The 55,515-nt window shown below is 55.0% G+C and carries 58 protein-coding genes, 2 tRNA genes and 1 other RNA gene (2 of these 61 running past the window's edge); 20 read left to right on the plus strand and 41 right to left on the minus strand.

What is annotated here, in order from left to right:
* The 5 genes from tdcB to garL all read right to left on the minus strand — a co-directional run.
* Window positions 1-13: the 5' end (the start) of a bifunctional threonine ammonia-lyase/L-serine ammonia-lyase TdcB gene (gene tdcB / locus ACWKXN_RS15140; RefSeq protein WP_032640996.1), read on the minus strand. Its footprint begins 977 nt before the window's first position; only the first 13 of its 990 coding nucleotides appear in the window; its start codon is at window positions 11-13; its stop codon lies off the left edge, out of view.
* Between the two features lie 100 nt (window positions 14-113).
* The gene (tdcA, locus tag ACWKXN_RS15145) at window positions 114-1,034 is read right to left on the minus strand and encodes a transcriptional regulator TdcA (RefSeq protein WP_008501504.1); all 921 of its coding nucleotides are present in this window, start codon (window positions 1,032-1,034) and stop codon (window positions 114-116) included.
* A 676-nt stretch (window positions 1,035-1,710) separates the two neighbouring features.
* An RNA gene (rnpB, locus tag ACWKXN_RS15150) (RNase P RNA component class A) lies at window positions 1,711-2,087 on the minus strand.
* A gap of 59 nt (window positions 2,088-2,146) precedes the next feature.
* Complete coding sequence (gene garR / locus ACWKXN_RS15155; RefSeq protein ID WP_023309302.1) at window positions 2,147-3,037, minus strand: 2-hydroxy-3-oxopropionate reductase; 891 nt, start codon at window positions 3,035-3,037, stop codon at window positions 2,147-2,149.
* 21 nt (window positions 3,038-3,058) lie between these two features.
* On the minus strand, window positions 3,059-3,829 hold the full coding sequence (gene garL, locus ACWKXN_RS15160) for a 2-dehydro-3-deoxyglucarate aldolase (protein WP_454543985.1): 771 nt from the start codon (window positions 3,827-3,829) through the stop codon (window positions 3,059-3,061).
* A 375-nt stretch (window positions 3,830-4,204) separates the two neighbouring features.
* On the opposite strand from garL, the gene garD reads away from it, so the two are divergent.
* Window positions 4,205-5,776 (plus strand): galactarate dehydratase, encoded by a 1,572-nt coding sequence (garD, locus tag ACWKXN_RS15165; RefSeq protein WP_033146732.1) that lies wholly within the window; start codon window positions 4,205-4,207, stop codon window positions 5,774-5,776.
* Window positions 5,777-5,929: 153 nt separating this feature from the next.
* Here the strand turns inward: garD and rsmI are convergent, their stop codons facing one another.
* Window positions 5,930-6,793, minus strand: coding sequence for a 16S rRNA (cytidine(1402)-2'-O)-methyltransferase (gene rsmI, locus ACWKXN_RS15170; protein ID WP_454543986.1), 864 nt, complete (start codon window positions 6,791-6,793; stop codon window positions 5,930-5,932).
* Between the two features lie 62 nt (window positions 6,794-6,855).
* Between rsmI and ACWKXN_RS15175 the strand changes: the two genes are divergently transcribed.
* From ACWKXN_RS15175 to dolP, 4 genes are read left to right on the plus strand one after another with little or no spacing between them, the layout of a single operon-like run.
* Window positions 6,856-9,018 carry a penicillin-binding protein activator gene (locus ACWKXN_RS15175; protein WP_454543987.1) on the plus strand — a complete coding sequence of 721 codons (2,163 nt, stop codon included), beginning with the start codon at window positions 6,856-6,858 and terminating at the stop codon, window positions 9,016-9,018.
* Window positions 8,976-9,371, plus strand: coding sequence for a YraN family protein (locus ACWKXN_RS15180; RefSeq protein ID WP_028014533.1), 396 nt, complete (start codon window positions 8,976-8,978; stop codon window positions 9,369-9,371). Before ACWKXN_RS15175 ends, ACWKXN_RS15180 begins: the two co-directional genes overlap by 43 nt.
* 21 nt (window positions 9,372-9,392) lie before the next feature.
* The gene (gene diaA, locus ACWKXN_RS15185; protein ID WP_003861754.1) at window positions 9,393-9,983 is read left to right on the plus strand and encodes a DnaA initiator-associating protein DiaA; all 591 of its coding nucleotides are present in this window, start codon (window positions 9,393-9,395) and stop codon (window positions 9,981-9,983) included.
* A gap of 9 nt (window positions 9,984-9,992) precedes the next feature.
* Window positions 9,993-10,568 (plus strand): division/outer membrane stress-associated lipid-binding lipoprotein, encoded by a 576-nt coding sequence (gene dolP, locus ACWKXN_RS15190; RefSeq protein WP_029739641.1) that lies wholly within the window; start codon window positions 9,993-9,995, stop codon window positions 10,566-10,568.
* A gap of 67 nt (window positions 10,569-10,635) precedes the next feature.
* Here dolP and ACWKXN_RS15195 read toward each other — a convergent pair whose 3' ends face one another.
* Together ACWKXN_RS15195 and ACWKXN_RS15200 are read right to left on the minus strand one after the other, a co-directional pair.
* Window positions 10,636-11,673: a permease gene (locus ACWKXN_RS15195; protein WP_039260439.1), complete on the minus strand. Its 1,038-nt coding sequence runs from the start codon at window positions 11,671-11,673 to the stop codon at window positions 10,636-10,638.
* 40 nt (window positions 11,674-11,713) lie between these two features.
* Window positions 11,714-12,358, minus strand: a complete 645-nt coding sequence (locus tag ACWKXN_RS15200; RefSeq protein WP_033146736.1) for an NAD(P)H-binding protein — start codon at window positions 12,356-12,358, stop codon at window positions 11,714-11,716.
* A 128-nt stretch (window positions 12,359-12,486) separates the two neighbouring features.
* Here ACWKXN_RS15200 and ACWKXN_RS15205 point away from each other — a divergent pair, with 128 nt between their 5' ends.
* Window positions 12,487-13,005, plus strand: coding sequence for a type 1 glutamine amidotransferase domain-containing protein (locus tag ACWKXN_RS15205; protein WP_454543988.1), 519 nt, complete (start codon window positions 12,487-12,489; stop codon window positions 13,003-13,005).
* Here the strand turns inward: ACWKXN_RS15205 and ACWKXN_RS15210 are convergent.
* Entirely contained in the window at window positions 12,985-13,419 is a 435-nt protein-coding gene (locus tag ACWKXN_RS15210) for a YhbP family protein (protein ID WP_048974680.1), read from the minus strand. The genes ACWKXN_RS15205 and ACWKXN_RS15210 overlap by 21 nt on opposite strands.
* Window positions 13,420-13,433: 14 nt before the next feature.
* Here ACWKXN_RS15210 and ACWKXN_RS15215 point away from each other — a divergent pair, with 14 nt between their 5' ends.
* Entirely contained in the window at window positions 13,434-13,763 is a 330-nt protein-coding gene (locus ACWKXN_RS15215) for a GIY-YIG nuclease family protein (protein WP_454543989.1), read from the plus strand.
* Here the strand turns inward: ACWKXN_RS15215 and ACWKXN_RS15220 are convergent.
* Window positions 13,750-14,253, minus strand: coding sequence for a GNAT family N-acetyltransferase (locus ACWKXN_RS15220; protein ID WP_320717767.1), 504 nt, complete (start codon window positions 14,251-14,253; stop codon window positions 13,750-13,752). The two genes, ACWKXN_RS15215 and ACWKXN_RS15220, sit on opposite strands and share 14 nt — an antisense overlap.
* A complete protein-coding gene (gene ubiT / locus ACWKXN_RS15225) occupies window positions 14,247-14,771 on the minus strand; it encodes a ubiquinone anaerobic biosynthesis accessory factor UbiT (RefSeq protein WP_032642325.1) in 525 nt (174 codons plus the stop codon). Before ubiT ends, ACWKXN_RS15220 begins: the two co-directional genes overlap by 7 nt.
* Window positions 14,772-14,982: 211 nt before the next feature.
* On the opposite strand from ubiT, the gene ubiU reads away from it, so the two are divergent.
* From ubiU to ACWKXN_RS15240, 3 genes are all read left to right on the plus strand, one after another.
* Window positions 14,983-15,978 (plus strand): ubiquinone anaerobic biosynthesis protein UbiU, encoded by a 996-nt coding sequence (gene ubiU / locus ACWKXN_RS15230; RefSeq protein ID WP_023309326.1) that lies wholly within the window; start codon window positions 14,983-14,985, stop codon window positions 15,976-15,978.
* 7 nt (window positions 15,979-15,985) lie between these two features.
* The gene (locus ACWKXN_RS15235) at window positions 15,986-16,864 is read left to right on the plus strand and encodes a U32 family peptidase (RefSeq protein ID WP_211438624.1); all 879 of its coding nucleotides are present in this window, start codon (window positions 15,986-15,988) and stop codon (window positions 16,862-16,864) included.
* Window positions 16,865-16,942: 78 nt separating this feature from the next.
* Window positions 16,943-17,950, plus strand: coding sequence for a luciferase-like monooxygenase (locus ACWKXN_RS15240; RefSeq protein ID WP_454543990.1), 1,008 nt, complete (start codon window positions 16,943-16,945; stop codon window positions 17,948-17,950).
* 62 nt (window positions 17,951-18,012) lie between these two features.
* On the opposite strand, the gene mtr is transcribed toward ACWKXN_RS15240, so the two are convergent.
* The 12 genes from mtr to ACWKXN_RS15300 all read right to left on the minus strand — a co-directional run bounded on the left by mtr (window position 18,013) and on the right by ACWKXN_RS15300 (window position 31,706).
* Window positions 18,013-19,257: a tryptophan permease gene (gene mtr, locus ACWKXN_RS15245; protein ID WP_224979572.1), complete on the minus strand. Its 1,245-nt coding sequence runs from the start codon at window positions 19,255-19,257 to the stop codon at window positions 18,013-18,015.
* A gap of 142 nt (window positions 19,258-19,399) precedes the next feature.
* Window positions 19,400-21,304: a DEAD/DEAH family ATP-dependent RNA helicase gene (locus ACWKXN_RS15250; protein WP_069303343.1), complete on the minus strand. Its 1,905-nt coding sequence runs from the start codon at window positions 21,302-21,304 to the stop codon at window positions 19,400-19,402.
* Window positions 21,297-21,377, minus strand: coding sequence for a protein YrbN (gene yrbN, locus ACWKXN_RS15255; protein ID WP_097397692.1), 81 nt, complete (start codon window positions 21,375-21,377; stop codon window positions 21,297-21,299). Before yrbN ends, ACWKXN_RS15250 begins: the two co-directional genes overlap by 8 nt.
* A 107-nt stretch (window positions 21,378-21,484) precedes the next feature.
* On the minus strand, window positions 21,485-22,369 hold the full coding sequence (gene nlpI, locus ACWKXN_RS15260; protein WP_023309331.1) for a lipoprotein NlpI: 885 nt from the start codon (window positions 22,367-22,369) through the stop codon (window positions 21,485-21,487).
* A gap of 108 nt (window positions 22,370-22,477) precedes the next feature.
* Complete coding sequence (gene pnp / locus ACWKXN_RS15265) at window positions 22,478-24,616, minus strand: polyribonucleotide nucleotidyltransferase (RefSeq protein ID WP_024906369.1); 2,139 nt, start codon at window positions 24,614-24,616, stop codon at window positions 22,478-22,480.
* 242 nt (window positions 24,617-24,858) lie between these two features.
* A complete protein-coding gene (gene rpsO / locus ACWKXN_RS15270; protein WP_003861789.1) occupies window positions 24,859-25,128 on the minus strand; it encodes a 30S ribosomal protein S15 in 270 nt (89 codons plus the stop codon).
* Window positions 25,129-25,282: 154 nt separating this feature from the next.
* Window positions 25,283-26,233 carry a tRNA pseudouridine(55) synthase TruB gene (gene truB / locus ACWKXN_RS15275; protein ID WP_094934463.1) on the minus strand — a complete coding sequence of 317 codons (951 nt, stop codon included), beginning with the start codon at window positions 26,231-26,233 and terminating at the stop codon, window positions 25,283-25,285.
* Window positions 26,233-26,637, minus strand: a complete 405-nt coding sequence (gene rbfA, locus ACWKXN_RS15280) for a 30S ribosome-binding factor RbfA (RefSeq protein WP_003024988.1) — start codon at window positions 26,635-26,637, stop codon at window positions 26,233-26,235. Before rbfA ends, truB begins: the two co-directional genes overlap by 1 nt.
* Window positions 26,638-26,726: 89 nt before the next feature.
* Window positions 26,727-29,414: a translation initiation factor IF-2 gene (gene infB / locus ACWKXN_RS15285; RefSeq protein WP_454543991.1), complete on the minus strand. Its 2,688-nt coding sequence runs from the start codon at window positions 29,412-29,414 to the stop codon at window positions 26,727-26,729.
* 24 nt (window positions 29,415-29,438) lie between these two features.
* Entirely contained in the window at window positions 29,439-30,941 is a 1,503-nt protein-coding gene (gene nusA, locus ACWKXN_RS15290; RefSeq protein WP_029739628.1) for a transcription termination factor NusA, read from the minus strand.
* 28 nt (window positions 30,942-30,969) lie between these two features.
* Window positions 30,970-31,422: a ribosome maturation factor RimP gene (gene rimP / locus ACWKXN_RS15295; protein WP_014833432.1), complete on the minus strand. Its 453-nt coding sequence runs from the start codon at window positions 31,420-31,422 to the stop codon at window positions 30,970-30,972.
* 207 nt (window positions 31,423-31,629) lie between these two features.
* Window positions 31,630-31,706 (minus strand) — tRNA-Met (locus ACWKXN_RS15300).
* Between the two features lie 287 nt (window positions 31,707-31,993).
* Between ACWKXN_RS15300 and argG the strand changes: the two genes are divergently transcribed.
* On the plus strand, window positions 31,994-33,340 hold the full coding sequence (gene argG / locus ACWKXN_RS15305) for an argininosuccinate synthase (RefSeq protein WP_023309336.1): 1,347 nt from the start codon (window positions 31,994-31,996) through the stop codon (window positions 33,338-33,340).
* Window positions 33,341-33,525: 185 nt separating this feature from the next.
* On the opposite strand, the gene ACWKXN_RS15310 is transcribed toward argG, so the two are convergent.
* The 6 genes from ACWKXN_RS15310 to rlmE all read right to left on the minus strand — a co-directional run bounded on the left by ACWKXN_RS15310 (window position 33,526) and on the right by rlmE (window position 39,118).
* Window positions 33,526-33,612 (minus strand) — tRNA-Leu (locus ACWKXN_RS15310).
* 9 nt (window positions 33,613-33,621) lie between these two features.
* Window positions 33,622-33,954, minus strand: a complete 333-nt coding sequence (secG, locus tag ACWKXN_RS15315) for a preprotein translocase subunit SecG (RefSeq protein ID WP_023309338.1) — start codon at window positions 33,952-33,954, stop codon at window positions 33,622-33,624.
* 223 nt (window positions 33,955-34,177) lie between these two features.
* Complete coding sequence (gene glmM / locus ACWKXN_RS15320; protein WP_023309339.1) at window positions 34,178-35,515, minus strand: phosphoglucosamine mutase; 1,338 nt, start codon at window positions 35,513-35,515, stop codon at window positions 34,178-34,180.
* Entirely contained in the window at window positions 35,508-36,356 is an 849-nt protein-coding gene (gene folP / locus ACWKXN_RS15325; RefSeq protein ID WP_048981192.1) for a dihydropteroate synthase, read from the minus strand. Before folP ends, glmM begins: the two co-directional genes overlap by 8 nt.
* A gap of 98 nt (window positions 36,357-36,454) precedes the next feature.
* Window positions 36,455-38,389, minus strand: coding sequence for an ATP-dependent zinc metalloprotease FtsH (ftsH, locus tag ACWKXN_RS15330; RefSeq protein WP_029739626.1), 1,935 nt, complete (start codon window positions 38,387-38,389; stop codon window positions 36,455-36,457).
* Window positions 38,390-38,491: 102 nt separating this feature from the next.
* Window positions 38,492-39,118, minus strand: a complete 627-nt coding sequence (rlmE, locus tag ACWKXN_RS15335) for a 23S rRNA (uridine(2552)-2'-O)-methyltransferase RlmE (protein WP_003861812.1) — start codon at window positions 39,116-39,118, stop codon at window positions 38,492-38,494.
* A 127-nt stretch (window positions 39,119-39,245) separates the two neighbouring features.
* Between rlmE and yhbY the strand changes: the two genes are divergently transcribed.
* The gene (yhbY, locus tag ACWKXN_RS15340) at window positions 39,246-39,539 is read left to right on the plus strand and encodes a ribosome assembly RNA-binding protein YhbY (RefSeq protein ID WP_003861814.1); all 294 of its coding nucleotides are present in this window, start codon (window positions 39,246-39,248) and stop codon (window positions 39,537-39,539) included.
* A gap of 151 nt (window positions 39,540-39,690) precedes the next feature.
* On the opposite strand, the gene greA is transcribed toward yhbY, so the two are convergent.
* Window positions 39,691-40,167, minus strand: coding sequence for a transcription elongation factor GreA (greA, locus tag ACWKXN_RS15345; RefSeq protein WP_014171793.1), 477 nt, complete (start codon window positions 40,165-40,167; stop codon window positions 39,691-39,693).
* Window positions 40,168-40,395: 228 nt separating this feature from the next.
* Between greA and dacB the strand changes: the two genes are divergently transcribed.
* Genes dacB through pmrB form a run of 3 tightly spaced genes read left to right on the plus strand, consistent with a single transcriptional unit; the run spans window position 40,396 to window position 43,534 of the window.
* Entirely contained in the window at window positions 40,396-41,829 is a 1,434-nt protein-coding gene (gene dacB, locus ACWKXN_RS15350) for a serine-type D-Ala-D-Ala carboxypeptidase (RefSeq protein ID WP_133550434.1), read from the plus strand.
* Window positions 41,830-41,831: 2 nt separating this feature from the next.
* Window positions 41,832-42,494, plus strand: coding sequence for a two-component system response regulator PmrA (pmrA, locus tag ACWKXN_RS15355; protein ID WP_033146744.1), 663 nt, complete (start codon window positions 41,832-41,834; stop codon window positions 42,492-42,494).
* Entirely contained in the window at window positions 42,491-43,534 is a 1,044-nt protein-coding gene (gene pmrB / locus ACWKXN_RS15360) for a two-component system sensor histidine kinase PmrB (protein ID WP_454543992.1), read from the plus strand. The genes pmrA and pmrB overlap by 4 nt, the downstream gene beginning before the upstream one ends.
* A 34-nt stretch (window positions 43,535-43,568) precedes the next feature.
* On the opposite strand, the gene cgtA is transcribed toward pmrB, so the two are convergent.
* From cgtA to rplU, 4 genes are all read right to left on the minus strand, one after another.
* A complete protein-coding gene (cgtA, locus tag ACWKXN_RS15365) occupies window positions 43,569-44,744 on the minus strand; it encodes an Obg family GTPase CgtA (protein ID WP_039260419.1) in 1,176 nt (391 codons plus the stop codon).
* A gap of 15 nt (window positions 44,745-44,759) precedes the next feature.
* Window positions 44,760-45,725, minus strand: a complete 966-nt coding sequence (locus tag ACWKXN_RS15370; RefSeq protein ID WP_039260417.1) for a DMT family transporter — start codon at window positions 45,723-45,725, stop codon at window positions 44,760-44,762.
* Window positions 45,726-45,821: 96 nt separating this feature from the next.
* A complete protein-coding gene (gene rpmA, locus ACWKXN_RS15375; protein WP_004385076.1) occupies window positions 45,822-46,079 on the minus strand; it encodes a 50S ribosomal protein L27 in 258 nt (85 codons plus the stop codon).
* A gap of 19 nt (window positions 46,080-46,098) precedes the next feature.
* The gene (rplU, locus tag ACWKXN_RS15380) at window positions 46,099-46,410 is read right to left on the minus strand and encodes a 50S ribosomal protein L21 (RefSeq protein WP_003025032.1); all 312 of its coding nucleotides are present in this window, start codon (window positions 46,408-46,410) and stop codon (window positions 46,099-46,101) included.
* A gap of 257 nt (window positions 46,411-46,667) precedes the next feature.
* Here rplU and ispB point away from each other — a divergent pair, with 257 nt between their 5' ends.
* Window positions 46,668-47,639, plus strand: coding sequence for an octaprenyl diphosphate synthase (gene ispB, locus ACWKXN_RS15385; protein WP_045355402.1), 972 nt, complete (start codon window positions 46,668-46,670; stop codon window positions 47,637-47,639).
* Window positions 47,640-47,868: 229 nt separating this feature from the next.
* Window positions 47,869-48,156 carry a DNA-binding transcriptional regulator SfsB gene (gene sfsB, locus ACWKXN_RS15390; protein WP_023309348.1) on the plus strand — a complete coding sequence of 96 codons (288 nt, stop codon included), beginning with the start codon at window positions 47,869-47,871 and terminating at the stop codon, window positions 48,154-48,156.
* 60 nt (window positions 48,157-48,216) lie between these two features.
* Here the strand turns inward: sfsB and murA are convergent, their stop codons facing one another.
* The 7 genes from murA to mlaF form a co-directional block, all read right to left on the minus strand.
* Window positions 48,217-49,476, minus strand: coding sequence for a UDP-N-acetylglucosamine 1-carboxyvinyltransferase (gene murA, locus ACWKXN_RS15395; RefSeq protein WP_023309349.1), 1,260 nt, complete (start codon window positions 49,474-49,476; stop codon window positions 48,217-48,219).
* A gap of 50 nt (window positions 49,477-49,526) precedes the next feature.
* Window positions 49,527-49,781, minus strand: coding sequence for a BolA family iron metabolism protein IbaG (gene ibaG / locus ACWKXN_RS15400; RefSeq protein WP_008501458.1), 255 nt, complete (start codon window positions 49,779-49,781; stop codon window positions 49,527-49,529).
* A 126-nt stretch (window positions 49,782-49,907) separates the two neighbouring features.
* Window positions 49,908-50,201, minus strand: a complete 294-nt coding sequence (gene mlaB, locus ACWKXN_RS15405; protein ID WP_048981183.1) for a lipid asymmetry maintenance protein MlaB — start codon at window positions 50,199-50,201, stop codon at window positions 49,908-49,910.
* Window positions 50,201-50,836, minus strand: coding sequence for a phospholipid-binding protein MlaC (gene mlaC / locus ACWKXN_RS15410; protein ID WP_033146748.1), 636 nt, complete (start codon window positions 50,834-50,836; stop codon window positions 50,201-50,203). Before mlaC ends, mlaB begins: the two co-directional genes overlap by 1 nt.
* Before the next feature lie 18 nt (window positions 50,837-50,854).
* A complete protein-coding gene (gene mlaD / locus ACWKXN_RS15415; RefSeq protein WP_033147081.1) occupies window positions 50,855-51,403 on the minus strand; it encodes an outer membrane lipid asymmetry maintenance protein MlaD in 549 nt (182 codons plus the stop codon).
* Between the two features lie 4 nt (window positions 51,404-51,407).
* Window positions 51,408-52,190: a lipid asymmetry maintenance ABC transporter permease subunit MlaE gene (gene mlaE / locus ACWKXN_RS15420; RefSeq protein WP_454543993.1), complete on the minus strand. Its 783-nt coding sequence runs from the start codon at window positions 52,188-52,190 to the stop codon at window positions 51,408-51,410.
* Between the two features lie 7 nt (window positions 52,191-52,197).
* Window positions 52,198-53,010, minus strand: a complete 813-nt coding sequence (gene mlaF, locus ACWKXN_RS15425) for a phospholipid ABC transporter ATP-binding protein MlaF (RefSeq protein WP_024906354.1) — start codon at window positions 53,008-53,010, stop codon at window positions 52,198-52,200.
* Window positions 53,011-53,237: 227 nt separating this feature from the next.
* Between mlaF and ACWKXN_RS15430 the strand changes: the two genes are divergently transcribed.
* The 3 genes in view from ACWKXN_RS15430 to kdsC are tightly spaced (at most 14 nt apart) and all read left to right on the plus strand, a layout consistent with a single transcriptional unit that may run on beyond the window.
* Entirely contained in the window at window positions 53,238-54,215 is a 978-nt protein-coding gene (locus tag ACWKXN_RS15430) for a calcium/sodium antiporter (protein ID WP_023309354.1), read from the plus strand.
* A gap of 13 nt (window positions 54,216-54,228) precedes the next feature.
* Entirely contained in the window at window positions 54,229-55,215 is a 987-nt protein-coding gene (gene kdsD / locus ACWKXN_RS15435) for an arabinose-5-phosphate isomerase KdsD (protein WP_032659705.1), read from the plus strand.
* A 14-nt stretch (window positions 55,216-55,229) separates the two neighbouring features.
* A protein-coding gene (gene kdsC, locus ACWKXN_RS15440) for a 3-deoxy-manno-octulosonate-8-phosphatase KdsC (protein ID WP_023309356.1) crosses the window boundary here: on the plus strand, window positions 55,230-55,515 show its 5' portion. It continues 281 nt past the right edge of the window; the window shows 286 of its 567 coding nt (coding positions 1-286); its start codon is at window positions 55,230-55,232; the stop codon falls past the right edge of the window.

Below are 55,515 nucleotides of genomic sequence, written 5' to 3' on the forward strand. Positions count from 1 at the left end.
AGGTAATATGCATAATATCCTCGTTATAATAATTCATTCTTTTCAGGCAAAGTCAGGGTATCAGAGCGTTACAGAGATAAGCTCTGGGTGTTTTTAAAATGATTACTTATTATTCATCGTCGTCTTTCGATATTCATCGACGAATACTGTTTCGCCAGCTCAACTAATACTGACGCCGATTTTTTAATCCTGTAATTTTTTGACCACACGGCGGCATAACGCGCCACGGGTAATTCATCTTCTACGGGCAGCACAATAAACTGGTCAGAACCGAACGGCGCAATCATGTCGCGGGGAATGACCGTCAGATAATCGGCATTCAGCACAAGGTTATAAATGGTGACGACGGAATCGGTCTGGACGATGTTTTCGATGCTGATGTGGTTGTCTTGCAGGGTAGTCAGAAGTTCTTTGTAGTAGCCCATATCGGTTTGCGGCATCACCCACTGCTCGTGCGTGAGCGATGCCAGTGTCGTCGGGCCGGTGCACGTTCGCGTTTTGCTGGCGACCAGCACAAACTCGGACTCAAACAGCGGTTCGACGTGCAGATCCTGCAGCAGCATTTCATCGCTTAGCGTGCCGATAGCGAAATCCAGACGACCGTCGCGAATGGCCGGAAGGAAAGAGGAGAGCTGGGCTTCATACATCGAGACGCGTGCTTTCGGGAACACTTCCTTGAATTTTTTGATCATCTCGGACAGGAAGGTAAAGCCGATCAGCGACGGGTAGCCAAAGGAGACGTCCATAACGGTACTGAAGCTCAGGCTGTTAATCTCACTCACCATGTTTTTCATTTCGCGGGTGATCGACTCAGAGTACGAGAGCAGAACCTGGCCCGCGGCAGTGAGTTTTACGCCGGTGTTTTTACGCACCATCACTTCCACGCCGAAGTAGGACTCAATATCGCTGATGATTTTGCTGACGGCGGGTTGCGTCAGGCCAAGCTGTCTTGCTGCAGAACCTATGGAGCCACTTTTAATGACTTCCTGAAATACCACGAGGTGCTGTGTTTTCGGTAGAATAATAGTGTTCATAATATTCTGCGCTTATTTCCCTATGACGGAGCGGATTCTACCTAATAGTGTTTAAGGGGGTATGTGCTGTCACTCACAATTTGCTTTTTCGCACGCTTCACAGGAACAACGACAACCAAAAAATGCATTTATTATCAATAACATAAATAAATACAACCACACCATTACGCTGATATCGATCAATAAAAGCAGTAGTAATAAATTTATTTTATGGCGATAACCTTGATAAATTTTTCAGCGTTAAAAAAATCAATAAAGACGATCTTTCAGGCAATTAAAGACCAATAAATAACCGCTATTTGCTTGAAACATTCTTTCAATTTATTAAATTTTTCCGATGCGAATTTTCAGGTTTGCGGAAAAGAGTGGAATTCGTCACATATTCACGGGAGAAATGTATTTGATTTCAATATATGCATATCAAACGAGAAAAGATTCTCGATCATATAGGTAACAAACATAACAAATTATCAATACTAACAATCGTGTGTTTTTTAGCGCGAAATTTTGTGATGGCGATCGTCTACAGGTACAGGATCGATACGAAAGGTATAAAAGCAGTGAAATGTGCTTAATGTCGCAAATATGAGAATTGATGTCGTTTGTCCGGCGCTGCGCTTACCCATCCAGCATCACCCGGAAAGCAAAAAACCCGCCGAGGCGGGTTTTTTTAAGAAGTTGAAGCTGACCGATAAGCCGGGTTCTGTCGTGGACAGTCATTCATCTAGGCCAGCAATCGCTCACTGGCTCAAGCAGCCTACCCGGGTTCAGTACGGGCCGTACCTTGTGAACCCCTATTTGGCCTTGCTCCGGGTGGAGTTTACCGTGCCACGGACTGTTACCAGCCGCGCGGTGCGCTCTTACCGCACCCTTTCACCCTTACCTGATCCCGCTTGCGCGGGCCATCGGCGGTTTGCTCTCTGTTGCACTGGTCGTGGGTTTCCCCCCCAGGCGTTACCTGGCACCCTGCCCTATGGAGCCCGGACTTTCCTCCCCTCCGCCCGTCTCCCCCGAAAGGGACGACGACGAAGCGGCGACTGTCTGGTCAGCTTCGGCGCGCAGTATAGAGGGTTTGCGCGCCGCTGTCACCCTCAGGTGTGGGCAAGGCGTGATTAACGCGCCACTTCCACCTTCGCCAGTTTTTCGTAGTAGCACGCAATCGCGCTGTGATCGGCCGTGCCCAGGCCATCAGCACGCAGCGCCTGCATCATCTCCATGACCGCCGCGGTCAGCGGCAGCTGCGCGCCTACGCCGTGTGACGTATCCAGCGCGTTCGCCAGATCTTTGATATGCAGGTCAATGCGGAATCCCGGCTTGAAATTACGATCCATCACCATCGGCGCTTTGGCATCCAGCACGGTACTGCCCGCCAGACCGCCGCGAATGGCCTGATAGACCAGGTCCGGATTAACGCCCGCTTTGGTTGCCAGCGTCAGCGCTTCGGACATGGCGGCAATGTTCAGCGCTACAATCACCTGGTTTGCCAGCTTGGTCACATTACCCGCCCCGATGTCCCCGGTATGCACCACCGAGCCCGCCATGGCTTTCATCAGGTCGTAGTATCTATCGAAAATGGCTTTATCACCGCCGACCATCACCGACAGCGTGCCGTCGATCGCTTTCGGCTCACCGCCGCTGACCGGCGCATCCAGCATATCGACGCCCTTCGCTTTTAACGCCTCGCTGATTTCACGGCTTGCGAGCGGTGCAATAGAACTCATATCAATCAGCACAAGGCCCGGCTTCGCACCGTCGATAATGCCGTTCTCACCCAGCGCAACCTCTTTAACATGCGGGGAGTTGGGCAGCATGGTGATGATGACATCGCACTGCTCGGCAATGGCCTTCGCGGTGGTGGCCGTTTCAGCACCCGCCGCTATCACCTCTGCCACGGCCTGCGGATTGTGATCGGATACCACCAGTGAGTAACCCGCTTTGATGAGGTTCTTACTCATTGGTTTACCCATTATCCCCAGGCCAATAAAACCCACTTTCAGCGTCATAATCTGTTTCCTCAATGATGGTTATTTTTTAAAAGCGTCGGCTAATTTCTGCGTGGCCGAGCGGAATACCCCGAGGTCGCTGCCGACGGCAACAAACGTGGCTCCCCACTCCAGATAGCGACGGGCGTCAGCCTCAACCGGCGCCAGAATGCCGCACGGTTTGCCGTGTGCTTTAGCGCGGGCAAAGATGTGCTGGATCGCGCGCTGCACGTCAGGGTGGCCGGCGTTACCCAGATGGCCAAAGGCGGCCGCCAGATCGCTTGGGCCGACGAAGATACCGTCCACGCCGTTTGTGGCTGCAATCGCGTCAACGTTATCAACGCCCTGCTGGCTCTCGATCTGAACCAGAATAGTGATGTTGTTATTGGACTGCGCGAAGTAGTCCGGCACGGTGCCAAACATATTGGCGCGATGCGAAACGGAAACGCCGCGGATCCCTTCAGGCGGATAGCGCGTTGAGGCTACGGCCAGGGCCGCTTGTTCTTCCGTCTCCACAAACGGGATCAGGAAGTTGTAGAAACCGATATCCAGCAGGCGCTTGATAATTACCGGCTCGTTAGTTGGCACGCGCACTACCGGGGCGCTGAGGCTGCCTTTCAGCGCCATCAGCTGCGGAATAAAGGTGCTGATATCGTTCGGCGCATGTTCGCCGTCCAGCACCAGCCAGTCAAAACCTGCCAGGCCCAGCACTTCGGTGCTGATTGGGTTTGCCAGCGCGGACCAGCAGCCAATCTGAATCTGGTGTGCCGCGAGGGCCGCTTTAAATTTATTCGGGAAGATATCGTTACTCATCGTATTTACCTTTTTTATTCCGCAGCCTTTTTCAGTATCATTTTATTTATTCAGACACCGCACCAGCATTATATTTATTATTCTGACGTATTTTGGCGTTATAAAATCGTCATTCAGTATAAAACGCAACCCACGACCGCACATTGTTTTAATGCTCAAGCATTGCGTAACATTTCAAAGAATTTTTTTTGCATATGCACAAGGCGCTGGGCGCTAATGCACAGAATCAGGCATTACCGGTTCTGGAGCGATCGCGATCACATTTTCATATCCCCTATGCTGACATGCTTTATTTCTGAAAGCCGCGCATTTATTTCTGCCCTTTGAAAATTGGCTGAATTTATTATCAGACACTTTGCTGGAGAATACTGAACAATGGCCGACATTGAAATTCGACAGGCATCGCCGACGGCGTTTTATATAAAAGTCCACGACACCGATAATGTGGCGATAATTGTCAACGACAATGGCTTAAAAGCAGGCACCCGCTTCCCGGACGGGCTGGAACTGATTGAGCATATTCCACAGGGACATAAAGTCGCCCTGGTGGATATCCCTGCTAACAGCGAAATCGTACGTTACGGTGAAGTCATCGGCTATGCCGTTCGCTCTATACCGCAGGGCAGCTGGGTTGAGGAGTCGCTGGTGGCGCTGCCGGAAGCGCCGCCGCTGAACACGCTTCCGCTGGCGACCCGCGTGCCGGAACCGCTTCCTCCGCTGGAGGGCTATACCTTCGAAGGCTACCGCAACGCGGACGGCAGCGTCGGCACCAAGAATCTGCTCGGCATTACCACCAGCGTGCACTGCGTGGCGGGCGTAGTGGATTACGTGGTGAAAATCATCGAACGCGATCTGCTGCCGAAATACCCGAACGTCGACGGCGTGGTGGGCCTGAACCACCTCTACGGCTGCGGCGTGGCGATTAACGCACCCGCTGCGGTAGTGCCGATCCGCACCATTCACAATATTGCCCTCAACCCGAACTTTGGCGGCGAGGTGATGGTAATTGGTCTGGGGTGTGAAAAATTGCAGCCAGAGCGCCTGCTGCAGGGCACCGAAGATGTGAAAGCCATTCCGGCAGACGAGGCCAGCATCGTGCGCCTGCAGGACGAACGCCACGTGGGTTTCCGCTCAATGGTCGACGATATCCTGCAGGTGGCTGAACGCCATCTGGACAAGCTCAACAAGCGCCAGCGCGAAACCTGCCCGGCGTCTGATTTGGTAGTGGGAACACAGTGCGGCGGCAGCGATGCCTTCTCCGGCGTGACGGCCAACCCGGCGGTGGGCTATGCGTCCGATCTGCTTGTTCGCTGCGGCGCCACGGTGATGTTCTCCGAGGTGACCGAAGTGCGTGACGCCATCCATCTGCTCACGCCACGCACCGTTAATGAAGAGGTCGGCAAGCGCCTGCTTGAGGAAATGGCCTGGTACGATAGCTATCTCGATATGGGCAAAACCGACCGCAGCGCCAACCCGTCTCCGGGGAACAAAAAAGGCGGCCTCGCGAACGTGGTGGAAAAAGCCCTTGGTTCGATTGCCAAATCCGGCCAGAGCGCGATTGTGGAAGTGCTCTCTCCGGGCCAGCGCCCGACCAAACGCGGCCTGATCTACGCGGCAACGCCGGCCAGCGATTTCGTCTGCGGCACGCAGCAGGTGGCGTCCGGCATTACGGTACAGGTCTTTACCACCGGGCGCGGCACGCCGTACGGCCTGATGGCGGTGCCGGTGATCAAGATGGCGACCCGTACCGAGCTGGCAAACCGCTGGTATGACTTAATGGACATCAACGCGGGCACCATCGCCACCGGAGAAGAGAGCATTGAGGACGTGGGCTGGAAACTGTTCCACTTCATTCTGGATGTCGCCAGCGGGCGGAAGAAAACCTTCTCGGATCAATGGGGATTACATAATCAGCTGGCGGTGTTTAACCCGGCACCGGTGACGTGATTTTTCGCACCACATCTATCCCGCATTTAGGTAACCCGCCGGACACGCCGCAAACCTTCCAGGTTGAGGCGATACCTGTTGGCTAAAAGACGCATAACGATCTGCAGGCCGGGTTAGGCGCAGCCGCCACCCGGCAAAACAGGCGGCAGGGGCTTACTCCCCCTGCTGCTCCAGAGCATGCTTATACAGCGCATTTTTCTTCACGCCGTGAATTTCCGCCGCCAGCGCAGCGGCCTTCTTCAGCGGCAGTTCCGCTTGCAGCAATGCCAGCGTGCGCAGCGCGTCGGCAGGGAGCGCGTCTTCCTGCGCCTTATGCCCTTCGACGATCAGCACCATTTCGCCCTTGCGGCGGTTTTCGTCTTCTTTCACCCACGCCAGCAGTTCACCCACTGGCGCACCGTGAATGGTTTCCCAGGTTTTGGTCAGCTCGCGCGCCAGCACCACGTAGCGGGCTTCTCCCCACACGGTCACCATATCTTCCAGGCTCTCCAGCAGGCGGTGCGTGGATTCGTAGAAAATCAGGGTGCGCGGTTCCGCTTCCAGATCTTTTAACACGTCGCGACGGCCTTTGGATTTGGCAGGCAGGAAGCCTTCATAGCAGAAACGGTCAGACGGCAGACCCGCGGCACTCAGCGCAGCAATGGCGGCACACGGCCCCGGCAGCGGCACAACGCGAATACCGGCTTCACGACAGGTACGCACCAGGTGATAGCCGGGATCGTTGATCAGCGGCGTACCGGCGTCGGAGACCAGGGCAATGTTCTGCCCCTCTTTCAGCTTCGCCACCAGCGTTTCGGCTTTTTGTTGCTCATTGTGATCGTGCAGAGCAAACAGACGGGCGTTAATCGCGAAATGTTGCAGCAGCAGGCCGGTGTGGCGGGTATCTTCAGCAGCAATTAAATCAACAGCCTGCAGTACGGCGAGCGCACGTTGGGTAATATCAGACAAATTCCCGATAGGAGTAGGTACAATATAAAGCTGGCCTTGAGAATTATCTGCCGTTTCGTGTTGTTTCATTGTTTCGTCCGTATTGCCGATTTAATATTGAGCATTGCGTAAAAAAAATCACTGGATACAGTATGGTACCGTTAACGTTTCTTCGAAAAAAAGCCACGCGCAGCGTGCCGCTTCTGCTGGCAGCCCTGATCTTTGCAGGCTGTGGCACCCAGGCACCTGACCAGAGCACCGCCCATCTTCAGGGATCTGCTCAGGCTGATTCTGGCTTTTATCTGCAACAAATGTCGCAGAGTTCAAATGATACCAAGACCAACTGGCAATTACTCGCCATTCGTGCACTGCTGAAAGAGGGTAAAACCCAGCAGGCAGCCGAACTGTTTAACCAGTTGCCAAAAGATCTTAACGACGCCCAGCGTCGTGAGCAGAGCCTGCTCTCTGCCGAGCTGAAGGTCGCGCTGAAAGATTACGCCGCCGCGAAGAAGATCCTCGGTGACATTGACGTGAGCGCGCTGGATAAAAATCAGCAGGCTCGCTTCTGGCAGGCGGGCATTACCGCTGAGCAGGCGCGCCCTTCTCTCACGCTGCTCCGCGCCCTCGTCGCGCAAGAGCCGCTGCTCGGCGGTGCCGATAAGCAAAAAAATATTGATGCCACCTGGCAAGCGCTTGCCTCGATGACCCAGGAACAGGCGCAGGCGCTGGTCATCAACGCCGATGAAAACGTCCTTCAGGGCTGGCTGGATCTGCAGCAGATGTGGTTTAACAACCGCAGCGATCCAAAGATGCTGAAAGCCGGTATTACGGACTGGCAGACGCGCTACCCGCAAAACCCGGGGGCGAAAATGCTGCCAACCCAGCTGGTAAACGTGCAGAACTTTAAGCCAGCGTCCACCAGCAAAATCGCCCTGCTTCTGCCGCTCAACGGCCAGGCGGCGGTGTTTGGCCGTACCATTCAGCAGGGCTTTGAAGCCGCGAAAAACGGTACCACTTCGGTAACCGGCAGCGCGGTTCCCGCGCAGGCGGCCCAGGCGGCTAACGTGAATGATGTGGTCAGCCCGTCCGCAGCGGAGACCAGCGATCTGACCACGGCGCAAGCGCCGGCACAGGGTACGATGCAAAACCCGGTGACGGCCCCGACGACGCCTCCGGCTTCAGCAGCACCTGCTGCGGCAGCCCCAGCTACTCAGGCTCCGGCCGAGACGCAAGCGGCACCAGCACCTGAAGCGACAGCAGAACAGCCTCAACAGCAGCCTGCGCAACCCGCAGCCCAGCCTGCCGCTCAGCCGCAGGCCGTGGCAACCACCAGCGCCAACCCGGGCGCTGAGGTGAAAATTTACGACACCAGCTCGCAGCCGCTTGACCAGGTTCTGGCGCAGGTTCAGCAGGACGGGGCCAGCATCGTTGTCGGTCCGCTGCTGAAAAACAACGTGGAAGAGCTGATGAAGAGTAATACCACGCTGAACGTGCTGGCGCTCAACCAGCCTGAGCAGGTTCAGAACCGGGCCAATATTTGCTACTTCGCGCTTTCCCCTGAAGATGAAGCCCGCGATGCGGCGCGCCATATTCACGAGCAGGGTAAGCAGGCTCCGCTGCTGCTCATCCCACGCAGCGCGCTGGGCGATCGCGTGGCCAATGCCTTTGCCGATGAGTGGCAGAAGCTCGGCGGCGGCGTGGTGTTGCAGCAGAAATTTGGTTCCGTCTCTGAACTGCGCGCGGGCGTAAACGGTGGAGCGGGTATCGCGCTTAACGGCAGTCCTGTCACCGCGAGCCTGCCGCAGCAGCAGGGCGTGACGATTGGCGGCCTGACGATCCCTGCCCCGCCTACCGACGCGCAGATTAGCGGTGGCGGTAAAGTGGATGCGGCCTATATCGTTGCCACGCCGCAGGAGATCGCCTTTATCAAACCGATGATCGCGATGCGTAACGGCAGCCAGAGCGGCGCAACGCTCTACGCCAGCTCGCGCAGCGCGCAGGGCACCGCAGGCCCGGATTTCCGTTTGGAAATGGACGGTCTGCAGTACAGCGAAATTCCGATGCTGGCAGGCAGCAACCCGGCGCTGATGCAGCAGGCGCTGAGTACCGTACGTAACGATTATTCGCTGGCGCGTCTGTATGCGATGGGTGTCGATGCATGGGCGCTGGCGAACCACTTTACCCAGATGCGTCAGGTGCCGGGCTTTGAGCTTAACGGCAACACCGGCGATCTGACCGCGACTCAGGACTGCGTGATCAACAGGAAGTTATCATGGCTCAAATACCAGCAGGGGCAAATCGTCCCGGCCAGTTAAGCCGTAAAGAGACCGGCGATGCGTGGGAGTTAAAGGCGCGTCGCTGGCTTGAAGGCAAAGGACTGCGCTTTATCGCCGCTAACGTCCGCGGGCGCGGCGGCGAAATCGACCTGATCATGAAAGACGGTCAGGTTATCGTGTTTGTAGAAGTCCGCTTTCGACAGTCCTCCCGTTTTGGCGGTGCTGCCGCCAGCGTGACGCTCGCCAAACAACATAAATTATTACAGACTGCCCACTTGTGGCTTGCCCGCCATAATGGGAGCTTTGATACTGTGGATTGCCGGTTCGATGTGATAGCCTTCACCGGAAATGAGATCGAATGGCTTAAAAACGCTTTTGGCGAAGACGCATAATTAAGATTTAAAAGGGATAACGTGCTCGAAAGAATTAAAGTGTGCTTCACAGAAAGCATCCAGACTCAGATTGCCGCGGCGGAAGCCCTTCCGGATGCTATCTCGCGTGCCGCAATGACGCTGGTGCAATCCCTGCTTAATGGCAACAAAATCCTCTGTTGTGGCAACGGCACGTCAGCCGCCAACGCACAGCATTTTGCTGCCAGCATGATCAATCGCTTTGAAACAGAACGCCCGAGTTTACCCGCCATTGCACTTAATACCGATAATGTGGTCTTAACGGCGATTGCTAACGATCGTCTGCATGACGAAATTTACGCAAAGCAGGTGCGAGCCCTGGGTCATGCGGGAGATGTGCTGCTGGCCATCTCCACGCGCGGCAATAGCCGGGACATTGTCAAAGCCGTTGAAGCCGCCGTCACCCGCGACATGACCATCGTGGCCTTAACCGGCTATGACGGGGGTGAGCTGGCGGGTCTGCTTGGGCCGCAGGATGTGGAAATCCGCATTCCTTCTCACCGAAGCGCGCGTATTCAGGAGATGCATATGCTTACGGTGAACTGCTTATGTGATTTGATCGATAACACGCTTTTCCCTCACCAGGATGATTAAGGAGTTCTTATGAAGGCTTTATCGACCCTCGCAGTCCTTATGTCTGCATTACTGCTTCAGGGATGTATCGCTGCGGCCGTTGTGGGTACCGCCGCGGTAGGCACCAAAGCGGCAACCGATCCACGCACCGTGGGGACACAGGTGGATGACGGTACGCTGGAGCTGCGCGTCAACAGTGCGCTGTCGAAAGACGAACAAATCAAGAAAGAAGCGCGTATCAACGTGACGGCTTACCAGGGCAAAGTGCTGCTGGCAGGCCAGGCGCCAAATCTGGAGCTCGCCTCGCGTGCGAAACAGATTGCGATGGGCGTAGAAGGGACCACAGAGGTGTTTAACGAAGTGCGCCAGGGCAAGCCAATTGGCCTGGGTGACGCCTCTTCCGATACCTGGATCACCACCAAAGTGCGTTCCCAGCTGCTGGGCTCGGACCAGGTGAAATCTTCCAACGTGAAAGTGACGACTGAAAACGGCGAAGTATTCCTGCTGGGTCTGGTGACCGACCGTGAAGGGAAAGCGGCGGCGGATATCGCCAGCCGGGTGAGCGGCGTGAAGCACGTCACCACCGCGTTTACTTACATCAAATAAAAAAAATCCCCTCGCTTGAGGGGATTTTTTTGTAGGCCCGGTAAGCGCCAGCGCCACCGGGCTTTTTTTACATCAACGCAATACTGCCCACAATTACCCCGCTCAACGCCACCAGCCCTGCGGTCAGCCACAGCGCTTTCGCCGGGAACGACTTACGCAGCATGATAAGCGACGGCAGGCTGATCGCCGGCAGCGTAATCAGCAGCGCCAGCGCCGGCGCGGTGCCCATACCGGCCAGCATCATGGTCTGAACAATCGGGATTTCCGCCGCCGTTGGGATCACAAACAGGCAGCCTGCAACGGCCATCGCAATGACCCACATCAGCGTGTTGTCGATAGCGCCATCCGCATGCGGGAAGAGCCAGACGCGCGCCGCCCCCAGAACCAGTACCGCCAGGATATAGACCGGGATGGTGCTCCAGAACAGCTGCCATAGCGCCCTGCCCCAGCGCGCAAAGAAGCCCCCCTGCGGTTCGCTGACGTCCAGCTCAACGGCTGCGGGTTCTGCGGCAGTATCCTTGACCAGTTTTTGCACCAGCGTCGCCACCACCAGCACGGTCAGCAGCCCGGCGACCAGGCGGATGAACGCGAAATGCCAGCCCAGCACAAAGCCCATAAACACCAGCGTCGCCGGGTTGAGCAGCGGGTTCCCCATCCAGAACGCCAGCGCGCCGCCCATCGACACGTGCTGACGCCGCATCCCTGCGGCCACGGGCGCGGCGCAGCAGGAACACATCATCCCCGGCAGGGAGAAAATCGTCCCCAGCAGCGTGCCCTGAAAGCGCGGCTGCCCAAGGGTTTTCACCAGCCAGTTACGAGGGATAAGCACCTGAATCAGCGAGCCCAGAATGACGCCTAAAACGGCGGCCTTCCAGACGGCAAGGAAGTAGACCATGGCATAGTCCCACGCCGCCTGCAGCGGGCTGGAATCAGCCTGTGCGAGAATAGATTTACCGATGCTGTGCGTTTCGGCGGCGGTGAAGGCTTTGCCGTAGTACGGCTGCCATTTCACGTACCAGAGGCCAACAATGACCACGAGAAAGAAGAGTGCGGGCTTCCACCATTGGACAGGTGTTGCCGCCTGAGATGAAGACTGACCAGTCATAGCATTCCCCGGAGAGTATTAGGTTATTAGCCGGGGGAGTTTACGCCTCGCCCTGCGCGATTTCACGCAGTTTTGCCGAAGGGATAATGTTAACACCCGCTTTCGACGGGGCCAGCCCCTCTTTTAGCATCGCGCGCGCGACGTCCCGCGCCTCGATGGATTTCCAGTTGCCGGGAAGAATGCGAAACAGCGGGGCAAATATCGACTCGTTAAACCGGCGTTCGTCCCGGTGGCCGATCAGCATCGAAGGGCGCACAATCGTCAGCTGTTCCCATTTCTGCGCTATCAGCGCATCCTCCATCTTGCCCTTCACCTTGTTGTAGAAGAAAGGCGATCCGGCACTGGCGCCCAGCGCGCTGACCACCAGAAAATGTTTGGCGCCCAGCTTTTTCGCCGTGAGTGCGGTATCCACCACCAGCGTATAGTCGGCGTGGATAAAGGCCTCTTTGCTGCCCGCCTCCCGCCGCGTGGTGCCCAGACAGCAAAAGGCGATATCAATGGGATCCTGCACCTGCGCCAGCGCGTCGGTCAGCTGAGGATCGTGCGGATTAAAGACGCCGGATAAGTCCGCCAGCGGTCGACGCGTCGGGGCGGCGATATAGTTCACGCGGCGATCCTGAATCAGCAGCCGCAGCAGATGATCGCCCACTAACCCGGTAGCACCCGTAATCAATACCTGACTCATCTTTTCCCCTTTACAGAATTGTCCGTTTGCGAACTCAGCGTCGTCGGCCACACTTAGAAGTCTGTTACAGGTAAGTATTTACCACAAGCGGAGAAAAATCAGTCTGAAGCCAAAACAACGGAGGAAGCATGGGCAAGAAAATCGCAGTCTTGATTACCGACGAGTTTGAAGATTCAGAATTCACCTCTCCAGCAGAGGCGTTCCGCAAGGCGGGACATGAGGTCATCACCATTGAGAAAGAGGCGGGCAAAACGGTGACAGGCCATAAGGGCGAAGCGACCGTAACCATCGATGAGACCATCGATAACGTTAGCCCCTCAGATTTCGACGCCCTGCTGTTACCCGGCGGTCATTCCCCGGATTCCCTGCGCGGGGACGAGCGCTTCGTGACCTTCACCCGGGACTTTGTCTCGACCGGCAAACCGGTCTTTGCCATCTGCCACGGCCCGCAGCTGCTCATCAGCGCAGAAGCGGTCCGCGGGCGTAAGCTTACCGCCGTGAAACCGATCGTTATCGATCTGAAAAACGCGGGGGCCGAGTTTTACGATCAGGAGGTGGTCAACGACAAAGACCAGCTGATCACCAGCCGAACCCCGGACGATCTCCCGGCGTTTAACCGCGAAGCGCTACGCCTCCTCGGCGCGTAACCAGTGCAGCTTCTTGCCAAAGCCCAGGGTGTTGTCGGTAAATTTCAGCTCATCGAGGCGGATTTCCCACACCGGGGCTTTTAGCGCAGCGGCAACGGGAAAGCGGCGCGTGTAGAGCTTACGGCGCGCGTCGCTCTCTTCACCATCCAGACGACGGATCTCCCCTTTAAACTGCACGCCGCGGATCAGCGCGACCGTTTTCGGCTGGCCGTTTACCGTGCCTGCCACCTTTGCCTGCTGGCCGGTCATCTGCGCATGACGCGTTTTGTCTTCACTCATGACATAAAAAGCCACGCGCTCAGGGTCATAGTAGTAAAACGCATTTGCGCACCACATCTCACCCTCGTCACAGACGCACCAGGTGACAACATGCTGCTTCGCCAGCCAGCGGTTAATGGCGGCCAGTGTTTCCATTTTCGTTCTCTCTCATGCTATGGTGCGTTCACCTTAACATACTGAATCCGTTTACCGTGTGCTGGTTTCTCTATCTTGTCCGAACCGCTGATAACGCCCTCTACACCGGGATCACCACCGATGTGGCGCGGCGTTTTTTACAACATCAAACGGGGAAAGGGGCAAAAGCGCTGCGGGGGAAAGGGGAATTACAGCTCGCCTTCTCAGCGGCCGTCGGCGACCGATCGCTGGCGCTCAGGCTGGAATACCGCATCAAGCAGCTGACGAAGCGCCAGAAAGAGCGCCTCGTGACCGGAGACGGCTCCTTTGAGGCGCTGCGCGAGAGCCTGATTAAAAACGATTGAAATGGTCGTGATACTCGACCAGGCCATTGACGCCGTTGAGCGCATCGTCCGCCAGGCGATGGACCTGGAAAGCGGATTCCGTACCCGACCAGCGGCAGCGCAGATCGTAATGCGCGGCCTGCTCAAAGCCTAAACGGCCATAGAACGCAGGATCGCCCAGCGTGACAACGGCCGCGTAACCGAACTCATTGAGCGAATCCAGCCCTTCATAGACCAGCTGGCGCGCCAGCCCCTGCCCGCGATAGCTTTCATCTACCGCCAGCGGCGCCATGCCTACCCACTGCAGCTCTTCGCCCTGAACGATGACCGGACTGAAGGCAACATAGCCCACCACCTGACCTTCGTCATCGGTGGCAACCAGCCCCAGCGTAATCAGGCCGTCTTCGCGAAGGTCGTGGACCAGTTGGGCTTCGGCATCGCTCGCAAAGGCGCGGCGTAACAACGCATCGATCCCCGGCGCATCAATCCCAATTTCGACTCGAATCAGCATGGCTCACCTACTGAAGTGTGTTTACCGTCCGGCGGGGTTTTCAGCCCTGCCTCAACGAAATCTGCCATTTGCATTAACATCACGCGCAGCGCTTTTGGCATCTGCTCCAGCTCAATGGCATCCATTAAATTCTTCACGTACAGGCCCAGCTCCGTGTCGCCTTCAATTACCAGACGGCGCTGGAAGAAGAGCGTATCCGGATCCTGCTTGCGCGCGGCGATCATCAGCAGATCGCTGGCGTTGGCGCTAAAGCTCACATCCGCCTCTGCGGATTCGCGCACGATCAGCTGGCCGTTCTCTACGGAGGTAAACCAGCGCAGCCCGATGTCGCGTACCTCAATGCTTAACCAGCGGCCTTCCAGGAACTCCAGCTCGCCGTCCTGCAGCGCCTGGCGGAACTGCCAGCTCAGGACCTGTTCCAGCACCTGGCGTTTTAGCGCGAACGGCGCCAGCTTGACCGGCACGCTCAGCATTGATGGACCAAATTGTACGAGACGTGAACGCAGTTTATCCAGCACGAGCTTTACTCCCTGATATCTATAGTCCTGCTATTTTGCCATATCCGAAGCGCAACATAGCGGCGTAAATCAACAAACCGTCGCCCGCCGTACCTCATTATTGGTGTCATCAATACGCCATTAGCTGCCTTAAATCAAAAATTGTCGCGTATGGGTTAATTAAAATCCCAGCTCGTTAACAATTTTGCGATCGACTACATCAGGATAAATTATGGAGCTGCTCTGCCCTGCCGGAAATCTTCCGGCGCTTAAGGCGGCCATCGAAAATGGGGCCGATGCGGTCTATATCGGGCTGAAAGATGACACCAACGCCCGCCATTTTGCTGGCCTCAACTTTACGGAGAAAAAGCTTCAGGAAGCCGTTAACTTCGTTCACCAGCACCGCCGCAAGCTGCATATCGCCATCAATACCTTTGCTCATCCTGACGGCTACGCCCGCTGGCAGCGCGCGGTGGATATGGCAGCACAGCTGGGTGCCGATGCGCTGATCCTGGCCGACCTCGCCATGCTTGAGTATGCGGCAGAACGCTATCCCCATATTGAGCGCCACGTCTCTGTTCAGGCATCTGCCACCAACGAAGAGGCGGTGCGTTTTTATCATCAACACTTTGACGTGGCCCGCGTGGTGCTGCCGCGCGTGCTCTCTATTCATCAGGTTAAGCAACTCGCGCGCGTCACGCCAGTACCGCTGGAAGTTTTTGCCTTTGGCAGCCTGTGCATCATGGCCGAAGGCCGCTGCTATCTTTCCTCTTATTTAACCGGAGAATCGCCGAATACCGTCGGGGCCTGCTCTCCTGCCCGCTTTGTTCGCTGGCAGCAGACCCCTCAGGGCCTGGAATCTCGCCTGAATGAGGTGCTGATTGACCGCTACCAGGACGGTGAAAACGCCGGTTATCCCACCCTGTGTAAAGGCCGCTATCTTGTCGACGGCGAGCGCTATCACGCGCTGGAAGAGCCGACCAGCCTCAACACGCTGGAGCTGCTGCCGGAACTGCTGGCGGCCAATATTGCCTCGGTGAAAATCGAAGGTCGTCAGCGCAGCCCGGCCTATGTGAGCCAGGTAGCGAAAGTGTGGCGTCAGGCCATCGACCGCTGCATGGCGGACCCGCAGAACTACGCTCCACAGCAGGCCTGGATGGAAACGCTCGGTTCGATGTCCGAAGGCACGCAAACCACGCTTGGCGCGTATCACCGTAAATGGCAGTGAGAAAATCATGAAATATTCATTAGGACCGGTGCTCTACTACTGGCCAAAAGAGACGCTGGAAGATTTTTACCAACAGGCCGCGACCAGCAGCGCCGACGTGATTTACCTCGGCGAAGCGGTGTGCAGCAAGCGCCGCGCCACCAAAGTGGGCGACTGGCTGGATATGGCAAAGAGCCTTGCCGGCAGCGGCAAGCAGGTGGTGCTCTCCACGCTCGCGCTGGTGCAGGCGTCTTCCGAACTGGGCGAGCTGAAGCGCTACGTCGAAAACGGCGAGTTCCTGCTGGAAGCGAGCGATCTGGGCGTGGTGAACATGTGCGCTGAACGCAGGCTGCCGTTCGTCGCGGGTCATGCCCTCAACTGCTACAACGCCGTCACCCTGCGCCTGCTGCTCAAACAGGGAATGACGCGCTGGTGCATGCCGGTGGAACTCTCCCGCGACTGGCTGGCAAACCTGCTTAACCAGTGCGACGAGCTGGGCATTCGCAATCAGTTTGAAGTGGAAGTGCTGAGCTACGGCCATCTGCCGCTGGCCTACTCCGCCCGCTGCTTCACCGCGCGCTCGGAAGACCGCCCGAAAGACGAATGCGAAACCTGCTGCATCAAGTACCCGAACGGACGCAGCATGCTGTCGCAGGAGAATCAGCAGGTGTTTGTCCTCAACGGTATTCAGACCATGAGCGGCTATGTCTATAACCTCGGCAACGAGCTGGCGTCGATGGACGGGCTGGTGGATATGGTTCGGCTGTCGCCGCTGGATACCGGCGTGTTCGCGATGCTGGACGCCTTCCGCGCCAATGAAAACGGCGCCGCGCCGCTGCCGCTGACGGCAAACAGCGACTGCAACGGCTACTGGAGACGGCTCGCCGGGCTGGAGCTGCAGGCGTAAAAAAGGCTCACTTTGTTAACAACGGTTATCATTATTTAATGCAGTATTAAAGATTCACCGTCGACAAAGTGAGCTGTTATGACTGACAAAACCATTCCGTTTTCGGTGCTGGATCTGGCGCCGATCCCACAAGGCTCCTCGGCAAGAGAAGCCTTTTCGCACTCTCTGGATCTGGCACAGCTGGCCGAAAAGCGTGGCTATCACCGCTACTGGCTGGCCGAGCACCACAATATGGTTGGCATCGCCAGCGCCGCGACCTCGGTTTTGATCGGTTATCTGGCGGCAAATACCACCACCCTGCACCTGGGCTCCGGCGGCGTAATGCTGCCGAACCACGCCCCGCTGGTGATTGCCGAGCAGTTTGGCACCCTGAATACCCTCTATCCTGGGCGTATTGATTTGGGTCTTGGTCGTGCGCCCGGCAGCGACCAGCCGACCATGCGCGCCCTGCGCCGCCATATGAGCGGCGATATCGACAACTTCCCGCGCGACGTGGCCGAGCTGGTGGACTGGTTCGACGCGCGCGATCCGAACCCGCACGTGCGCCCGGTACCGGGCTACGGTGAGAAGATCCCGGTGTGGCTGTTAGGCTCAAGCCTCTACAGCGCACAGCTCGCCGCGCAGCTTGGGCTGCCGTTTGCGTTTGCCTCGCACTTCGCTCCTGATATGCTGCATCAGGCGCTGCATCTTTACCGCACGAACTTCAAACCGTCCGAGCGTCTTGAGAAGCCGTACGCGATGGTGTGTATCAACATCATTGCGGCCGACAGCAATCGCGACGCGGAATTTCTGTTTACCTCAATGCAGCAGGCGTTTGTGAAGCTGCGCCGCGGTGAGACGGGCCAGCTTCCGCCGCCGGTGGAGAATATGCATCAGCTGTGGTCAGCCTCCGAACAGTATGGCGTGCAGCATGCACTGAGCATGTCGCTGGTAGGCGATAAGGCGAAAGTGCGTCACGGGCTGGACGCGGTGCTGCGCGAAACGCACGCGGATGAGATTATGGTTAACGGCCAGATTTTCGATCACCAGGCGCGTTTGCATTCGTTTGAACTGGCGATGCAGGTGAAAGAGGAACTGGTGGGGTAGTTTTTTGCTTTTTTCCCTCTCCTTATGGGAGAGGGCCGGGGTGAGGGGTTCAACCCCTCGTTTTACTGATACACAGGCAACAGGTTAAAACTCGACAGCACGTGTACCAGAGCGTTACCAACGCCGAATACCAGAATCAGCGCAATCATCGGCTTGCCGCCCCAGACGCGGAATTTTGGGCTACCGAAGCGTTTACGTGATTTGCGCGCCAGCAGCGCCGGCACAATCGCCGCCCAGATAGTTGCCGCCAGCCCTGCATAGCCGATGGCGTACAGGAAGCCGTTCGGCCACAGCAGGCCGCCCACAATCGGCGGCAGGAAGGTCAGCAGCGCGGTTTTTAAACGCCCCATCGCAGAATCATCAAAGCCGAACAGATCCGCCAGATAGTCAAACAGGCCCAGCGTCACGCCCAGGAAAGAGCTCGCCACCGCAAAGTTAGAGAAGATAACCAGCAGCAGATCCAGACTGCGGCTGTTCAGCACGCCGCTCAGCGCCTGCACCAGCACGTCGATGTTACCGCCCTTCTGGGCAATGCCGATAAATTCCGGACGCGGGATGTTGCCCATCGTCCCCAGCAGCCAAATCACATACAGACCCAGCGCCAGCAGCGTGCCGTAGACCAGACACTTCACAATGGTGCGCGGATCTTTGCCGTAGTACTTCATCAGGCTCGGCACGTTACCGTGGTAGCCAAACGACGCCAGACAGAACGGCAGCGTCATCAGCAGGTACGGCGTGTAGGAGGTGTTCACTTCGGCGACGTTAAACAGCGTGGTGGGCGTCACGTGCCCCAGCAGACTGCCGAAGGTCAGGAAGAAAGTGATGACCTTCGCGCCTAATACGATCGCCGTCATGCGGCTCACCGCTTTGGTACTCATCCAGACGATAAACGCCACAGCCAGCGCAAAACATAACCCTGCCAGACGCGCCGGAACGTTCAGCGACATCTCCGAGAAGGTGTGATGCAGAATCGAGCCGCTCGCCGAAATATACGCGTAGGTCAGGATATAGAGCACAAACGCGATGGACAGGCCGTTCACCAGGTTCCAGCCTTTGCCCAGCAGATCTTTGGTGATGGTGTCGAAGCTGGAGCCAATGCGGTAGTTCAGGTTTGCTTCAAGGATCATCAGCCCGGAATGGAGCATGCAGAACCAGGTAAAGACCAGCGCCGCCAGCGACCAGAAGAACCACGCACCGGACATGACCACTGGCAGGGAAAACATCCCGGCACCAATGATGGTTCCGCCGATGATCACCACGCCGCCAAGCAGCGAAGGTGACGTTTGGGTGGTGGTTAGTGTCGCCATACAGCCTTTTCTCCAGTCAATCATGCGGTTCTGCATTTTAATGTGACGCACTGTACCAGTACAAGAGTACAAAAGGAATAAAAAAAGCCCCGATAGCGTGTATCGGGGCTGTATATTTTACTTTACGTCAGAAGAGTGAGGCTTACGCGTCACCGAAACGGCGACGGCTGGTGCCTTCTTCACGACGTGGGCCGCGGTTTTCGCGACGCTCGCCGGAGAAACGACGACCTTCACCACCGCGACCTTCGCTGCGGCCGCCTTCACGACGCTCGCCACCGAAGCTGCGACCACCGCCACGACGTTCACCACCGCGGTCTGGACGTGGCTGTGCATCGCCCATCAGCTGCATGTTCATCGGTTTGTTCAGGATGCGGGTACGCGTAAAGTGCTGCAGCACTTCGCCCGGCATGCCTTTTGGCAGCTCGATGGTAGAGTGGGATGCGAACAGCTTGATGTTACCAATGTAACGGCTGCTGATGTCGCCTTCGTTAGCGATCGCGCCAACGATGTGACGAACTTCAACGCCATCATCACGGCCCACTTCAATGCGGTACAGTTCCATATCACCCGCGTCGCGACGTTCACGACGTGGACGATCTTCACCACCACGCTCTGGACGGTCACCACGTGGGCCACGGTCATTGCGGTCATTACGGTCGCCACGACGTTCGAAGCGATCGTCACGGTCACGGAATTCACGCTTAGGACGCATCGGCGCATCTGGTGGCACGATCAGGCTACGTTCGCCCTGAGCCATTTTCAGCAGTGCTGCAGCCAGGGTTTCCATGTCCAGCTCTTCGCCTTCAGCAACAGGCTGAATCTGCGACAGCAGCGCACGGTACTGGTCCAGATCGCTGCTTTCCAGCTGCTGCTGTACTTTCGCGGCGAATTTTTCCAGACGGCGTTTGCCCAGCAGATCTGCGTTTGGCAGGTCAGCTTCTGGAATGGTCAGCTTCATGGTGCGTTCAATGTTACGCAGCAGACGACGCTCGCGGTTCTCAACGAACAGCAGCGCACGACCCGCACGACCCGCACGACCGGTACGGCCGATACGGTGAACGTAAGACTCGGAATCCATCGGGATGTCGTAGTTAACAACCAGGCTGATACGCTCAACGTCCAGACCACGTGCTGCCACGTCGGTTGCAATCAGGATATCCAGACGACCGTCTTTCAGACGCTCCAGAGTCTGCTCACGCAGGGCCTGGTTCATGTCGCCGTTTAGCGCTGCGCTGTTGTAGCCGCTACGCTCCAGGGCTTCAGCCACTTCCAGGGTCGCGTTTTTGGTGCGCACGAAGATAATCGCCGCATCAAAATCTTCCGCTTCCAGGAAACGTACCAGCGCTTCGTTTTTGCGCATGCCGTACACAGACCAGTAGCTCTGGCTGATGTCCGGGCGAGTGGTTACGCTGGACTGAATACGCACTTCCTGAGGATCTTTCATGAAGCGCTTGGTGATACGACGGATCGCTTCTGGCATGGTGGCAGAGAACAGCGCGGTCTGATGACCGTCCGGGATCTGCGCCATGATGGTTTCGACGTCTTCGATGAAGCCCATACGCAGCATTTCATCTGCTTCATCCAGTACCAGGCCGCTCAGTTTAGAGAGGTCCAGAGTACCGCGCTTCAGGTGATCCAGCAGACGGCCCGGCGTACCGACAACAATCTGTGGGCCCTGGCGCAGGGCGCGTAACTGCACGTCATAACGCTGGCCGCCGTACAGGGCTACCACGTTTACGCCGCGCATATGTTTAGAGAATTCCGTCATGGCTTCTGCAACCTGAACAGCCAGTTCACGGGTTGGAGCCAGGACGAGGATCTGCGGTGCACGCAGGTCCGGATCAATGTTGTTCAGCAGCGGCAGCGAGAATGCTGCAGTTTTACCGCTACCAGTCTGGGCCATGCCCAGCACGTCACGACCAGAAAGCAGGTGTGGGATACACTCAGCCTGGATCGGAGATGGTTTTTCGTAACCCAGATCGTTAAGGGCTTCAAGGATAGGAGCCTTCAGGCCCAGATCTGCAAAAGTGGTTTCGAATTCAGCCATGTAGTACAAGTGCCTCGATATTAATGGCGGCCAGTCTACTTAGCTCATCGTGAAAATGATTAGCAATTTTCATTGAAAAGTGTGAACCGGCTCAAAGTAGGTGTATTGACGAACAACAACGCCCTCACCAGTTAAGGTGATGGCAATCAAAAGATTACGGGCTGATGTTTATGTCGTCAGCTATTGCTGGTCCGATTCTGCCAGGTCGTCATGCTCCTGGCCCAAGAGCGATAATTCCAACAATGCATAACGGTGCTCAACGAAGTTGTGTACGTTGTTAGCAACCGCTAATTTGAACAGTGCCGTAGCGCTGTCCATATCCCCCAGACTTAGGTAGTACTTACCTAAATAGAAGTTGGTTTCACTGAGATGCTCAGCGAGCGAGGTGTTATCCGTTGCGTCCGCCTTGAGGCGTTCCATCAGCGTTGCTTCGCTAATGTTGCCCAGGTAGAACTCGACAATGTTCCATCCCCACTGTTCCTTGTCCGATTTATCGAAGCGCTGTTTTAGTGCCTCTTTTGCCTGCTTCTCATCGAGCTTCCGCTCAACGATGTAAAGCCACAGGCTACGGAAAGGATCATTAGGATCGTCTTGATAAAACGCCAGCAGATCATCTTGCGCTAACTTATCACGACCGCCGTAATACAATGCGATACCGCGATTCAAGTGCGCGTAGTTGTAAGTTGGATCAAGCTCAAGTACAGAATCAAACGCTTCATAGGCAGCATCAAAATTGCCTGCCTGCGTTAAATAAATGCCTAAGTAATTGAATACTTCAGGCATATCAGGTCGGATAGCCAGCGCTTGTGAAAAATCATTTCGCGCCAATGCCCTCAGACCGAGACTATCATACAACACTCCGCGCTCATATAAAAGCTGTGCGCGTTCTTCATCGGTTAAAGCCCGACTGGCAAGTATTTGTTCCATGCGTGCCAGGATCACTTCCTGCTGCAAAGTCGGTTGCAATGGCACTGCGAGGACTTCGCTCTTACGCCAGGCAGAGTTGCTGCATCCTGCCAGCGTTAAAGCTGTCGCAACGAAACACCAGCGCAAAAAAGGCTTCATTTCCCACTCCCGAAGACAACTATTGGATGAACGTCCTGTCCCCCGGCGGCTTAACAAGGCGTCCTGCCTGATAATAGGCCCTCCGCAAAGCGGAGGGCAAATGGCAACTTACTCGCCTTGCTGTTCTGCTGCCTGTGCTTCTGGCGCAGCAGCTGGCTGAGACTGCTCGGTTGCTTCTTTAATGCTCAGACGGATACGGCCCTGGCGATCAACTTCCAGAACTTTCACCGGTACTTCCTGACCCATCTGCAGGTAATCGGTCACTTTCTCAACGCGCTTGTCAGCGATCTGAGAGATGTGAACCAGACCTTCTTTACCGCCACCGATGGCAACGAAGGCACCAAAGTCAACGATACGGGTCACTTTACCTGCGTAGACGCGGCCCACTTCGATCTCTGCCGTGATTTCTTCGATGCGACGGATCGCGAATTTCGCTTTCTCGCCGTCGGTTGCTGCGATCTTCACAGTACCGTCATCTTCGATTTCGATCGTGGTGCCAGTCTCTTCGGTCAGCGCACGGATTACGGAACCGCCCTTACCGATAACATCTTTGATCTTGTCTGGATTGATCTTGATGGTGTGGATACGTGGAGCGAACTGAGAAATGTCGCCACGCGGCGCGTTAATCGCCTGTTCCATCACGCCCAGGATGTGCAGACGCGCACCTTTAGCCTGGTTCAGAGCAACCTGCATGATCTCTTTGGTGATACCTTCAATTTTGATATCCATCTGCAGCGCAGAGATACCTTCGCGGGAACCCGCTACTTTGAAGTCCATATCGCCCAGGTGGTCTTCGTCACCCAGAATGTCAGACAGAACAACGAAGTTGTCGCCTTCTTTCACCAGGCCCATTGCGATACCCGCAACGGCGGCTTTGATTGGCACGCCTGCATCCATCAGCGCCAGAGAAGCACCACACACGGAAGCCATGGAAGAAGAACCGTTGGATTCGGTGATTTCAGAAACCACACGAACGGTATACGGGAACTTGTCAGCTTCTGGCATCACTGCCAGCACGCCGCGCTTCGCCAGACGACCGTGACCAATTTCACGACGCTTCGGCGAGCCAACCATACCGGTTTCGCCTACGGAGTACGGAGGGAAGTTGTAGTGGAACAGGAAGCTGTCAGTGCGCTCGCCCATCAGTTCGTCGATGATCTGTGCGTCACGTGCAGTACCCAGGGTCGCTGTTACCAGCGCCTGCGTTTCGCCACGGGTGAACAGCGCGGAACCGTGAGTACGTGGCAGAACGCCAGTACGCACATCCAGACCACGGATCATGTCTTTTTCGCGGCCATCGATACGCGGCTCGCCTGCCAGTACGCGGCTACGAACAACGTTTTTCTCGATTGCGTGCAGGATGTCGCTCAGTTCGTTAGCGTCCAGCGTTTCGTCTTCAGCAACCAGCGTCGCGATAGTTTCAGACTTGATCACGTCAACCTGAGCGTAACGCTCCTGTTTGTCAGTGATGCGGTATGCATCGCTCAGACGGGATTCTGCCAGAGCTGCAACGCGTGCGTTCAGCGCGTCGTTTGCTGCTTCTGGCTGCCAGTCCCAACGTGGTTTACCGGCTTCTTTCACCAGGTCGTTGATGTTCTGGATAACGATCTGCTGCTGGTCGTGGCCAAATACCACAGCGCCCAGCATCTGGTCTTCGCTCAGCAGTTCAGCTTCGGATTCAACCATCAGCACAGCCGCTTCAGTACCCGCAACAACCAGGTCCAGCTTACTTTCTTTCAGCTCTTCCTGGGTTGGGTTCAGCACGTACTGGTCGTTGATGTAGCCAACGCGCGCGGCACCGATTGGGCCATTGAATGGAATACCAGACAGTGACAGAGCAGCGGATGCGCCGATCATGGCAACGATGTCCGGGTTAACCTGTGGGTTAACGGAAACAACGGTCGCGATAACCTGTACTTCGTTAACGAAGCCTTCCGGGAACAGCGGACGAACCGGGCGGTCAATCAGACGCGCAATCAGGGTTTCGCCTTCGCTTGGACGGCCTTCACGACGGAAGAAACCACCCGGGATTTTACCGGCAGCGTAGGTACGCTCCTGGTAGTTAACGGTCAGCGGGAAGAAGTCCTGACCTGGTTTAGCTTTTTTCTGGCCAACAACGGTAACGAATACCGCAGTGTCATCCATGCTTACCATAACGGCAGCAGTAGCCTGACGTGCCATCATGCCGGTTTCCAGCGTGACGGTATGTTGACCATACTGGAATTTACGAACGATCGGATTCAGCAAAGTTCTGTCCTTTCTTAAATGTTTGACAGCACACCACCGGTGTGCTGTCGATTTAACCCGACCTTCTTCGCATCCTCGCGACTAATGACAACCAACACCCCCATGGGTGAAGCCTCTCATTAGCCGCGCGAACCTCTGCAATGAAGATCATTTATAGCAACAATACAATAGTTTCCAGTGAATTGCTGCCGTCTGGTTGAAAAAAGGGGCCATCAGGCCCCCTTTTCTGAAACTCGCAAGAATTAGCGACGCAGACCCAGACGCTCGATCAGCGCGGTGTAGCGTGCAACATCTTTACGTTTCAGGTAGTCGAGCAGTTTACGACGCTGAGAAACCATACGCAGCAGACCACGACGGCTGTGGTGATCTTTTTTGTGCTCTGCAAAGTGACCCTGCAGGTGGTTAATCTGTGCAGTCAGCAGTGCAACCTGAACTTCGGTAGAACCGCTGTCGTTAGTACCACGACCAAACTCAGAAACGATTTTAGCTTTAGCTTCAACGCTTAGAGACATTTTCAAACTCCAAAGTATAAAGAATGTAAGGATGCCGATCTCTAATTCAGCAATCCCATGTACGCCCCGCAGATTGTTAAACAATTTACCAGGCGTTAAGCGGCGATATTCTACTCGTCTCCCCTGCTTATCGCAAGGTGAGCCGTTACCACCGTCACGCGTCGACCGGATATTCGACGACCAGACGACGCGGCGCAACGCGCCCTTCGCCATCCATTTCGCCCATACCGATGAATTTCCCTTCGTCACCTTCGGTCACGCGTACCAGTCCTTCCAGCGGCGCTTGTGCCGTACGAACCGGGTTGCCGTTCTTAAAGTAAACGGACGATGTTAAAGGAAGATTAACAACCGGGAAGTCCGCTGCCGGACTGTCCATCGGCATCAGCAAAGGATCCAGCAAATCTGCCGGCGCAATCCCCTGCGCTTCCGCCTGTTCTACCAGCTCGCGCAGATATTCCAGGGTCACCATCCGCTCCACCGGGTACTTGCTCACCGCCAGGCGGCGCAGGTAAATCACATGCGCGCCGCAGCCCAGCTTTTCACCGAGGTCGTCGATGATAGTGCGAATATAGGTCCCTTTCGAACAGTGTACTTCCAGCTCCAGCTCATCACCTTCGTGGCGAATAAACAGCAGCTCATACACGGTTATCGGACGGGCTTCACGCGGAACGTCAATGCCCTGGCGCGCATATTCGTAGAGCTTCTTGCCCTGATATTTCAGCGCCGAATACATCGACGGCACCTGCATCGTGTCCCCACGGAAGCTCTCCAGCGCAGCATCAAGCTGCTCCGCGCTGAACGTCACCGGACGCTCTTCCACCACCTGGCCATCCGCGTCGGAGGTATCCGTGCGCTGGCCCAGTTTAGCGATAACGCGGTAGCGCTTATCGGAGTCGAGCAGGTACTGGGAAAACTTTGTCGCCTCTCCCAGGCAGACCGGCAGCATGCCGGTTGCCAGCGGATCGAGCGCGCCGGTGTGGCCCGCACGGTTGGCGTTATAAATACGCTTAACTTTCTGCAGCACGTCGTTGCTGGAAGCGCCCTGGGGTTTATCCAGCAGCAGCACACCATGCACGTCGCGACCACGACGACGAGGACGACTCATTAGTCCTCCTTGCTGTCGTCCGCCGGGTTAACACGACGCTCGTCGTCATGTTTAACCACGCTGGTCACCAGGTTGGACATACGCATACCTTCAACCAGCGAGTTGTCGTAGAAGAAGGTCAGCTCAGGCACGATGCGCAGGCGCATCGCTTTGCCGAGCAGGGAGCGGATGAAACCAGAAGCTTCCTGCAGCGCTTTAATGCCGTTTTTCACTGCCGCTTCGTCCTGATCGTTCAGGAAGGTGACGAACACTTTTGCATAGGCCAAATCGCGGGACATTTCGACACCGGAAACGGTGGTCATCATGCCGACGCGCGGGTCTTTAATTTCACGTTGCAGAATGAGTGCGATCTCTTTCTGCATTTCCTGCGCTACGCGCTGAGGGCGACCAAATTCTTTCGCCATAATAAATTCTCCAGACAAAAAAGGGGCTAAAAGCCCCTTTTAAAATTATTGCCGGGTGGCGCGAGGCGATCCCGGCTTACAATCGGTAATTAAGCGATGGTACGCTGAATTTCGATGATCTCGAACACTTCGATCATATCGCCAACGCGAACGTCGTTGTAGTTCTTCACGCCGATACCACATTCCATGCCGTTACGGACTTCGTTAACGTCATCTTTGAAGCGGCGCAGGGATTCCAGCTCGCCTTCGTAGATAACCACGTTGTCACGCAGTACGCGGATTGGGTTGTGACGCTTGATGTTACCTTCGGTAACCATACAGCCCGCGATCGCACCGAATTTCGGTGATTTGAACACGTCACGTACTTCAGCCAGACCGATGATCTGCTGTTTCAGCTCAGGAGACAGCATGCCGCTCATCGCTGCTTTCACTTCGTCGATCAGGTGATAGATGACGGAGTAGTAACGCAGATCCAGGCTTTCGGCTTCAATTACTTTACGCGCAGATGCATCCGCACGAACGTTGAAGCCAACCAGGATAGCGTTGGAGGCCGCAGCCAGGGTTGCGTCGGTTTCGGTGATACCACCTACGCCAGAACCGATGATCTTCACTTTCACTTCGTCGGTAGACAGTTTCAGCAAGGAGTCGGAGATCGCTTCCACAGAGCCCTGAACGTCAGCTTTCAGAACGATGTTCACTTCGTGAACTTCGCCCTCGGTCATGTTGGCAAACATGTTCTCGAGTTTAGATTTCTGCTGACGAGCCAGTTTAACTTCACGGAATTTGCCCTGACGATACAGCGCAACTTCACGCGCTTTCTTCTCGTCACGCACAACCGTCACTTCGTCACCGGCAGCCGGAACACCGGACAGACCCAGGATTTCCACTGGAATGGACGGACCCGCTTCCAGAACTTCCTGACCCAGTTCGTTACGCATCGCACGAACGCGGCCGTATTCGAAGCCACACAGAACGATGTCGCCCTTGTTCAGGGTACCTTCACGAACCAGAACGGTTGCAACCGGACCACGACCTTTATCCAGGAAGGATTCGATTACCGCGCCGCTCGCCATACCATTACGGATCGCTTTCAGCTCCAGTACTTCAGCCTGCAGCAGGATCGCGTTCAGCAGGTCGTCGATACCGGTACCCGCTTTCGCAGATACTGGGATGAACTGCGCTTCACCGCCCCACTCTTCCGGCATAACGCCGTACTGAGACAGTTCGTTCTTCACGCGGTCCAGATCGGCTTCTGGCTTATCGATTTTGTTGACTGCAACAACCAGAGGCACCTGCGCCGCTTTCGCGTGCTGGATAGCTTCGATGGTCTGTGGCATCACGCCGTCGTCTGCGGCAACAACCAGTACAACGATATCCGTTGCCTGAGCACCACGAGCACGCATTGAGGTAAACGCTGCGTGGCCTGGGGTATCCAGGAAGGTGATCATGCCGTTTTCGGTTTCTACGTGGTAAGCACCGATGTGCTGGGTAATACCACCCGCTTCACCAGAGGCAACCTTAGTAGAACGAATGTAGTCAAGCAGAGAGGTTTTACCGTGGTCAACGTGACCCATGATGGTCACAACCGGTGCACGCGGTTCAGCCGCAGCGCCAGTATCACGGTCGCTCATTACTGCTTCTTCCAGCTCGTTTTCACGACGCAGGATAACTTTGTGGCCCATCTCTTCAGCAACCAGCTGTGCGGTTTCCTGATCGATGACCTGGTTGATGGTCGCCATGGCGCCCAGTTTCATCATCGCTTTGATGACCTGAGAGCCTTTAACCGCCATCTTGTTCGCCAGATCGCCAACGGTGATGGTTTCGCCAATCACGACGTCACGGTTAACGGCCTGAGCAGGCTTCTGGAAGCTCTGCTGCAGAGCGGAACCTTTACGCTTACCGCCTTTACCGCCGCGAACAGCAGCGCGTGCTTCTTCACGGTCAGCTTTGGATTCAGCGTGTTTGTTGCCTTTTTTCGCCGGACGCGCTGCTTTTGCATTACGGCCACGGCCACGACCGCCTTCAACTTCACGGTCGTTATCATCTTCAGCCTGACGCGCATGCTGAGAAGTGGTCACGTGATAGTCGCTGGTGTCTTCAGTCGGCTCAACGGTATTCACACCATTCTTCTCGTTTTCTTCTGCCATACGGCGCGCTTCTTCGGCGACGCGGCGAGCTTCTTCTTCCAGCTTACGGCGGGCTTCTTCTTCCGCTTTACGCTTCAGCTCGGCAGCTTCATTTTCACGGCGGGCTTTTTCAGCCTGGGCGGTTTTGGTCATTTCGTCTGTCTGTTGATTGCTCACTTTGTCTTTTTCCGCAGCGTCACGCTTCACTTTATCACTTGCGTCGCGTTTCGCTTTTTCTGCGGCCTCACGTTCAGCTTTTAATTCTGCTTCACGTTTGGCGGTTGCTTCCGCCTCACGCTGAGCTTGTTCTTCCGCTTCACGCTGTGCCTGCTCTTCCGCGGCAAGGCGTTCTGCCTCTTGCGGATCACGTTTTACAAAGGTGCGCGTCTTGCGGACTTCAATTTGGACCGATTTGCTTTTGCCACCGGTACCAGGGATGTTTAACGTGCTACGCGTTTTGCGCTGCAGCGTTAACTTGTCAGGCGTCGAACCGTGTTCACGGTTCAGGTGCGTTAACAAGGTTTGTTTTTCTTGCGCGGTCACCGAGTCATCAGCGGACTTCGGGATCCCTGCATCAGCAAATTGCTGTACCAGGCGGTCCACGGAGGTCTGAATCTCAGCAGCCAGCGATTTTACAGTTACATCAGTCATGCTGTTCCTTCCTGCTACAGTTTATTACGCTTCGTCGCCGAACCAGCAAATATTACGTGCGGCCATGATGAGCTCGCCGGCTTTCTCGTCGGTTAAACCTTCGATATCAGCCAGGTCATCAACGCCTTGCTCAGCGAGATCTTCCAGCGTACAAACACCACGGGCAGCCAGCTTGAACGCAATCGCACGATCAAGACCTTCCAGATTCAGCAGGTCATCAGCCGGCTTCTTATCGCCAAGGCTTTCTTCCTGAGCCAGTGCCAGGGTGGTCAGTGCGTTTTTAGCGCGTTCACGCAGGGCTTCAACGGTTGGTTCATCCAGACCGTCAATTTCCAGCAGCTCTTTCATTGGCACATAGGCCAGTTCTTCCAGCGTAGAGAAACCTTCTTCAACCAGAACAGTGGCGAAGTCTTCGTCAATATCCAGGTATTTAGTGAAGGTATCGATCGCCGCATGGGCTTCAGCCTGATGCTTAGCCTGCAGGTCATCAACGGTCATTACGTTGAGTTCCCAGCCGCTCAGCTGTGACGCCAGGCGTACGTTCTGACCGTTACGGCCGATTGCCTGCGCCAGGTTGCCCGCTTCAACAGCGATATCCATGGTGTGTTTGTCTTCGTCAACAACGATAGACGCCACATCAGCTGGAGCCATTGCGTTGATCACGAACTGCGCCGGGTTGTCATCCCACAGAACGATATCAATACGTTCGCCGCCCAGCTCAGTCGAAACTGCCTGAACGCGCGCACCGCGCATACCGACGCAAGCACCGACCGGGTCGATACGCTTGTCATTGGTTTTCACCGCAATTTTCGCACGGGAGCCCGGATCGCGAGCCGCCGCTTTAATCTCGATAACTTCTTCACCGATTTCCGGCACTTCGATACGGAACAGTTCTACCAGCATTTCTGGTTTAGAACGGGTCACGAACAGCTGTGCACCACGCGCTTCAGGGCGAACGGCGTACAGAACACCGCGAATACGGTCGCCTGGGCGGAAGTTTTCACGCGGCAGCATATCTTCACGCAGGATCACGGCTTCAGCGTTACCCGGCAACCCTTCGGATTTGATCTCCAGGGAGATGTTGTCGCGGTTCACTTTCTTCACCACGCCGGTGATGATCTCGCCTTCCTGATCGCGGAACTGATCGACAACCAGCGCACGCTCGGCTTCGCGCACTTTCTGCACGATAACCTGTTTAGCGGTCTGAGTCGTGATACGGTCGAAGGTCACAGATTCAATCTGATCTTCTACGTACTCGCCCACGTTCAGACTTTCGTCTTCAAAACGGGCAGCTTCCAGCGTGATCTCTTTGGTCGGCTGGGTCACTTCTTCAACGATTACCCAACGACGGAATGTATCGAAGTCACCGCTTTTACGATCGATTTCTACGCGAACATCGATCTCTTGTTCGTATTTTTTCTTGGTTGCTGTAGCCAGTGCACTTTCCAGCGCTTCGAAAATCTTCTCACGCGGCAGTGATTTCTCGTTGGAGACGGCTTCAACAACAGCCAAAATTTCTTTGTTCATCGCGGGCTTTTCACCTCAATCCAGACTGTTAAAAGTGGGGAACCAGGTTCGCCTTCTGGATATTACTCAGCGCGAACACTTCATCTTTGCCTTCGACTGTCACCGTGATCATTTCACCATCAACGGCTTTGATAATTCCCTGCCATTTACGGCGGTTCTGTACGGCCATACGCAGAACGAGAGCCACTTCTTCACCGGTAAAGCGCACATAGTGCTCGGCCGTGAACATCGGGCGATCGAGGCCAGGTGAGGAAACTTCCAGGTTGTACGCAACGGTAATCGGGTCTTCAACATCAAGAACCGCACTCACCTGGTGGCTGACATCAGCACAATCATCAACATTGATGCCATCTTCACTATCAATATAGATGCGCAGCGTCGATGTACGGCCGCGAACGAATTCGATGCCGACCAGTTCGTAGCCCAGTGCTTCGACCGGTGCAGTAATCATCTCTGTTAATTTTTGCTCTAATGTGGACAAGCCCACCCCCAAGACATAAAAAAAGGGCGTAAAGCCCAGTTATTCTGTAGTCAGATAACAAAAAACCCCGATAAATCGGGGCTTTAGATAACTGAACCCTATAGCCACAACTGTGGCCTGGAGCACTTTCCGAAAGAATTTTTTCAAATCCAGCTACGAAGGCTCTAAGTCTTCACAGTATATTTGGAAAAGAACTTTATGGGAAAGTGGTTGCGGGGGCCGGATTTGAACCGACGACCTTCGGGTTATGAGCCCGACGAGCTACCAGGCTGCTCCACCCCGCGCCTGAAACGTGGCAAATTCTACGCGTTTTGGACAGAATTTGCAAATAATGCTGGGATTTGGTACCGAAGACGGGACGTAAAATCGGCGTTTAGTATATTGATAGTTGACCCCACCTGTCAACCCAACTTCCGCCAGATCGATTAGACCAAAATTTTTACAAAAAACGCACGACTCTCTTCCGGTCTTCGCCAAAAGATGATTAAATGAATACTCACTTATTTTGCATAAAAATGCACAAGAGAGCGAAAGCGGTCTCTAATCAGTCAATCAAGCAGGGTTTTATTCTATGACGACGATTCTCAAGCATCTTCCGGTAGGACAACGTATTGGCATCGCTTTCTCAGGCGGCCTGGATACCAGCGCTGCACTGCTGTGGATGCGCCAGAAGGGAGCGGTTCCGTACGCCTATACTGCGAACCTGGGTCAGCCGGATGAGGACGACTACGATGCCATTCCTCGTCGCGCTAAAGAGTATGGTGCAGAGAACGCGCGCCTGATTGACTGCCGCAAGCAACTGGTCGCTGAAGGTATCGCGGCTATTCAGTGCGGTGCGTTCCATAACACCACCGGCGGCCTGACCTATTTCAACACTACCCCGCTGGGCCGTGCGGTCACCGGCACCATGCTGGTTGCAGCGATGAAAGAAGACGGCGTGAACATCTGGGGTGACGGTAGCACCTATAAAGGTAACGATATTGAACGTTTCTATCGTTATGGCCTGCTGACCAACGCCGAACTGCAGATCTACAAGCCGTGGCTGGATACCGACTTCATCGACGAACTGGGTGGCCGTCATGAAATGTCCGAGTTTATGATCGCCTGCGGCTTCGACTATAAGATGTCAGTCGAGAAGGCCTACTCCACCGACTCCAACATGCTGGGTGCGACGCACGAAGCGAAAGACCTGGAATTCCTGAACTCCAGCGTGAAGATCGTTAACCCGATCATGGGCGTGAAGTTCTGGGACGAGAACGTCAAAATCCAGGCTGAAGAAGTGACCGTGCGTTTCGAACGCGGCCATCCGGTTGCGCTGAACGGTAAAACCTTCTCTGATGATGTTGAACTAATGCTTGAAGCTAACCGTATTGGTGGTCGTCACGGTCTGGGCATGAGCGATCAGATTGAAAACCGCATCATCGAAGCGAAAAGCCGTGGCATCTATGAAGCCCCGGGAATGGCGCTGTTGCACATCGCTTACGAGCGTCTGCTGACCGGCATTCACAACGAAGACACCATTGAGCAGTATCACTCTCATGGCCGTCAGCTGGGTAAACTGCTGTATCAGGGCCGCTGGTTCGATCCACAGGCGCTGATGCTGCGTGATGCGCTGCAGCGTTGGGTGGCAAGCGCGATCACCGGTGAAGTGACGCTGGAGCTGCGTCGCGGCAACGACTACTCCATCCTGAACACCGTGTCTGACAACCTGACCTATAAAGCAGAGCGTCTGACCATGGAGAAAGGTGAATCCGTGTTCTCGCCGGACGATCGTATCGGTCAGCTGACCATGCGCAACCTGGACATCACCGATACCCGCGAGAAGCTGTTCAACTATGTTGAGAATGGCCTGCTCTCAGCGAATTCCGGTAACGGTCTGCCGCAGGTTGAAAACCTGGAGCACAGCGATAAGAAGTAATCGCTGATATAACGTGCAAAAGGCGTCCTATGGACGCCATTTTTGTGGACTTTCGTAGGGCGGGTAAGCGCAGCGTCACCCGCCATTTTGCCCGGTGGCGCTGCGCTTACCGGGCCTACAAAACCACACCTCAGAATATGCAGACGAAAAAAAAGACGCCTTTCGACGTCTTTCTTCTGGAATATTGGTACCGAGGATGGGACTCGAACCCACAAGCCCGTTAGGGCACTACCACCTCAAGGTAGCGTGTCTACCAATTCCACCACCTCGGTACAGAATACTTAGTGCGGGATATCGCTGGTTGGCTTAGCCGGTGCAGCTGGCTGAGTCTGCTCAGTTTTCGCTGGCGCGCTCAGATTTTCCCACTCGCTTCCTTTGCTGGTCTTGTTGCTGTTGATATTCCCAAGCACCAGACTGATGATGAAGAACAACGTAGCCAGAATCGCCGTTGTGCGGGTCATGAAGTTCGCAGAACCACTTGAACCGAACAGCGTACCGGAAGCGCCTGCTCCGAAGGAGGCTCCCATATCAGCGCCTTTACCTTGCTGCAGCATAATCAGCGCTACGAGAGCGATGGCTACAATAAGGAAAACAACTAAAAGAGCTTCGTACATAATCAACCTGTTCCTTGCGGATTTGCCGCATACCAATGCTTCGACCAATTAGCAGGATTTTTGTTTCCCACTGAAGCGGGTGTGAATACTAACCAAAGCGAATGACCTTCGCAAGGGCATTTTTGACGCATTGTATCAACTGCGGAAAAAAACAGCAAAAAGCCATTAATTGCTTAAAACAAAGGCGACAAAAGCCGCCTTTTTATACATTTAGCGTGCACAATTATGCAGCTTTCACAGCATCCGCAATACGATGTGCAAATTCGGTTACCTGCGCTTCGTCTTCACCTTCCACCATCACGCGGATCAGCGGTTCAGTACCTGACTTACGCAGCAGCACGCGGCCACGATTGCCCAGGGCCGCTTCAACGTCAGCCATCACCGCTTTAACGTTCTCATTTTCCAGCGGATCGCCTTTACCTGCAGTGAAGCGTACATTTACCAAGATCTGTGGGAACATTTTCATTCCGCTGCACAGATCGTGCAGGCTCATATGGTTGCGCGCCATTGCGGCAACCACCTGCAGCGCAGCCACGATACCGTCACCGGTTGTGGTTTTATCGAGCAGGATCACGTGACCCGAGTTTTCTGCGCCGATGCGCCAGCCCTTCTCCTGCAATTTTTCCAGCACATAGCGGTCACCCACTTTCGCGCGGACAAACGGAATACCGAGCTGTTTCAGCGCCAGTTCCAGGCCCATGTTACTCATCAGCGTGCCCACCGCACCGCCGCGCAGCTGGCCCTGACGCAGGCCCTCACGGGCAATGATGTAGAGGATCTGATCGCCGTCTACCTTGTTACCTTCGTGGTCGACCATGATCACGCGGTCACCGTCGCCGTCCAGCGCAATGCCCAGGTCGGCTTTCTCTGCCAGAACACGCGCCTGCAGGGCACGAACATCAGTTGCCCCCACCTGCTCGTTAATGTTCAGACCATCCGGCTCGCAGCCAATGGTGATGACTTTCGCACCCAGTTCGCGGAAGACATTCGGGGCGATGTGATAGGTCGCGCCATTAGCACAGTCCACCACAATTTTGAGGTGAGCCAGGCTCAGCTCATTCGGGAAGGTACCTTTACAGAATTCGATATAACGGCCCGCCGCATCAACGATACGGTTCGCTTTACCCAGCTCTGCGGAATCTACACAGGTGATCTCTTTTTCCATTTCGGCTTCAATGGCTTCTTCCACGTCATCCGGGAGCTTGGTGCCGTCAATGGAGAAGAATTTAATGCCGTTGTCGTAGAACGGGTTGTGAGAAGCTGAGATGACAATCCCCGCTTCCGCACGGAAAGTGCGCGTCAGATACGCGACAGCAGGCGTTGGCATTGGGCCCGTAAAGGACGCGGACAGTCCAGCCGCCGCCAGACCCGCCTCCAGCGCGGACTCCAGCATATAGCCGGAAATACGGGTGTCTTTACCGATAATGATCTTACGGGAACCATGACGCGCCAGCACTTTGCCAGCAGCCCAGCCGAGCTTCAGGACAAAATCAGGGGTGATGGGAGCATCGCCTACACGCCCACGGATACCATCGGTGCCAAAATACTTACGATTACTCATAGCGTTTGTTTTCCTTCGCTGCCAGTGTGGCTTCCACCACACGCATGGCTTCTACTGTTTCTTTGACGTCATGGACACGAATAATGTGCGCGCCCTGCATCGCCGCAATCACCGCGCAGGACAGGCTGCCGCTCAGGCGTTCGCTCGGCCCCACGTTCAGCAACTGCCCAATCATCGACTTTCTCGACATCCCCACCAGCAGCGGCAGGTCAAAGTGATGGAATTCCGATAAGCGCGCGAGCAACGCATAATTGTGGGAGAGATTTTTACCGAAACCGAACCCCGGGTCGAGCAACAATTTCTCTTTTGGGATACCTGCACGTTCGCAGCGCGCAATATGTTCAATAAAGAAGCGATTCACGTCGGCAAAGACATCATCATACTTCGGTGCTTCCTGCATGGTTTTCGGTTGGCCCTGCATGTGCATCAGGCATACCGGTAACCCGGTCTCTGCCGCAGCTTCAAGTGCGCCGGGCTCAGTGAGCGAGCGAATATCATTGATAATGTGAGCGCCCACTCTCGCCACTTCACGAATCACTTCGGGTTTAGAGGTATCAACGGAGATCCATACTTCAAACCGCTGCGCGATAGCTTCAACCACCGGCACCACGCGCGCCAGCTCTTCTTCCACAGACACGTCAGCCGCACCAGGACGCGTCGATTCGCCGCCCACGTCAATAATGGTGGCACCCGCATTAATCATTAGATTCGCGTGTTTAACCGCCTCGATAAGCGTGTTATGCGTGCCGCCGTCAGAGAAGGAGTCAGGGGTAACATTCAGGATCCCCATCACATGGGGATGTGAAAGATCGAGATGCGAGTCCTGAGCGAATAATTTCATGGCGAAATCCCTGGTATCTATATCGTTAAACAGAAATGAAAAACCCCGGAGCAAGCTCCAGGGTTTGAGGTACAGACAAACGCTTCAACAGCAGTGACTTACTTATCGCCCAACTGTTCTGACATGGTGTTGCCCGGGTTTGGCGTACGCGGTTCATCAACCGGACGCGGCGCACGCGGGGTGCCATTGTTGTCAGAATTATTGGAAGCGCCTGGGTCTTCCCAGCCCGCTGGCGGACGCACTTCACGGCGCGCCATCAGGTCGTCAATCTGCGGTGCATCGATGGTCTCATATTTCATGAGCGCATCTTTCATCGAATGCAGGATGTCCATATTGTCGGTCAGGATCTGGCGTGCACGTGCGTAGTTACGCTCTACCAGAGATTTTACTTCCTGGTCGATGATACGAGCCGTCTCATCGGACATATGTTTCGCTTTAGCCACAGAACGGCCGAGGAATACTTCACCCTCTTCCTCTGCATACAGCAGCGGACCGAGTTTGTCGGAGAAGCCCCACTGCGTCACCATGTTACGCGCCAGGTTTGTCGCAACTTTAATGTCGTTGGACGCACCGGTAGAAACATGTTCCACACCGTAGATAATCTCTTCTGCCAGTCGACCGCCGTACAGGGTCGAAATCTGGCTTTCCAGCTTCTGGCGGCTGGCGCTGATCGCGTCGCCTTCAGGCAGGAAGAAGGTCACACCCAGCGCACGACCGCGCGGAATAATCGTCACTTTATGCACCGGATCGTGTTCCGGCACGAGGCGACCAATAATCGCGTGACCCGCTTCGTGGTATGCCGTGGACTCTTTCTGCGCTTCCGTCATCACCATGGAGCGACGTTCCGCACCCATCATGATTTTGTCTTTCGCTTTCTCAAACTCCACCATCGACACGACGCGCTTGTTACCGCGAGCGGCAAACAGAGCAGCTTCGTTGACCAGGTTCGCCAGGTCAGCACCGGAGAAGCCCGGGGTACCGCGCGCAATGATTGCCGCGTCGATATCTGGCGCCAGCGGTACGCGACGCATGTGAACTTTCAGAATCTGTTCACGACCGCGAACGTCCGGCAGACCCACAACAACCTGACGGTCGAAACGGCCTGGACGCAGCAGCGCGGGGTCAAGTACGTCCGGACGGTTAGTCGCCGCGATAACGATGATACCTTCGTTACCTTCGAAGCCGTCCATCTCAACCAGCATCTGGTTCAGCGTCTGTTCACGTTCATCGTGACCACCGCCCAGACCTGCGCCACGCTGGCGGCCCACGGCGTCGATTTCATCGATGAAGATAATGCACGGTGCTGCCTTTTTGGCCTGCTCAAACATGTCACGCACACGAGATGCACCGACACCCACGAACATTTCAACGAAGTCAGAACCTGAAATAGTAAAGAACGGCACCTTCGCTTCGCCCGCGATGGCTTTCGCCAGCAGGGTTTTACCGGTACCCGGAGGGCCAACCATCAGCACGCCTTTCGGGATCTTACCGCCCAGCTTCTGGAAACGGCTCGGTTCACGCAGGTACTCAACCAGTTCACCCACCTCTTCTTTCGCTTCGTCACAACCGGCGACGTCAGCGAAGGTAGTCTTGATCTGGTCTTCCGTCAGCATACGCGCCTTGCTCTTACCGAACGACATGGCACCTTTGCCACCGCCGCCCTGCATCTGGCGCATAAAGAAGATCCAGACGCCGATAAGAAGCAGCATCGGGAACCAGGAAATGAAGATAGAAGCCAGCAGGCTTGGTTCTTCTGGCGGCTCACCTACCACCTTGACGTTTTTGGTCAGAAGGTTATCAAGCAGCTTAGGATCGTTCACCGGGATGTAAGTCGTGTAACGGTTACTATCTTTCTTGGTAACGTTGATCTCACGTCCGTTGATACGCGCTTCGCGAACCTGGTCCTGATTGACCTCCTGCAGGAAGGTAGAATAATCCACCTTGCGGCCATTCGACTCGCTGGGCCCAAAGCTCTGGAATACTGACATCAGCACAACGGCAATGACCAGCCAGAGTATTAGGTTTTTCGCCATGTCACTCAAGGGATTAACCTCATATTACAACTGTGTTAAAAACAGCGTCAGGATACTCTATATCCAGTTTCATTCAAACTTTCGCCTGAAATCTACCGGTTATCATTTTCGCCCGGTCGCTACAATATACACTTCTCGGGAACGGGCCCGGGAAGAGTCCGGCTTACGAACTTTAACCTTCGCAAACAGGGAGCGAATTTCCTTAAGATACTCCTCGAAACCTTCGCCCTGAAACACCTTCACAACAAAACTACCACCAGGCGCTAGTACATCACGACACATTTCTAACGCTAGCTCCACCAGATACATGGCGCGGGGGATATCCACCGCCGGTGTTCCGCACATATTTGGTGCCATATCTGACATGACAACCTGGACCTTACTGTCACCTACACGATCAAGTAACGCTTTCAGCACTAATTCATCACGAAAGTCACCCTGAAGGAAGTCGACACCGACGATGGGATCCATTGGTAAAAGATCGCACGCGATGATTCGGCCCGTTCCGCCGATCTGCGTTACCGCATACTGGGACCATCCGCCAGGTGCCGCACCGAGGTCAACAACCGTCATCCCCGGCTTAAAAAGTTTGTCACTTTGCTGTATTTCATCAAGTTTAAACCAGGCACGGGAACGCAACCCCTTTTTCTGTGCCTGTTGAACATATTTATCGCTAAAGTGTTCCTGAAGCCAGCGGCTGGAGCTGGCAGAACGCTTTTTACCTGTCATTTAACATTTCCGTCCTGGTTCATCGTTACCTGCCTGTGACGTAAATTTCTACGCAGCTATTTGGCGATATAAGGGAGATGGCGGTAGAATGAACCGTTTTCAATCCCAACGTAAGCAAAAATATACGATGAATCTGAGTACTAAACAAAAACAGCACCTTAAAGGTCTGGCACATCCGCTCAAGCCTGTAGTGATGCTTGGCAACAATGGTTTGACCGAAGGGGTGCTTGCCGAGATTGAACAAGCGCTGGAACACCACGAGCTGATCAAGGTGAAAATCGCCTCTGAAGACAGAGACACTAAAAACCTGATCGTGGAAGCCATCGTGCGCGAAACCGGCGCCTGTAATGTACAGGTCATCGGTAAAACGCTGGTGCTCTACCGCCCATCTAAAGAGCGTAAAATCTCGCTGCCACGCTAAGGATATCCTGAATCAAACACATTTTCTGTGTGAAACGAGGGATTTCTGTCAGCAGGCGAGCAAAATGCCATGCTCCTTGAGTTGATAAAAGGCCGCTATGCGGCCTTTTTCTTTTCTTTACAATGTATCAACATCTTAGTAGAGAAGCGAATTACAGGTATTCAACCTTAATAATTTCGTATTCCACTTCACCGCCAGGGGTGCGAATGGTGACAACATCGTCCTGCTCTTTGCCAATCAGGCCGCGAGCAATCGGGGAGTTCACTGAAATCAGGTTCTGTTTGAAGTCTGCTTCATCATCACCCACGATGCGATAGGTCTGCTCTTCGTCGTTGTCCAGGTTCAGCACGGTCACGGTAGAACCAAAGATCACACGCCCGTTGTTAGGCATTTTGGTGATATCGATAACCTGTGCATTGGACAGTTTTGCTTCGATATCTTTAATACGCCCTTCACAGAAGCCCTGCTGCTCACGAGCGGCGTGGTATTCAGCGTTCTCTTTCAGGTCGCCATGCTCGCGCGCATCCGCGATAGCGGCGATGATTTCAGGACGACGCACGGATTTCAGGAAATCCAGCTCTTCGCGCAGTTTTTCGGCACCACGTAAGGTCATCGGAATAGCTTGCATTTGTTATACCTCTTAAACATTCCTGTTGGGAGCAGTGTTCCCTGCTCCTGCCCCCCTAAGCGGGCAAGAAGCAAAAAGAAAACCGACCCGGGAGCAATGCCCCAGGTCAGAAGCAATTTTTCAATTTGATATGTATTTTACCGCGAAGTTCACTATGGGTCATCGTTTACTTTGCAGTGCCATGCACCGTAGTATGACGGTTTGTTTTCGGGTTGTTAGCGCGAGATTATGCGATTTTCCAGATTTATCATCGGATTGACTACCAGTATAACGTTCACCGCCCAGGCCGCGAATGTTGATGAGTACATTAATCAGCTCCCCGCAGGCGCGAACCTTGCCCTGATGGTGCAGAAGGTTGGCGCACAGGCTCCCGAGATTGACTATCACAGTCAACAGATGGCGCTGCCTGCCAGTACCCAAAAGGTGATCACTGCCCTCGCCGCCCTGCTCCAGCTCGGGCCTGACTTCCGTTTTACGACCACACTCGAGACCAAAGGTAACGTCGAGGGTGGCGCACTGAAAGGCGATCTTATCGCCCGTTTTGGCGGCGATCCGACCTTTAAGCGCCAGGATATCCGCAATATGGTTGCGGTACTGAAAAAATCTGGCGTGCAGAAAATTGATGGCAATGTACTGATCGACACGTCCATCTTTGCCAGCCACGATAAAGCCCCAGGCTGGCCGTGGAACGACATGACCCAATGTTTTAGCGCCCCGCCCGCCGCCGCAATCGTTGACCGTAACTGCTTCTCGGTTTCGCTTTACAGCGCGCCAAAGCCAGATGATTTAGCGTTTATCCGCATAGCGTCCTACTACCCGGTCACAATGTTTAGCCAGGTCCGCACGCTGGCGAAAGGCTCCCCGGATGCGCAATATTGTGAGCTGGACGTCGTGCCGGGCGATCTTAACCGCTTCACGCTTACCGGCTGCCTGACGCAGCGCGCCGATCCGCTGCCGCTGGCCTTTGCGATACAGGATGGTGCAAGCTATGCGGGTGCCATTCTGAAAGATGAACTGAAACAAGCGGGCATTACATACAGCGGCACGCTGCTTCGCCAGACGCAGGTCAATCAGCCCGGCACGGTCATCGCCAGCAAACAGTCTCCTCCGCTGCACGATTTACTGCGAATCATGCTGAAAAAGTCGGACAACATGATTGCCGATACCGTATTTCGCATGATTGGCCACGCGCGTTTCGGCGTGCCGGGAACCTGGCGCGCGGGTTCAGACGCCGTTCGTCAGATCCTGCGCCAGCAGGCCGGGATCGAGCTGGGTAATACCATCGCCGTCGATGGCTCAGGATTATCGCGTCATAATTTGATCTCTCCGGCCACGATGATGCAGGTGCTTCAGTACATTGCACAGCATGACACTGAGCTAAACTTTATTTCAATGCTGCCGCTGGCCGGGCATGACGGTTCGCTGCAGTATCGCGCCGGGCTTCACGCTGCCGGCGTGGATGGCAAAGTATCCGCTAAAACTGGCTCACTGCAGGGGGTTTACAACCTTGCAGGCTTCATCACTACCGCCAGCGGACAACGCATGGCATTCGTGCAGTATCTTTCCGGCTATGCCGTCGAACCGACCGACCAGCGCAATCGCCGTATTCCGCTTGTTCGCTTCGAAAGCAGGCTTTATAAGGACATCTACCAGAATAACTAGCGATGAAACTACTCATAGTTGAAGACGATCTGTTATTGCAGGAAGGGCTGGCGCTGGGGCTGGCCAATGAAGGGTATGCCCTCGACTGTGCTGGCACCGCAGCGGAGGCGGACGCCCTGATCCAGAGCGGCGAATACAGTCTGGTGATCCTCGATTTGGGCTTGCCTGATAAAGACGGCGCCACGCTGCTCAGCCAGTGGCGACGCCGCGGTATCGCCAACCCAGTGTTAATCCTGACGGCACGCGATGCCATTGAAGATCGCATCACCGGCCTCGACGCAGGCGCAGATGATTACCTGGTGAAGCCTTTTGCGCTTGCGGAGCTGCAGGCGCGAGTGCGGGCGTTGATTCGCCGCTATCAGGGCCATAGCGATAACTTACTCACCGACGGCGATATTACGCTGAATCTGCAAACCCAGCAGGTACTGCGCCGGGACCAGGCGGTAGAGGTGACGCCAAAAGAGTTCGCCCTGCTTACGCGTCTGATCATGCGCAGCGGACAAACGGTGCACAGAGAGACGCTCCAGCAGGATATCTACTCCTGGCAGGACGATCCTGGGTCAAATACCCTGGAAGTTCACATCCATAACCTGCGTCGCAAGCTCGGCAAGGACAGAATCAAAACCGTCCGTGGCGTTGGCTATCGCCTTGAGAGCCAGAAATGAACAGCATGCGTCGGCGTTTGATGGTGCTGCTGGCGGTCATTCTCTTATTTTTCCAGCTGATAAGCGTCATCTGGCTGTGGCATGAAAGCCGCGAGCAGATCGGTTTTCTGGTGAATGAAACGCTGTCGGCAAAAGCCCGTAATAACCATGTCGAAAAAGAGATCCGCGAAGCGATTGCTTCCCTTCTCGTCCCTTCTCTGGTGATGGTAGGCTTTACGCTGTTTTTCTCTTTCTGGGCAGTCACCTGGATAACCCGACCGCTGAATAAACTGCGTGACAGCCTGGCTAACCGTTCGGCAGATAACTTAACTCCGCTTCCTATGTATTCCGACATGGAAGAAATCGGCGCGGTGACAACCTCCCTGAACCAGCTGCTCGCCCGGCTGGACAATACCATTCAGCAGGAGCGTCTCTTCACCGCTGACGCCGCGCACGAGCTTCGAACGCCCCTTGCCGGTATCCGGCTTCATCTGGAGCTTATGGCGCAGTCAGGCGCACCACAGGCTGCGACGTTAATTAGCCGTATCGATCAGCTCATGCATACCGTTGAGCAGCTGCTGATGCTGGCCCGTGCCGGACAGGCAATGGCCAGCGGACACTACGAAACCGTGAGCTGGACTGAAAATATCATTGAACCTCTCGGCCTGGGCCATGAAGCCAAAGAGCATACGGTGATTTGGCCCGCTAAAAGCGCGCTCACGGTTCAGGGAGACGCCGTGCTCCTGCGTCTGATGCTGCGCAACCTGCTGGAGAATGCCGGGCGCTACAGCCCGGCAGGGACAACGATTACAGTGACATTAACCGGGGTCGACGGGGGAACGCAGATCAGCGTGATCGATCAGGGGCCCGGTATTGATGACGCGCACCGACAGTCAATTACCGAGCCATTCCGCCGTCTTGACCAGCGCTACGGTGGCAGCGGTCTGGGCCTGAGTATCGTGCAGCGCATCGTGCAGCTCCACCACGGCAGGTTGACGCTTGAGAATGGCTCTGAAGGTGGTTTGATCGCCAGCTGCTGGCTACCCGCAACGCTGGAATAAAAAAAGCCCCCATAATGGGGGCTTTGGACAGATATTAGTGCTTGTAGATGAACTCGACGCCTTCTTCGTCGTCTTCATCCCAGTCATCGTCCCAGTCCTCATCATCCTCTTCCGCTTCCAGCTCTTCGAGCTGCTGGCGGTGGTAGTCATCCCACATGAATTCGACTTTTTCAGGCTGTTTCGCTTCTTCCGCCTGAACAACTGGGTTCTCAATGATGAAGGTCATCACATCCCAGCACAGATCTTTCACGCCAACCTGGCTTGCCGCAGAGATCAGGTAGTATTTATCTTCCCAGCCCATCGCTTCAGCAATCGCTTTAGCTTTCGCTTCCGCTTCAGCTTTGTCCATCAGGTCGATCTTGTTGAAGACCAGCCAGCGTGGTTTATTCGCCAGTTTTTCGCTGTATTTTTCCAGCTCACCGATGATGATGCGGGCGTTTTCAACCGGATCGGAACCGTCGATAGGATCGATATCGATAAGGTGCAGCAGCACGCGGCAACGCTCAAGGTGTTTCAGGAAGCGAATACCCAGACCCGCGCCTTCCGCAGCGCCTTCAATCAGACCCGGAATATCGGCAACCACAAAGCTCTTCTCGTTATCCATACGGACAACGCCCAGGCTTGGTACCAGCGTGGTAAACGGATAGTCCGCCACTTTTGGTTTCGCCGCAGAAACGGCGCGAATGAACGTCGATTTACCGGCGTTTGGCATACCCAGCATGCCCACGTCTGCCAGAAGCATCAGCTCCAGCTGAAGATCGCGCTTATCGCCCGGCGTACCCATCGTTTTCTGACGCGGAGTACGGTTAACGGAGGATTTGAAACGGCTGTTACCCAGACCGTGCCAGCCGCCTTTCGCCACCATCAGGCGCTGACCGTGTTTGGTCATGTCACCCATGGTTTCACCGGTTCCCTGGTCAATCACACGCGTACCGACCGGAACTTTAATGGTGACGTCTTTACCGCGTTTCCCGGTACAGTCACGGCTCTGGCCGTTCTGGCCACGTTCAGCGCGGAAGGATTTTTCGAAACGGTAGTCGATCAGCGTGTTGAGGTTCTCATCCGCCTCCAGCCACACGTCACCACCATCCCCACCGTCGCCGCCGTCAGGACCGCCACGTGGGATATACTTTTCACGGCGGAAGCTCACGCAACCATTGCCGCCATCACCAGCCACGACCAGGATCGTCGCTTCATCAACAAACTTCATTTTACTCTCCGTAACTCATTCGCCTGAGCGGGGGACTACTACAACCGCTTCATTTTTGCGCCAACGTCCCCAAAGACGATGACCAATGGCGGAATACATCGCGCCCGCAACCACGACAAACGCACCGAGATAACCCAACAGGTTGAGCATCGGTCTGACGAAGACATCGGGCCAGGCCATTGATAACAAATCTGAAAATAACAGCGTAAACAGCGGAGTAAGCGTAATTAACGCGCTCACCTGTGCCGCCTGCCAGCGCGCCATCGCTTCGGCCAGCGCGCCATAACCGACCAGCGTGTTCAGCCCACAAAAAATGAGGCACGCCAGTTGCCAGTCGCTAAGCTGGGAAATCACACCCGGCTTTGCTAATGGCAGCAATGCTATTGTACACAAAGTGTACAGCAAAAAGAGGATCTGCTGTGAGGCAAGACGACGCAATAACACCTTTTGCGCGACGCCATAGCTCACCCAGACCGTTGCCGCCCCCACGCCGAAAATTACACCCCATGTGTAATCCGTCAGGCGGGTGAAAATCTCAATCAGACTGGTGTTGAAGAACATCACCAGACCGCACAGCAGCATGCTCGCCCCGATAATCTGCGTACCGCGCATCTTTTCCTTGAGGATAAAGACGCTGGCGACCATCATGCCCACCGGTGAAAGCTGACCTATCACCTGCGACGCCGTGGGGCTGAGATATTGCAGGGAAGAGCTGAACAGGATGAAGTTACCGAACAGACCGCCCGTCGCGATAGCCAGCAATACCAGCCAGCGCGGTTTGCGGAAGAGCCGCAAGGGTGGAAGCTTACCTTTGACAGCCAGAATGGCCCCGAGGCCGATGCTTGCCATCAGAAAGCGATAAAAGACCACCGTAGGCGGCTCCATCACTTCCAGTACCTGCTTCATTGCAATTGGCAGCGCACCCCAGCACATTGCGGTAGTGAGCGCCAAAAGAATACCAATGCCGGCCTGCTGCTTCATGCCCGTTTTCCCTACAGAAAAAATTACCGGGTTTCCAATGTAAAAAGCCCCGCAACAGGTTGCGGGGCTTTAATCCGTTACCGGACCGAGAAAACCTTACTCAGCAACGATGCTGATGTATTTACGGTTGTTCGGGCCTTTAACTTCAAATTTCACTTTACCGTCTGCTTTAGCAAACAGAGTGTGGTCACGACCGCAACCTACGTTGTTGCCAGCGTGGAATTTGGTACCACGTTGACGAACGATGATGCTACCCGCCAGAACGGATTCGCCACCGAAACGCTTAACGCCAAGGCGTTTAGCTTCTGAATCGCGACCGTTACGTGTGGAGCCGCCAGCCTTTTTATGTGCCATTTAAATCTCTCCTCAGGTCTTAGGCGCTGATGCCAGTAATTTTCACATCAGTGAACCACTGACGGTGGCCCTGCTGCTTACGGTAGTGTTTACGACGACGAAACTTAACGATTTTAACTTTCTCGCCACGACCGTGTGCAACAACTTCAGCTTTGATAACGCCGCCATCAACGAAAGGAACGCCGATTTTGACTTCTTCACCGTTTGCGATCATCAGAACTTCTGCGAACTCAACAGATTCGCCAGTTGCGATGTCCAGCTTTTCCAGGCGAACGGTCTGACCTTCGCTTACTCGGTGTTGTTTACCACCACTTTGGAAAACCGCGTACATATAAACTCCGCTTCCGCGCACGTCCTCGTATGAATCAGAGTGCGCTATAAATATTCACAATAGGGCGCGAATATTACGCAAAACGCGAGCCTTTGACAAGTGCTACCGTCAATACATGAAGAAAAAAAACACAACACGTACGGTAACGTTTATCTGTGCCGTTTTTTCAGTACAATCAGCACTACTATTGATAAACCGAAACCCTTCGTTACCCCATTGAAGATGGGATCAACAGGATAAAAAGCCCGGCTTTTGCGATGAATTTAGAAAAAATCAACGAGTTAACCGCGCAAGATATGGCGGGTGTGAATGCAGCAATCCTGGAGCAACTCAACTCTGACGTTCAGCTGATCAATCAGTTGGGCTATTACATCGTCAGCGGCGGCGGTAAACGCATTCGTCCGATGATTGCCATTCTGGCTGCCAGAGCCGTTGGCTATCAGGGAAATGCTCACATCACTATCGCAGCGCTCATCGAATTTATTCACACGGCGACGCTTCTGCATGACGATGTTGTGGATGAATCGGATATGCGTCGTGGCAAAGCCACGGCAAACGCCGCTTTCGGAAACGCAGCCAGCGTCCTGGTGGGGGATTTTATCTATACCCGCGCCTTCCAGATGATGACCAGCCTGGGCTCCCTGAAAGTGCTGGAAGTGATGTCCGAAGCCGTAAACGTCATTGCTGAAGGCGAAGTGCTGCAGCTGATGAACGTCAACGACCCTGACATTACCGAAGAAAACTACATGCGCGTCATCTACAGCAAAACTGCGCGCCTGTTTGAAGCGGCTGCCCAGTGTTCCGGCATTCTTGCTGACTGTACCGAAGCACAGGAAAAAGGCCTGCAGGACTATGGCCGCTATCTGGGTACGGCATTCCAGCTGATTGATGATTTGCTGGACTACAGTGCGGACGGCGAGACGCTCGGCAAAAACGTGGGCGATGACCTGAACGAAGGCAAACCAACTCTGCCGCTGCTTCATGCTATGCGCAATGGAACAGCCGACCAGGCGAAAATGATCCGTGAAGCGATTGAGCAGGGAAATGGCCGCCATCTTCTGGAACCTGTCCTGGAAACCATGGCTATCTGCGGATCGCTGGAATGGACGCGTCAGCGTGCGGAAGAAGAAGCCGACAAAGCCATCGAAGCGCTTCAGGTCATTCCAGACAGCCCATGGCGCGATGCACTGATTGGTCTTGCCCACATCGCCGTTCAGCGCGACCGTTAATCCCCTTGTTTCTCCCCGCAGCGATAGCGGGGAGATTCCAGTACACACCTGTAAATTCCGTGTTCATGTAAATTCATCGGTTTAGATACCGCATGAATAAAGCCGTGTCTTATTCTGAATATCCCTTCAAGTAACGCGAACTTTTTAGAACAAGAAGTTGAAATGGGTATAGTAACCGCGTCGTTTCAGAAGAAACGGCGTAGGTGAATCCGAACTTAAGGACGGCGTTATGGATACGAAATTTATCGACTGGCACACGGCTGATATTATTGCCGCGCTGCGCAAAAGAGGCACTTCACTGGCAGCAGAGTCCCGCCGCCATGGACTGAGTTCTTCCACTCTGGCAAACGCCCTCACCCGCCCCTGGCCCAAGGGAGAATTAATTATCGCGACGGCGCTGGATACGCATCCGTGGGTAATTTGGCCTTCACGCTATCACGATCCCATCACCCATGAATTTATCGACAGATCGCGCATGATTCGCCAGAGAAAGGTAAAAAGAGAACCGCAGGAATAACGCATTTTTGACAGGAACAGCAACCCCCCGGTCATTGCTGGCAGGGGGCTGCCGGAACGATTACTCGCCCTTCACACGCTCGATATTGGCACCCAGCGCGCGCAGTTTATCTTCGATACGTTCATAACCACGATCGATGTGATAGATACGATCCACGATCGTTGTACCTTCCGCGATACAACCCGCCAGCACCAGGCTTGCAGACGCACGCAGATCGGTTGCCATCACCTGAGCACCTGACAGTTTCTCAACGCCGTGGCAAATCACGGTATTACTTTCGATCTCAGCATGCGCGCCCATACGGATCAGCTCCGGTACGTGCATAAAGCGGTTCTCGAAAATGGTTTCTGTGATGAAGCCAGTGCCTTCGGCGACCAGGTTCAACAGGGTAAACTGCGCCTGCATGTCCGTAGGGAACGCCGGATGCGGCGCCGTACGCACATTGACTGCTTTTGGACGCTGACCGTGCATATCGAGGCTGATCCAGTCTTCACCGATTTCGATATCCGCACCCGCATCGCGCAGTTTCGCCAGCACCGCATCCAGGGTATCTGGCTGCGCGTTGCGACAAACAATCTTCCCGCCAGAAATCGCCGCAGCGACCAGGAAAGTACCGGTTTCGATACGGTCCGGCAGAACGCGATAGACACCACCGCCCAGACGCTCAACGCCTTCGATGGTGATACGGTCGGTACCCTGACCGGAAATCTTTGCCCCCAGCGCCACGAGGAAGTTGGCGGTATCCACAATCTCCGGTTCGCGCGCGGCATTTTCGATGATGGTGGTACCTTCTGCCAGCGTCGCCGCAGACATAATGGTGACCGTTGCGCCCACGCTCACTTTGTCCATGACGATGTGCGCGCCTTTCAGACGACCATTAACGGACGCTTTAACGTAACCTTCTTCCAGCTTGATCTCGGCGCCCAGCTTCTCCAGACCAAAGATGTGCAGGTCAACCGGACGCGCACCGATGGCGCAACCGCCAGGCAGAGAGACCTGCCCCTGACCAAAACGCGCCACCAGCGGGCCAAGCGCCCAGATGGATGCACGCATGGTTTTCACCAGATCGTAAGGGGCTGAGAAGTTGTTCACCTTGCTGGCGTCGATCCAGACGGAACCGTTACGCTCAACTTTCGTGCCCAGCTGGGTGAGCAGCTTCATGGTGGTGTCGATATCTTTCAGCTTCGGTACGTTCTGAATTTCTACCGGCTCTTCAGCCAGCAGCGCAGCAAAGAGGATTGGCAGCGCGGCGTTTTTAGCGCCAGAAATTGTGACTTCGCCCTGGAGACGCGTTGGCCCCTGTACACGAAATTTATCCATTGTGTGCTCTCTTATAAATTCAACCGTGCTGCGGGCCTGTCGCCCTCAGCTCAAAAACCGTTTAGTTTGCGATCGCGTGCCCACTCTTGCGGGGTGAACGCTTTAATCGACAGGGCGTGGATGCGGTTATCCGCAATATATTCCATCAGCGGCGCGTACACAGCCTGCTGTTTCTTCACGCGGCTCATACCGTCGAACATCTCACCCACAGCAATAACCTGGAAGTGACTGCCATCGCCAGTGACGTGGGCTTCCTGAAGGGAGAGTGCATTCATCAGCACTGTCTGGATTTCATGATTTTCCATGGGCTCTTAATCATCTGATAGTGAAAACAAGCCCAACATCTTAGAGCAAAGTGGCGTTGTCTTAAACAAGCAAAAAGCCCCGACGATGAAACAGTCAGGGCTTTCGGAAGTAACGCACTGAAAATATTAACGAGGCAGTACGTCCTGAGGGAGATTGTAGAGCTGCGCAAGGGTCACGACATTATCGCTCGCGCCGTGAAGTTTGACGCTTGTCCCCTGCTTTTTCCCCACGGCAACCAGATGGGCAAGCAGCGCAACACCCGCCGTATCCACCCGCGTGACGTCGGTTAAGTCGATAAGCGTCACGCCCTGCATCGCTTCGTGGCGTTTGTCCCACAGTGGGTTCAGCAGATCCTGATCCAGTTCACCGGACAGCTTTAATGTCTCGCCTTCACGCGACCAGCTGAGTTGCTGTGACATTACTTCTTCTCATCCAGAGTAATTTTCTGGCGAGAGATAGACTGCAGCTGAGCGGTCAGGCCATCAATGCCTTTGGTGCGCAGCAGGTCGCTCCATTCGTTCTGTTTGGTGGTGATCATGCTTACCCCTTCGGCAATCATGTCATACGCCTGCCAGTGACCGGTCTGGCTGTTTTTACGCCACTGGAAATCCAGACGAACCGGCGGACGACCGTTAGGATCGATGATCGTCACACGGATAGGGACGATGGTCGCATCGCCCAGCGGCTGCTCAGGCGCAATCTGATAGGTCTGGCCGTGGTACATCGCCAGCGCCTGGCCATAAGCCTGTTTCAGGTATTCACGAAACGCGGCAAAGTAGGCATCACGCTGCGCAGGGGTCGCGTCTTTGTAATAACGTCCCAGCACCAGCGCACCCGCATATTTAATCTGCACGTACGGCAGCAGCTCCTGGTCAACGACGTCACGCAGATAATCAGGATTAGCACGAATTTTAGGCTGTTCGTTTTTAAGACGGTCGAAGGTCTTCTTCGCCGCTTCGTCCATCAGTTTGTACGGGTTACTCTGATCCGCAGCGTGGGCGGCGGTTAGAGGGGCGATGACCAGCATGGCAACCATTAACAGTCGTTTAAACATGAATGACTTCTCCTGATATTAATTCGCAGCACCTGGCGTCGGTGCGACGTCGGTATGATCTTCGCTCTGCGCAGGGGCAGCGTCGGATTTTTTCTCATCCCCTTTACTGTTGTAAAGGAACTGACCAATCATATCCTCCAGAACCATCGCGGATTTCGTATCCTGAATGACGCTACCGTCTTTAAGGATAGTCGTTCCCAGCTCGGGATCTTCAAAGCCAACGTTAAGCGCCAGATATTGTTCGCCCAGCAGGCCGGAAGTACGGATAGAAAGGGAACTGGTGTCCGGGATATGGTTGTAACGCTCTTCGATATCCATCGCGACGCGGGGCAGATAGGTTTTCTCATCCAGCGTAATGTCAGATACGCGTCCGATCACCACGCCGCCGATGCGGACCGGTGAACGCGCCTTCAGCCCGCCGATGTTATCGAAGGTGGCATAGATGCGATACGTCGGCTCGGTGCGTACAGACGTGATATCCGCCGCTCTCAGGCAGATAAACAGCGCGGCCAGCAGCGCCAGCAGCAGGAATACACCGACCCAAATTTCATTTTTTCTCGTTTGCATGAACTCAATTCCCAAACATCAGTGCGGTGAGCACAAAATCCAGACCCAGTACGGCCAGCGACGAATGTACGACTGTACGTGTAGTTGCGCGGCTAATGCCCGCCGACGTCGGGATGGCATCGTAACCATTGAACAATGCAATCCAGGTGACCGTAATGGCAAATACCACGCTTTTAATCAGGCAGTTAACCAGATCCATTCGCAGGTCGATGGCGTCCTGCATCGCGGACCAGAAGAAACCGGCATCAATGCCTTTCCAGTACACACCAACCAGCGAACCGCCCCAGATACCCACGGCGACAAACAGAATAGTCAGTAACGGTAAAGAGATCACCCCAGCCCAGAAACGCGGCGAGATCACGCGACGCAGCGGATCGACCGCCATCATCTCCATGCTGGAGAGCTGCTCGGTCGCACGCATCAGGCCAATTTCAGCCGTTAATGCCGACCCCGCGCGCCCGGCGAACAACAGCGCCGCCACAACCGGCCCCAGCTCGCGCAGCAGCGAGAGCGCCACCAGCATCCCGAGGCTGGTTTCCGCACTGTAGGTTGTCAGAACCAGATAGCCCTGCAGCCCAAGCACCATACCGATAAACAGACCGGAGACAATGATGATGAGCATCGACAGCACGCCGACATTATAAAGCTGCCGCACCAGCAGCGGTGCGTGCTTACGGAATTCCGGCTTGCCGACCAGCGCGTTGAATAACATCAATCCGGCACGCCCGAACGTCCTGATGGTTTTTATGCCACGGTGTCCGAGAGCGGCCAACGCATTTAACAGCATGAGTGGCTTAACTCCCTATTCCCAGTAAATCGTCACGATAGTCGCCCGCCGGGTAGCGGAACGGCACAGGGCCATCGGCAATACCGTCAAGGAACTGCCGCACGCGCGGATCGCAATTTTCCTGCAGCGCCTGAGCGCTACCGTGTGCGACGATCTTTTTGTCCGCCACAATATAGGCGTAATCGGCAATGCTCAATACTTCCGGTACATCGTGAGATACCACAATGCAGGTGACGCCAAGCGCGCTGTTCAGTTCAGAGATGAGCTTCACCAGCACGCCCATCGTGATGGGATCCTGTCCAACAAACGGTTCGTCGAACATGATTAAATCAGGTTCTAATGCAATGGCGCGTGCCAGCGCGGCGCGGCGCGCCATCCCGCCGGACAGCTCCGAAGGCATCAGCTTTGCAGCGCCCCGCAAACCGACGGCTTCGAGCTTCATCATCACCGTGCTTTTCAGCAGTTCAGGCGGCAGGCTGGTATGCTCACGCAGCGGATAGGCCACGTTATCAAAGACATTCATGTCGGTGAACAAGGCTCCCGACTGAAAGAGCATGCTCATGCGTTTGCGGACAGTATACAGACGCGAGCGTGACATCTCCGGGATGTTTTCGCCATCAAAGAGGATTTCACCGCTATCAGGTGGGATCTGCCCACCAATAAGGCGCAGCAGGGTCGTTTTACCGATCCCGGACGGCCCCATGATGGCAGTGATTTTGCCACGCGGTACGGTCAACGAAATATCATCAAATATCAATCTGTTGGCGCGAGAAAAACTCACGCCGCGAACATCGACTAAATTCGCCATCGTTTGGCTCATTTATGGTTCCTTTATTACCCTGCTCACGTTAAGGCATGCCGCCTGAATCAGCCCTCAATTCCGCATTTTTACAGAATAATAGCCGTTGAGGTTAGCGAAAGCTGGCATTTGTTTTACTTTTCCGGCGCATAAAGTCAAAATTAGGAATTCGTTACGCCTCAGACTGTATGCAGTCCAGCCATTCCCGTGCGATGGACCGACGAGTATACCTGAAGAAAGGACTTTTGATGCTTTTAGCAACAGCACTGTTAATAATTGGTTTACTTTTGGTGGTCTACAGTGCTGACCGTTTAGTGTTTGCCGCATCTATCCTGTGTCGCCTGACGGGCGTACCGCCTGTCGTCATCGGGATGACCGTGGTGAGTGTTGGAACATCACTTCCTGAAATCATCGTCTCTGTCTCGGCATCGCTGCATGGTCAGTTAGACCTGGCAGTAGGTACCGCGATTGGCTCCAACATCGTCAATATACTCTTGATTTTGGGCCTGGCCGCACTGCTCCATCCATTTCGCGTGCATTCTGATGTTCTGCGCCGTGAATTGCCGCTAATGTTAATCGTAAGCCTGCTGGCAGGCTGCGTATTTTACGATGGTGTTCTGAGCTACAGCGACGGCATTTTCCTGCTGGCGCTGGCCGTCATCTGGCTGCTGTATAGTGTTAAAATCGCCCGTCTGGCTGAGAAGCAGGGTCAGGATAGCCTCACGCGGGAGCAGGTCGCCGAACTGCCGCGAGAAGGTACGCTGCCTGTTGCCCTGCTCTGGCTTGGCGTTGCGCTGATCATCATGCCGATGGCAACGCGCATGGTGGTGGATAACGCGACCGTGCTGGCGAACTATTTCGCCATCAGTGAACTGACCATTGGCCTGACGGTGATTGCCATCGGCACCAGCCTGCCGGAGCTGGCCACGGCCATTGCGGGGGCACGTAAAGGTGAGGATGACATTGCCATTGGTAATATCATCGGTTCCAACATATTTAATATCGCCATTGTGATGGGCCTGCCGGCCCTGATAACGCCAGGGCCCTTTAATCCCCTGGCGTTCTCACGCGACTACGGCGTGATGTTATTGGTCAGCGTGATATTTGCCCTGCTCTGCTGGCGGCGGCAACGACAGATCGGCAAAGGCGCAGGCGCGCTGCTGACGGGTGGATTTATCGTATGGATGGCGATGCTGTACTGGCTCTCGCCTCTTCTCTCTGGGTAAACGGAAACGCATTATGTCGCAAATAGAATTGCAGCCGGGTTTTGACTTTCAGAAAGCAGGCAAAGAGGTTCTGGAGATTGAACGTGAAGGTCTGGCGCAGTTAGATCGGTACATTAATCAGGATTTTAGTCTGGCATGTGAGAAGATGTTCTACTGTGCTGGCAAAGTTGTGGTGATGGGGATGGGTAAGTCCGGCCACATTGGACGCAAAATGGCGGCAACGTTTGCCAGCACCGGAACCTCTTCCTTCTTTGTACATCCGGGGGAAGCCGCGCACGGTGACCTGGGTATGGTCACGCCGCAGGATATCGTCATCGCGCTGTCCAACTCCGGGGAGTCCAATGAAATTCTGGCGCTGATCCCAGTACTGAAGCGACTGCAGGTGCCGCTTATTTGCATGACCAGCCGTCCGGAAAGCAGCATGGCGCGGGCGGCCGATATTCACCTGTGCGTGAAAGTGCCTAAGGAGGCCTGTCCGCTCGGCCTGGCGCCGACGTCCAGCACCACCGCCGCGCTGGTCATGGGTGATGCGCTTGCCGTCGCGCTGCTCGAAGCCCGCGGTTTTACGCCGGAAGATTTCGCGCTTTCCCACCCGGGCGGCGCGCTGGGGCGCAAGCTTCTGCTTCGGGTAAACGATATTATGCACACCGGGGATGAGATCCCTCACGTCAGTAAAGAAGCCTCCCTGCGTGATGCGCTGCTGGAAATCACCCGTAAGAATCTGGGTATGACGGTCGTGTGCGACGATCTGATGAAAATTCAGGGGATCTTCACCGATGGCGACCTGCGCCGCGTGTTCGACATGGGTGTAGATGTCCGCACGCTCGGCATTGCCGATGTGATGACGCCGGGCGGTATCCGCGTCCGTCCGGGTACGCTGGCCGTGGATGTGCTGAACCTGATGCAGTCCCGCCACATTACCTCAGTGATGGTTGCCGATGGCGACCAGTTGCTGGGTGTGGTACATATGCATGATCTGCTGCGCGCAGGCGTAGTGTAATGAAGGATAAAACAATGAGTAATGCGGGTGCATCCCTTGCAACCTGTTATGGACCGGTCAGTACCCAGATGATGGCAAAGGCGGAAAACATTCGTCTGCTCATCCTGGACGTGGATGGCGTACTTTCCGATGGCCTGATTTACATGGGCAATAATGGTGAAGAGCTGAAAGCGTTTAACGTTCGCGACGGCTACGGTATCCGCTGCGCGCTCACCTCGGGTATTGAGGTGGCTATCATCACCGGGCGAAAAGCTAAACTGGTAGAAGACCGCTGTGAAACCTTAGGAATTACCCATCTGT

The sequence above is a fragment of the Enterobacter sp. UPMP2060 genome (assembly GCF_053709655.1).

Coding starts and splice junctions, on each gene's coding strand:
- nusA (WP_029739628.1), bottom strand. CDS start 30,941: ATGAACAAAGAAATTTTGGCTGTTGTTGAAGCCGTCTCCAACGAGAAA.
- ACWKXN_RS15370 (WP_039260417.1), bottom strand. CDS start 45,725: ATGAAGCAGCAGGCCGGCATTGGTATTCTTTTGGCGCTCACTACCGCA.
- rplU (WP_003025032.1), bottom strand. CDS start 46,410: ATGTACGCGGTTTTCCAAAGTGGTGGTAAACAACACCGAGTAAGCGAA.
- greA (WP_014171793.1), bottom strand. CDS start 40,167: ATGCAAGCTATTCCGATGACCTTACGTGGTGCCGAAAAACTGCGCGAA.
- mlaF (WP_024906354.1), bottom strand. CDS start 53,010: ATGAGCCAAACGATGGCGAATTTAGTCGATGTTCGCGGCGTGAGTTTT.
- infB (WP_454543991.1), bottom strand. CDS start 29,414: ATGACTGATGTAACTGTAAAATCGCTGGCTGCTGAGATTCAGACCTCC.
- mlaD (WP_033147081.1), bottom strand. CDS start 51,403: ATGCAAACGAGAAAAAATGAAATTTGGGTCGGTGTATTCCTGCTGCTG.
- tdcA (WP_008501504.1), bottom strand. CDS start 1,034: ATGAACACTATTATTCTACCGAAAACACAGCACCTCGTGGTATTTCAG.
- garL (WP_454543985.1), bottom strand. CDS start 3,829: ATGAGTAACGATATCTTCCCGAATAAATTTAAAGCGGCCCTCGCGGCA.
- truB (WP_094934463.1), bottom strand. CDS start 26,233: ATGAGTCGTCCTCGTCGTCGTGGTCGCGACGTGCATGGTGTGCTGCTG.
- mlaE (WP_454543993.1), bottom strand. CDS start 52,190: ATGCTGTTAAATGCGTTGGCCGCTCTCGGACACCGTGGCATAAAAACC.
- ACWKXN_RS15430 (WP_023309354.1), top strand. CDS start 53,238: ATGCTTTTAGCAACAGCACTGTTAATAATTGGTTTACTTTTGGTGGTC.
- dolP (WP_029739641.1), top strand. CDS start 9,993: ATGAAGGCTTTATCGACCCTCGCAGTCCTTATGTCTGCATTACTGCTT.
- ACWKXN_RS15210 (WP_048974680.1), bottom strand. CDS start 13,419: ATGGAAACACTGGCCGCCATTAACCGCTGGCTGGCGAAGCAGCATGTT.
- ibaG (WP_008501458.1), bottom strand. CDS start 49,781: ATGGAAAATCATGAAATCCAGACAGTGCTGATGAATGCACTCTCCCTT.
- mlaB (WP_048981183.1), bottom strand. CDS start 50,201: ATGTCACAGCAACTCAGCTGGTCGCGTGAAGGCGAGACATTAAAGCTG.
- ACWKXN_RS15180 (WP_028014533.1), top strand. CDS start 8,976: ATGGCTCAAATACCAGCAGGGGCAAATCGTCCCGGCCAGTTAAGCCGT.
- nlpI (WP_023309331.1), bottom strand. CDS start 22,369: ATGAAGCCTTTTTTGCGCTGGTGTTTCGTTGCGACAGCTTTAACGCTG.
- sfsB (WP_023309348.1), top strand. CDS start 47,869: ATGGATACGAAATTTATCGACTGGCACACGGCTGATATTATTGCCGCG.
- folP (WP_048981192.1), bottom strand. CDS start 36,356: ATGAAATTATTCGCTCAGGACTCGCATCTCGATCTTTCACATCCCCAT.
- secG (WP_023309338.1), bottom strand. CDS start 33,954: ATGTACGAAGCTCTTTTAGTTGTTTTCCTTATTGTAGCCATCGCTCTC.
- pmrA (WP_033146744.1), top strand. CDS start 41,832: ATGAAACTACTCATAGTTGAAGACGATCTGTTATTGCAGGAAGGGCTG.
- ACWKXN_RS15235 (WP_211438624.1), top strand. CDS start 15,986: ATGAAATATTCATTAGGACCGGTGCTCTACTACTGGCCAAAAGAGACG.
- ACWKXN_RS15195 (WP_039260439.1), bottom strand. CDS start 11,673: ATGACTGGTCAGTCTTCATCTCAGGCGGCAACACCTGTCCAATGGTGG.
- argG (WP_023309336.1), top strand. CDS start 31,994: ATGACGACGATTCTCAAGCATCTTCCGGTAGGACAACGTATTGGCATC.
- yrbN (WP_097397692.1), bottom strand. CDS start 21,377: ATGAAAATTGCTAATCATTTTCACGATGAGCTAAGTAGACTGGCCGCC.
- ftsH (WP_029739626.1), bottom strand. CDS start 38,389: ATGGCGAAAAACCTAATACTCTGGCTGGTCATTGCCGTTGTGCTGATG.
- dacB (WP_133550434.1), top strand. CDS start 40,396: ATGCGATTTTCCAGATTTATCATCGGATTGACTACCAGTATAACGTTC.
- rpsO (WP_003861789.1), bottom strand. CDS start 25,128: ATGTCTCTAAGCGTTGAAGCTAAAGCTAAAATCGTTTCTGAGTTTGGT.
- ACWKXN_RS15250 (WP_069303343.1), bottom strand. CDS start 21,304: ATGGCTGAATTCGAAACCACTTTTGCAGATCTGGGCCTGAAGGCTCCT.
- ubiU (WP_023309326.1), top strand. CDS start 14,983: ATGGAGCTGCTCTGCCCTGCCGGAAATCTTCCGGCGCTTAAGGCGGCC.
- ACWKXN_RS15240 (WP_454543990.1), top strand. CDS start 16,943: ATGACTGACAAAACCATTCCGTTTTCGGTGCTGGATCTGGCGCCGATC.
- murA (WP_023309349.1), bottom strand. CDS start 49,476: ATGGATAAATTTCGTGTACAGGGGCCAACGCGTCTCCAGGGCGAAGTC.
- ACWKXN_RS15200 (WP_033146736.1), bottom strand. CDS start 12,358: ATGAGTCAGGTATTGATTACGGGTGCTACCGGGTTAGTGGGCGATCAT.
- ACWKXN_RS15205 (WP_454543988.1), top strand. CDS start 12,487: ATGGGCAAGAAAATCGCAGTCTTGATTACCGACGAGTTTGAAGATTCA.
- mlaC (WP_033146748.1), bottom strand. CDS start 50,836: ATGTTTAAACGACTGTTAATGGTTGCCATGCTGGTCATCGCCCCTCTA.
- kdsD (WP_032659705.1), top strand. CDS start 54,229: ATGTCGCAAATAGAATTGCAGCCGGGTTTTGACTTTCAGAAAGCAGGC.
- garR (WP_023309302.1), bottom strand. CDS start 3,037: ATGACGCTGAAAGTGGGTTTTATTGGCCTGGGGATAATGGGTAAACCA.
- glmM (WP_023309339.1), bottom strand. CDS start 35,515: ATGAGTAATCGTAAGTATTTTGGCACCGATGGTATCCGTGGGCGTGTA.
- yhbY (WP_003861814.1), top strand. CDS start 39,246: ATGAATCTGAGTACTAAACAAAAACAGCACCTTAAAGGTCTGGCACAT.
- pmrB (WP_454543992.1), top strand. CDS start 42,491: ATGAACAGCATGCGTCGGCGTTTGATGGTGCTGCTGGCGGTCATTCTC.
- ispB (WP_045355402.1), top strand. CDS start 46,668: ATGAATTTAGAAAAAATCAACGAGTTAACCGCGCAAGATATGGCGGGT.
- rlmE (WP_003861812.1), bottom strand. CDS start 39,118: ATGACAGGTAAAAAGCGTTCTGCCAGCTCCAGCCGCTGGCTTCAGGAA.
- ACWKXN_RS15175 (WP_454543987.1), top strand. CDS start 6,856: ATGGTACCGTTAACGTTTCTTCGAAAAAAAGCCACGCGCAGCGTGCCG.
- ACWKXN_RS15215 (WP_454543989.1), top strand. CDS start 13,434: ATGCTATGGTGCGTTCACCTTAACATACTGAATCCGTTTACCGTGTGC.
- garD (WP_033146732.1), top strand. CDS start 4,205: ATGGCCGACATTGAAATTCGACAGGCATCGCCGACGGCGTTTTATATA.
- ACWKXN_RS15220 (WP_320717767.1), bottom strand. CDS start 14,253: ATGCTGATTCGAGTCGAAATTGGGATTGATGCGCCGGGGATCGATGCG.
- mtr (WP_224979572.1), bottom strand. CDS start 19,257: ATGGCGACACTAACCACCACCCAAACGTCACCTTCGCTGCTTGGCGGC.
- rpmA (WP_004385076.1), bottom strand. CDS start 46,079: ATGGCACATAAAAAGGCTGGCGGCTCCACACGTAACGGTCGCGATTCA.
- cgtA (WP_039260419.1), bottom strand. CDS start 44,744: ATGAAGTTTGTTGATGAAGCGACGATCCTGGTCGTGGCTGGTGATGGC.
- rsmI (WP_454543986.1), bottom strand. CDS start 6,793: ATGAAACAACACGAAACGGCAGATAATTCTCAAGGCCAGCTTTATATT.
- rbfA (WP_003024988.1), bottom strand. CDS start 26,637: ATGGCGAAAGAATTTGGTCGCCCTCAGCGCGTAGCGCAGGAAATGCAG.